We start from the raw sequence: 52,274 nt of genomic DNA, 5'->3' as shown, positions 1-52,274 counted from the left end.
TGAATATTCATTTCATGCCCAAGAATCGTACTTCCTTTTTCTCCTTTTTGGTATTCTTGTACAACTTTAAGTTTGAATTCCGTTGTATATATTTTACTCATATAACCTCCAAAACTGTCCAACTTTTGGGGTTCAGTTCACTTTGCGCACTTCGCTGGCGCTCATCCTCCTCAGTCGCCTCCGCTCCCTGCGGTGGACTAAAGGTGCTCCAATCCCTCACGGGGGGGGGCTTATTCAAAGACTAGTTCGGTACCTGATACCTTCCATTTCTTATAAGTAGTAGAATTAGTTATTATAGGCTGCCAATCGCTATTGTTTGCATTAGGGCCTCCGGCAATACCTCCTGCACCAGATGTTTTATCACTTGATGTGTATTTATCAGACGCTGTTATATCACCTGTATTGGCGCAATTTTCTTCCGTCCCGATGCAATTTCTTCGTTTAATTCAGCAATTTTTCTTGACTGAATTGGATATAATCAGCTGCTGCTTTTTTCTATATAAGTATCTCCTTGTGCCGTCGTTGAAAGCTCTACTTTTGTAGGGCAAACTCCACTGTAAGGATAATAATTGCCGAGATCTTCATTCGTTACCTCTGTTCCATTCTCCTTGTATTTGATCCAAGTAGAAATTTGATCCTCATATTGCAAGGTCAAGTCGTCAGGGGTATTATAAAATACTTGATATCCGAATTTCTTTACGGAGTTTGGAATATTGAGAATTCCTGTAAGACCTGTGCTATAAAATGCTGCCCTTCCTATTTCTGTAACTGTAGAAGGAATCGTCACCGTGGTAAGATTTTTACAATTGCAGAAAGAAAGATTATTTATTTTTGTAATTCCTTCAGGCAGGCTTATACATTCCAGTGCTAAACAACCGTCCGTGTTAAAACCATTTGAAAAAGCCTTCTCCGGCAGTTCCGTCAGTCCCGTAGTTTGAGAAAGGTCAAGCTTAACTCTTATAGTAGGCTTGTTTTCATATAAAGTATAGAGAGCAGTTTTTATAGCGGCTATCGTATCGGTGTTAATATAGCCAAAAACTCTTACGGTTCCTGATTCAGTCATAGTTGAAATATAAGCTGGCGCCGTATCTGCCAAATATCCTTTCTGGACCGTTCCTTTATTATCAATAGCGTAACCTTCTTGAGCTAATACAAATTTCATGTAATTGGAACTGACATATGAGCTGTTGTTATTGTCTCCAAGAACCTGGGTACCCTCAGTATAAGCTTCCGGAGTAATCGTAGCCACAACACCGTTTGCTTCTTCTGGCGGAGTAAGAGCCCCTGTTATAGTTATTGGATTTAAAGAAAGGTTATAACTTATACTTTTCATGTAAACATCATTCATTTTAACTCCGGTACTTTTGGTGCCATTTTTGTCTGTATAGCCGGCTGGGATGTAAGCCTTACAACTAAGATAGATGTTTCCATAATTATAAACAGCACCTGCATTATATTTAGATGTATTATTTTCTATTACTCCATAAGCAAAATAAAAGGATCCATCATTATATACACCTCCACCATAGCCTCCATAACAGTTGAATATTTTACAAGTCGAAGTTGCATCCTTCTCTGTTGCTGTTTTATAACCTAAATAAAAACTACCTTGATTATAAACACCACCACCACCATTTACTGCAAAATTAGAAAAGTCCGGCTTCCAGGTAGAATCAGAAGCCACATCATGCCCAATTAATGTGTCCCCGTACACAAATAAGTTTCCTGCGTTATAAATTCCACCACCCATTCCTCCTCTATTCTGAAATGCATCATTTTTCATTATTTGACCAGAAGAAATAAAAGCTCTTCCTGAAGTGTAAATTCCACCGCCATTAAGATAAGCCATGTTTGCACTTATATAACCACCACTCATTTTAACAACAGAATTATCAACTGCATAAACTCCGCCACCATGATTGCTGGCATAGTTATAGTAAACTCCACCATTAAAATCATTATCTATGTCTTCGTCAGCTGTATAGCCAATGTAAACGCTGCCGCCACTTGAGTAAATTCCACCACCATTACCGTTTGTAACAGAATTTGAATTATCATTAACTGTTGCTGTTGTAGTAGCAGTGGAATCTCCAATTACAGCGGAGCCGCAAAGATATAAGCTTCCAAGCGTATAAACTCCGCCTCCGTTTGAAGTGGCAGCATTTCTGCCTATGGTACCACCACTCATCTTAACAACAGAATGAGTATCTGCATAAACTCCGCCACCATTGCTGCTGGCAAAGTTATAGTAAACTCCACCTTCAAAATTTCCATCTTCATTTCCGTCAGCTGTATAGCCAATGTAAAGGCTGCCACCACTAACGTAAATACCAGCACCCAGGTTTGCAGAATTGGAACACACATCACTACTGGTTGCTGTTGAAGTTGCACTCGAATCTCCAATTACCGCTGTCCCTTTCATGTAAAAGCTTGCATTTGAACTTGTCCCAGCAACCACAGCTACTCCGCCTCCGTTTGAAGTGGCTGTATTTCCGCTTATTCTTCCGCCATTCATTGTAATATTGCCGTTATGGTAGATTCCACCGCCATTTGCAGCCTGGTTGCCGCTTATTATGCAGTTTGTCAATGTAATGGTGGCTTTACTGCTGTAAATTCCTCCGCCAGTTCCATCACTTGCAGAATTGTTATGCCCGCAAATCTTTATGTTTTCCAGATTTATTTTTGTATCAGTACTAGACTTCCCTGAAATATTAAGCAGGGCGCCCTCATAAGAGTCTTTGGTAGATGTAGCTGTATCTGAATACCCATTCAACACCGCCTGGCTGCTGGTAAGAGATTTTATGGTCAGATTTAGTGCCTTGGAAGTTTCAGTAATATTTATTTTTGACGAAGAAACAGAAGTATCCGTTCCATCCAGATAAATCATATACTCAGAAGTACCGTCATTTGCTGCAAGAATACGGTTTACAGCTTCCCCCACAGTGGCCAGAGGAGCACCTATACCGCCGGTGTTGGTATCACTGGCATTGGTGTAAGATGTGAGTGAATTACCATAAAAATAGGAATCTGAACCGCAGACAAAATAAGTCTTAAAAAGTGAATCAGAAGAAATGCTTAACTCATCTACAATTCCATTCCCTGTATACCAGGTATTAGTCTCACAGCCCGGCCAGACTTCCACAGTTTCTGTCCGGTAGTAAATAAGATTGCCGCCATTAGAATTATAACAACTCATAGTAAGAGTATAGGTGCCCGCTGAAAATTGTTTAGAATCTGTTCCGCCATCATCCTTTGGATTTATTGTAAGAATGCTGTCGCTAACTGTAGAGCTTCCGCTGGTAGAGGAACCTTCAGTCCCCATTTTAACTGTATAAGTAACATACTCTATATTTGTTCCACTTACATTAACCTTTAAGTTTATAGTTCCGTAACCTGCTGTTTCAGATTCTCCTGTGCATATTGCAAACTTTCCGCTTGTTGTATAAGCAAGGCTTGCTCCGTCAATGCTTATTGTACTTTTTAGATATAGAGAGGCTGTAACAGCAGTATGAGTATTTTGTGAAGATGGAAATCCATACACATACAAATCCATATTGCCTTTTGTATCTAATTCTGATTTATTCATTGGGTAGTAAAGACTGCCTGAAGTAGAATTGTATGTTACCTTTTGCAATTTGGTAGATTCATCTGGCACAGTTCCACTTGTAACTAGTACGCCATAGTAAGACCAACCTCCATCTATTACCGGGCTGGCGTTGCGGCTTGAACTTTCCCCACCGCCAATTTTATTTCCGTTGGGGTCAGTGGCCGTAAGGTAGATTCCTGGAGCAGAAACTTCTTTGCTGGAGCCGTTGTTTTTTTTGGAAGAATCCTCTTCTATGGAAAGATCTGAACATGCTGAAAAAAGGCTTAGAACTGCGACAAAAGCAAAAAATCTGTAAAATCCTTTCATATTATTCTCCTTAGAAAATCCTCTTTACTGAACTTGCACAAAATTATTCACTTGTAATTGTAATTGGAAGCTCTCCTGTATAAGTATTACTTCCAATAACAGCTTCTATCTTTACGCTATAAGAACCAGCTGGCATAGTGTCTGGCAGGGTAAGACTTGGTGTTGTTCCGTTTGTATTTGTAACAGCGCTAACTCCAGGATAAGCTATTCCATTTGAATACAAAGTAATTGTTGCAGAAGTCATTGAAGCAAGAGCTGTTGTAGAAGATGCAACCACTGTGTCGCTGCTGTCTTTAATTGACCAGCTTACACTTGCACTTCCGTCAGAAACTTGACTTTTTGTAAAGCTGCTGCTTGTATCCAGGGCCATTGTGTAAGAACCGTCGCTGGTAGTAACTGAAAGTCCAGGCTTACTCAAAAGGCCTTCATTTAGAGTAGAATTTGGTGCCAGTACCCAGGAGGTAGTTTCATCGTTAACAACCTGGTCTGTTATGGTGAATTTGTTACAGATTGTGCCGGTAATGTAAGTGCCGTCGTCCATAGCCTGAATAATTGTGCTGCCCTCTATGTATTCTCCAAGAGTAAGTGTAGCTGGACCTGTAAAGTTCTCTGAGACTCTTAAAGTAGTATCAAGTCCTGTACTACTTGTACTTGAACAAATATAAATATCATTACCATCTGCAAAAGACGTGCTTCCTTCAAGATAAATATTTGCCGACGACTCATAAATAGAGTTACCGCAAATTGTTGAACTTGTATTGCTTGTAGTAAATCCGCTGTTATCAAAGCTTGTGTCGGTTATACGTGCAACTTCAATATTGCTTAAATACAAATCCCCACCAAAAAGGTTTACACTGGAAGTTCCATTGTATTCAACAGAGTTACCGCTTATTGTGCAGGACTCTAATTTAAAGAACATAGCATTATCAATATACAATGCTCCGCCATTTACTCCATACTGGCTTGCAGAATTATTAATTTTATTACCGCTGATTGTTACGCCTGTAAAGATTACGCTTGTAATTGGAGAAGATGAAGTTCCGGACGCGGCAAACAATCCGCCTTTTAATTCACTTCCTGCTGTAACCAAAGGAATTATTGTGTTGTTGCTTATTGAACCGCCCTTCATGGTAAAGCTGCCGGATGTTGTAATAAGGCTTGCGTCATTAGTGTTGTTGGTAACTGTTAAATTTTCAAAAGTTGCTGTTTTGCTAAGATCAATAAGATTACCATCATTTTGTTCAAAAGAGACATTCGTAAAATTACAGCTATCTGAATTACTGCCAAATAAAACAAGAGTTATATCGGCAAAGTTTTCTGTAAATGTGGTATTATTTATAGTTATATCTGTGTAGCTGTCAGAATCAAAATATAAAGCATAACAAGTAAAGTTCTTGCTGAAATCACAATTAATTACTTCTATGCTGCCATTTCCACAACTTTGCAATAAGAACAAATTATTAAAATAATTGTCCTCACTGATTCCATTGTTCAGAAATTTTGTACCTGAAAGCTGGACATTCGGACTACTACCACCTGGAATCTCAAACTCAAAGATATCACTGGAAGAATCCTTAGGTGTATTATCTTTTATAGTTGAATCTGTTATTGTTATTGTAGAAGCTGTAAAGTAAACAACATCATCATCATCATCTGTAAGGGTAGTATCAGAAATTTCAGTATTATCCATTACAAAACTGTTGCCATCATCTTCATACCCATCATAGAAGGCATAAGACTGACAGCCGCTTATCGTGGAATCTTTTAATGTTACATCCTTTGACTGACAGTTAATTCCCATTATCTTTGAGCCGTTACCAGAAATTTCCACATCGTCAAAATTCAAAGTAGAAGCATCTACATCATATTGTATAACTGGAATGTTAATTATTGTTGAATCATTGCCGGTAATCTTACAGCTACTTGCAGTAAATTCTGTTGCATTATTTACTTCTATAAGATAATCACCATTACCAATTGTATTGTTTGTAAAATTACAGTTGGTCAAAGTCAGTGTTGTTGAACTTGTACAAAGAAGCTCTGTATCAGAAGTTGAACCAGATATATTACAATTCGTCATAGATAAAATAGTTTTTGAATCTATATTTAGCACTTCGCCTTCAGAAGTAGAATCTGTAATATTACAGTCTGTCATAGTCACTGTAGCATCTGAACCATCAGTGCTGGCACTAAGAACCAATCCGTTTGATGAAGTACATCCTGTAATATCAAAATTTTCAAATACTAGATTGCCTGTTACACCACTAAAATTAACGATGTTGTTTTCAATATTTGCATTCTTTATGGTAAGGTTCTTTACTGTTAGGTCATTGGCTCCACAACATCCAAAGATATAATCTGAATCTGGAACTGAAATGCCATTTGCATCAAGGGTCCTCATTACATCGTTGCGAGAAGTATCTGATCCCATAATTGTTACATTAACACCACTAAAATCAATGTTTTTTTCATTATTATACAAATCAGTAAGTACATAAACATAATTATCCGCAGTGGCCAAATCAAACATATCTACCGCTGCACTAATCGTTTCTACCGGATGAGCCAGGGTTCCGTCGTTTGCGTTGCTTCCCCCGGATTCTTCATTTGCAACATAAACCCTGGTTCTTACAACGTGGCACTTCCATGTTAGCACACTACTGTCTGCATACAAAGGTTTTCTTACAAAGGCCCTGACATAACAAGTACCTGAAGGCACAGTAATGCTTCCTTCAAGTCCCTTAATACTGCCGCTGGAATAAAGACTGGTAAAGCCTGAGTCAGTGTAAATTTCATAAACAATACTTGCATCAGATGAGTCATAGTCGCAGGCTTCTACAGTCTGTTCACTTCCACTGCTGTCTGTATAAGTAATAGCTGCAGTTTTTGCCTCTGCCGTAAAACGCAAAGTTCCGCTGCCATCATCATTCTGACATACAGAATTTTCTGTACTGCCTCCGGAAACAAAAGCTTCAGTACCTTCATTGTCATAAAGACTTGCTGCAGAAAGTTTATATCCCTGAGCTGACACTGCAAGAGAAGAAGAAAGCCCTGAATTATCAAAAACTTCTATAGTATAGATTCTTTCATTTTCATCAGCTTCATCACCTGTAAAAAAGTAAACCGGCTGACCACCTGAACTTTCAAAAGTAAGGCCGGTATTTGTATTTGCAGCCAGACTTATATCAGAAGGCTTTGTAGACTCTGAATATATTTCTGACTGGTCATCAGAAAAAGAAGCTGTACCATCAGTATTTACAATTTCATATTCTTTTCCATCAATTAAAATTTTAGACAAATCATTATGCAGTCCCGACATAGAAGAAACAGAAGGAAGGTCAAAACATACTACCCATTTTGAAGGGGTCTCCTGAGTCTGAACAACAACTGCGGCAGAAGGAACAGGTGGTTTTGAATTACAGTAGAGAGGCATTGTGTAATCCTTAAACTGTCGGCCGGACTTAACCTCTGTAAGTGAAATTACATGACTGATATCCTTTGAATACTGGTCAGCTTCCATTAAAAAAGAAGAAGGAAGCTTTACATAAATAAAATCTGTATCCTTCTGTTCAATCTCTACAGAAGAAAGTTTACTTGCAATACTTCCACTCTCCGTATCCAGGTTAGGAAATTCCCTGGAAACATTCAGGTCATACCCCTGAGGATTTCTTAAGTAAAAAGTTATTCCGCAGTCAGCATCAGATGCAATACAGAGATTTCCGGAAGCATCTTTGTAAGAATCAACATCAAGTTCAAAAGCCTCAATAGCAGCAGTATTGGTATACTCCTGAAAAAATTCTTCTGCTGAATTATTCCAGCCTGGTTTTGTAAGGGTATTAAAATCACAGGATAAAAATAAAAAAATTACTGCAGCAAAAAATAAAAAACTTCTTTTCAATTTTCCACCTCCTAAAACTGCCATCCCAGACCAAGAGAAGGCATAACCATTCCCAGTAAGTTTCCATCATTAACTGTAAGAACATAATCACCTGCAGCTTCTATATAAAGTCGCTTGTTAATATAAAACTGTACTGCAAGGCCAGCATCAAAAGACGGACTTATTGTATTTAATTGCTCCGAATCAATATTGTTTGCAAAATGAAAAACAATGTTATTAAAATAAGAAATACCTGCACCACCGTGAACTTCCCAGTAAAGCTTTCTTTTAAAAGTTGGAAACTGGTAAACAAAAAGAAGATGAGCTGTTGCAAAATTACCATCAATGCTGTAAGTATCAAAATCTGCATTAAGGCGGCTGTAAGTTCCTTTTAAACCAAGTCCAAAATATCCCATACTTCTCTTATAAGGAATAAATGTAATTCTTCCCTGGGCACTAAAAGGAAACATATTTGTATCCATGTACTTTCCAAAAATATTATCCTGCACCATAACCGGAAGAACATAACCGGCTTCTATATCAAGGTCCATCCACTTTTTAAACTTAACCGTAAACTTTGTATCGTTATTCTCTTCTGAATGAAGACCTGAAGCATCCTGAGCAACAAAATGATATTCACCAACATCAAGACTTCTCATGCTGAATTGAAACTTTACCTTACGGTTATCAGAGTCATGAAAAAGTATAGACTGAGGCTTTAAGATTCGCTTTTCACTCTTAAGAAAATAATCAGTAAATACAAGTTCCTCATGTTCAGGGTCTGTTTCAAAAAGATTACGTCCTTCTATTTCTATAATTCCGTCGTTATCAAAATCATCAAGATAAACTGTAGACCTCATATAGAGAGGATAAGAAACATTTTTTACTTCCGGCTTATATGCCTGACGGATTACAAAAACATCTTCCGTATTAAGACCTTCTTCAAGTCCACCAAGAATATTGTAAACATTAATCTTTGAACGATAACGTCCAGGTGGAAGTACTGGTTCTATATAAATAAGACAGCTTTCGTTTTCTTCTTCTGTTGTCTCATGAAAAAAGACCTGTTCACTTTTTCCGGTCTCATCATCTATTCTGTAAATAATGATTTCGTATTTTAAAACATCACCTGCATTTTCCCAGGCAAAAGGCTGACGGATTATATTGGCAGAAGCATTTTCATCTCTGGCAGAAATATTTTTTTCTACAGAAGAATCCGGCATATTATTTTCCTGAGCATATAATCCTAAAGGTTTATAATGCAATGAGAAAATTCCACACAAAATAAAGACAGGTAAGATTTTTTTATTCAGCATACAAATCCCCCTGCTTTTTACGTTTACCACCATTCTTGTTTAAAGAGTAATTAATTGTAAACTTACCTTTTCCAGGAATACCATCTATAAGAATTCTTTTCTTTTCTTCATCAAGAAGCACAGCCTTAACGCTCCAGGTAAAATCTCCCTTTGCAAAATCAGAAAGATTGTCAAGTTTGTATTCTGTTGTTTTATTACCTGTAAGGAACTGAGTAAATAAAAGCTTATTTTTCTTACCAAAAATTTCAAGAACATAACTGTCGGCATGTGCAACTTCCTTCCACTTAAATACAATGTAAGGAGTTTTTCTCAAGTAAGAAGAATCAAAATAATCTCCCCCTGCAGTCTTTACGTTTTCCGGAGCTGCAAATGGAGGAATCTCTTCTACAGTAAATGAATATCTTACATCAGAAGTAATATCCAGATCATCCAGTGTATAGGCATTAACATACCATTCATATTCACCGGCACTTAAAGCAGGAAGCTGCTGCTGGTAACCATCCTGAATATAAATCCTTTCTCCCACATCCAGTCCGGATTTTTTTACAAGAACAATATTTGCCTTAGAGTATCTTTCGTAAGAAGACCACTTTAACAAAGGAGGATTATCAATTGCATCCCAGCCTCCAAAAGACTGTCCGTTTGACGGAGACAAAAGTTTTGCCGGTCTGATTTTTCTAAGTACAAAGTTAGATTCAGAAAGCATGGAACTTCTACGGGAAGCTTTATCAGATTCATAAGCATAAGCCTGAAGTTCCCAGCGGTATGTACCTTCTTCAAATTTATCTACTTCTACTTCTATATGATTATCACTTATAAAGTTCTGGTCATACAAAACCTTATCACTGCCAGCCTTGTAAATTTTAATTCTGTAGTAATCAGCTTCTTTATTTTCTTCCCAGCTGAAGGTACAAGGTTCACTTGGACGTACAACAGCACGCCTTACAACAGTAGGAGCAATAATTTTTCCGGCAGAAAGTTCAGGAACAACAGTAAGTTTTTTTGCAGCTGTACCACGGATAAAATTCTGGTCCTTAGTTGTAATACGCCAGTAGTATTCCCCGTTTTCAAGATTTGCACCGGAATAAGAAGTTCCGCTTGTTTCTGAATCAAAAACAATATTTGTAAAATCCCTGTCACTTGCAATCTGAATATACTGCATAAGATTAAGATTTGTTTTCCATGTAAATCTTGTATCAGACACAAGAGGTTTCCACAAAACATAATTGTCCGGAGGAAAAACCGTTCTCTGTTCAATTTCGCCATTAAGGGCATAGAAGGATCTTATAGAAGAAAGCTCAGATTTATTTCCTTCGCTGTCTGTCTGACTTACACCCCAGTAATATTCACCATCTGAGAGTTTTTTAATTTCTGAAGAAGTTAAAGTTATGTAGTTATCCCTTGTCTCTCTTGAAATTACAGGAGAAGAAAGATTTTTCTGTCTTGAAACATTTATACTGTAAGTAACACTTTCATTTTCCATCTGCCATGAAAGTATTGTCTTATCCTTAGTCTTATCAACAAATTCCTTATCTCCAGGGCTTACAAGAACAGGAGCCTTAAGTTCATCCCTCTGCTCAATTGTAAAGCGTCCCATGTCAGAAGGATTCTGCAAGCCTGCATGATTAACTACGTAGTAAGGAGTAACCTGATAATAATAGGTACCTGCTCCAAGAGTAGAAATAATTATTGAAGGGCTTGAAGACCTCTGGGCAACAAGAGGAGAAGACATATCACTGTTTCTGGAAACAATAAAATTATATGCAGTAGCAGCTTCACTTGAATCCCAGATAAAACGAATAGAAGGATTCTGCTTTCTGTAAGTATAGTTGTAATCATTAACAGGAATTACCAGCTCAGGCTTTAAAGACTGAATTACCTGAAACTTTCCGGAACAGGTTTCTATTTCCTTGTGATGTTTTTCTTCACTCCCTGTACCAGAGAGCTGCCAGTAATAAGTTCCCTTAGAAAGTTCCACACTTGTTTTATTAATGTCAGCAGCCTTTACAGTCTTTACTATATTTTTAAATCTCTTATCAGTAGAAATTTTTAATTCAAGATCAGAAATTACTTCACTGCTTTGCCATTCAAAATCAACAGTGTACTGTTCCTCAGAAAAATACAAAAACTTCTGATTCTGTACAGGCGACACAACAGAAAAAAGCGGTGCAGATGCAACGCCATCGATTACAGTTACAGCCTTACCTTCCGTTAAAGTTTCTCCGGAATTTAAAACCGCATCACCCCTCTGCACGGAAAGATTTACAGTTGAATCCTCTACCCTCTCCGCAGAAAGTCTTGTACCAGCCTTTACAGAAACCTGCACATTTGAACTGGAAAAAGAAAAACCTTTTCCACCTTCCACCGATTCAATGTTTGCAGTACCGGAAGTAAGTTCTGCTCCATGCATTCCGTCATCATGAAGAAAAACCTGAGCCATTGTATTTTCTGCCAGGTCAAGAGTTGTACCGTCATCAAACCAGACAGTTGCTTCCGAAAATTCTGCAGTGTGAATTGTGTCACCGTTATAAACCGGAGAGTTCTGTCTGAGTCTGTCCCATATAACACGGTCAAGAAATTTTCTTTCTGCAGTTTTATATTTAAAAGTAATGGTAGCAATAGGATCTTCATCCAGCTTCATTAATGCCCTGAAAAAACTATTATGAAAAAGATAATAGCAGAGCATTGCACAGGTGAGACAAATAAAAACTGATATCCAGAAAGGAATGGCTAAATCATTTTTTAACCTGAATCTTATTTTCTTCTTCATTTAAGTTCACCGATTCAAATTCTGGAATTGGAATACCAAGGAGATTTCTCATTTCATTTAATGTCTTTGGTCCAAACTTACCAACTGCGCGGGCACAATCACTATCAAGCTTAAAGTCTTTATCTGCAGTCTTAAAAAATTCTTCTATATCAAACTGCGGCATATTTACTACACCGTAAAAATGCTGGGCACCCTTACCCTTAACTTCAAATTCAACAGGAATCATTTCTACAACGATTTCGTTTACCCTGTTTTCTTCTGCAAGAGTAAAATTATTTTCTTCACACTTTATGTAATCTTTTTTAAGAAGGTTGTATGTATCCTGAGTAATAAGAATGTCAGTACCACATGGCTTGTTGGAACTTTCTGTACGGCTGGCAAAGTTTACACTGTCTCCGATAGCAGTATATTCCATCTTGTCTTCGCTTCCCATAATACCGCAGGTTGCACGACCAGTATTTATACCGCATCCGATTCTGATATGAGGCTTGTATTTTGCCTTAGCTTCATGTTCGTGGGCCTTAGTAAATGCTTCTGCATCCTTGTTGTACTGCATAAGGGCATAGCGCATTGCAATAGTTCCCCTGATTGCACTGATTGCATCCTGCTGAATGTGTTTATGATGAAGGGCTTCCTTTTCTTTTTTAGACGGATCTGAATCAGGAAGATTTTCAAAGCTTAAGTCTTCATCCCTAAGGATTCCCCAGACAGCCATGATTGCGTCTCCTTCAAACTTATCGATTGTTCCACCAGAAATAGTTACACAGTTAACCATGCGGCTCATATAGTCATTTAAGAAGCCGATGATTTCTCTAGGACTTTCTTCTCCAAAGCGGTTTTTAAAACCATCAGAAATTGCAGTAAAACCACGGATATCACTAAAGAAAATACTTACATCCTTAAGGTGAGGTTCAAAATCAATTTCCTTACGGGCAATGGCTTTTGCAACACCACGGTTAGTAAACCTTGCAAATGTATTAAGGAATTCCTGTTCATCCTGAGTTGATTTATTAAGAAGACCAATTTCATCACGACGCTTTGTATTTAAAAGAGAAATCAGGGGAGTATTAAAATTACCCTTCTGAATTTCTTCCGCAGAAGCAGTAAGATGACGCAGTGGTCTTGAAATTGCATAGCGTGAAAAAGTAAGGATAAAAATTATGGAGATAAAAAGAACAACGCCCATAAGATAAAGATTATTTTTTCTTGTTGTCCTTACTCCCTCAAGAACAGTATCAAGAGGAACGGAAGTTAAAACAGAAATATCTGCAATACTTGTTTTCTGATAGGCACCGATGTAGCGGATATTTTTACCCTTAGAGTTGCTGCCATTATATTCAATCTGACGGCTTTCTTCGCTGTTCTGATTTTTTTCCCTCATAAGTTTAACAAGGGGATGATTCTTCATACTCTGTCCCGAAAGCACACGATCATTTTCCGGATGACAGAGAAGTTCGTCACTGTCATTAATAAGGAAGGTTTCGTTAATTGAACCGGTACCCAGTATAGAAGAAATCTCTTCCAGACTAAAAAGAATCATACAGCACTGCTCAAGACCATTTTCCCTGTAAGGAATCAAAAGCCCCAGCATGGCACTCTTATAAAAAGGCGAAACATTAAGGACTATAGTCTCACCCCTGCAGGCCCGGTGAAGATCTTTTTCAAGCTGAATAAAAAGACCTTCCGTTACATCAGAATCAATTTCGTTGGAAGTATAAAACCTGTTATTTTTTAAGTCTGTATGAAGAAGAAGGCTGCCCCCGTTGCCAAAATCAGTAAGGACTGCAATTTCTGCAATTCCCTGATTTCTTTCAAAGAAAAAAGCCTCAGCCTGTTTTGACAGGGCAGAAGTTTTTCCTCCGCTTGCAGCATTTATAAGGTCAAGAAGCTGAAGTACATTAGCCCTTAAATCTGTAAGTTCATTTTGTACGGTAGAAGCAGAACGGGTATTAATAGTAAGATTATTTTCTTCTGCAGTAATACGTACATCTTTAGAGACAAAATAACTGTTAAGGTAAGTTACAGTACCAAGAGATGCCAGTACTATAAAACCAATTATAATTGCAAGCTTTACCCCAAGAGGGAAATTTTTTTCTTTTTTATTGGACTTCATTTAAATATACTCCAGTAATACCAGGGCACCCTTCCCCAGAAAAAATTCTTCTATCCCAGCTACTAAGTATACATCAGCTAACTTAAGTCCGCACTATCCAAAAGGATAGTTTAAGCCAAATTTAATAAAAAAATTGTAAATTTGTTAAATTTTTTACCCCTTTTTCTAAATAATACCCGATATTCTGGCCTTCCAAACCGCCTGATGGGCAGAAGAAACACCCAGCTTTCCATAGATTTTCTTTATATGATACTTAACGGTATTTACGCTGATAAAAAAGTATTCACCAATATCTTCTTTAGTTTTACCCTGCTCCAGCAGTTTTAGCACATCTATTTCCATAGGAGAAAACACCTTATTATTTTCGTACTGAACTTTAAGGTACAAAGGATGCTTAATAGCCATCTCCCTTGTAATTTTAATAAGATCCATTAAAAAATGACTGCTTCCCTTAAGGTTAACGTATTCAATCAGCAGGTGAATTACAGCTTCTCCTTCATCAGCGATAAGGCGGTAATACTTACGGCGCTTTACAAGTTTAAGAGCCCTTCCCAAAGCTTCAAAAGCCAGATCTTTTTTGCCTGCATTATAAAAACTCACCGCAAGAAGAATATCGATTTCGCAAAGGTCCATATGCCTCTTTCCCAGAATCAACAGAGGCCTGAGTTTTTCTGTAAGGGCAACTACAGCTGCATATTTTTCGGTAATAATATAGCAGCGTATTTTTATCATGTAGCGGTACAAGTCCAGCATGTTAAAGTCAGAAAATTCATCAGGGGCATTATTTTTAAACCATTCATTCACCAAAGAATAATTACCCTCATAAAAGGCACATTTTACTTCTGCAGCATCAATATTGTAAGAAAACTCTGCTTTTCCTGCCTCTTTTACCAGTTTTCTTATATCCTGAATATAACTTTCCGCATTTACAGTCCTTCCCTGAGTCAAAAGAATTCTGGACTGAAGTGAAAGTGCTGCAAACAAAAGCCTTCTCTCACTTTTTGCATCAAATTCCTTAATTACGTGACTGACCAGCACTTCCGATTCAAGCAGATTGTTAATCTGATAATAATATTCTGCCAGGCAAAGTTTATAGATAAAAGGTGCACATTCTTTACCATATAGATGAGACACATACTCTATAATCAGATCCTTTCTTTTTTCCAGAAAAGGCCCAAGTCTTGTAAAGTCATTAAAACCGTTAAGCAAAGTCGGCCTGGCTGCCGTAAGAACAACTGAACTGATTGAAATCCCCAGCCTTCTAAAAAGATCAAGTGTTTCTATAAATTCCTTCCAGGTTACTTCCGGGTGAACCAGAACAAGGCCCTTTTTAAGAAAGAAATTTCTGCCGGGGGTAGATTCTTCCGGAATAAGATCAATAATATCCCAGGCTTCCTTTAACTTTCCTTCCATTATATAGTTCAAAAAGACCCCTGCCACACAAAGGGGATTTTCCTTTAACTGCTCAACAGACAGGGCAAAATAGGATTCCCTGTCATTTCTGGCATCAACGAGAAAATATGAATATGAAAAATTCAGCATCTTTTTGGAAAGTTCACCAGGACTTATAAGCATAGCTTTATTTTACAGCAGAAAAGATAAATAAACTAGAAAATCTTCTATATAAATAGGTTTAATTAAAAGTCTAAATGAAGGTAAAAGTAAAGGATAAAACCATGGTATAAAGCTGAATAAAAAAGCCTTAAGAAACTGCCGTCGTGCCGTCATATAAAAAAGCAGCCCGCCTAAAACAGACACCCCGGGCCTTAAATAAAAAAAAATTACGAAAAACCACAAAAGTCCCTTGACACAATAAATGTATATGGTTAATATATCAACACTTTTGGGGTGTTAGCGAAGTTGGTTATCGCGCTGGCCTGTCACGCCGGAGATCACGAGTTCGAGCCTCGTACATCCCGAATAACCTGTATCACTTAGATGCAGGTTTTTTTATTTTAAATCCCTGGTCCCTTTTTTACCCCGCAGTAAAACGCAGAGTATTCTTTAATTCGTCAACATAAGGGACAGTTTACCATTGACTAAAGCCCTGTTTTTCAATATCATTCCCATTCACACTGTATGGTGTGCTAACTATATCTTAGGTCTTGACCCCGTTCGTGAGAGACCTTCGGAGGATTAAAGTGGTAAAAATCAGACTCAAGAAGTTCGGTACAAAAAAGCGCCCGGACTATCGTATTGTAGTTCAGGATTCACGCAAACCACGTGATGGAGTTACAATCGAAGAAATCGGTCAGTATCACCCGATCGCTGTAGAAGCTAATCAGGTATGCTTTGATGAAGAACGTGCAAAGTACTGGCTCAGCGTAGGTGCACAGCCTACTGACATGGTGAAAAAGCTTTTCAACATTAAGGGCTTGTCCGCTGCTGGAAAATCTCTTGCCAAATAATTTACAGAGGAACTAAACAATGGAAAAAGACCTGATTGAATACATTGCAAAATCATTGGTCGATGATCCAAATGCAGTCTCTGTAACAGAAACCGAGGGTGACCGCGGAAGAGTTCTTCAGCTCAGCGTTGCTCAGGGTGACATTGGCAAAGTTATTGGAAAGTACGGTCGTATTGCAAAAGCTCTTCGTACAGTTTTAAGTGCAACATCCAGCAAAGATGGTACTCGTTACACTCTTGAAATCCTGGACTAATGGCAGCTTAGAATGGTAGAGCAGTTTGTTGTAGGTATTGTCCGGGGTTCACACGGAATTACGGGCGAGTTCAAAGTAGAAAGCACTTCCGGCGAGTATGAGCATTTTGCAAATATGGAAGAAGTGACTTTAGTGAACGGCGAAGAAAAAAAGACTTTCAAGGTTGAAGAAACTAAGGAAGGAGCAGCTGTTCTGTATATGAAGTTAGCGGGAATAAATTCACCTGAAGAAGCTGCAAAATACAACAGGTGGGAGATCGTAGTTCCACGCAAATACGCACATCCTCTGCAGAAGGGTGAGTGGTATATTGAAGACCTTAAGGGTTGTTCAATAGTTTATAAGGAAACGGCGGAAGACGCACCGGCAGCAGAACATGTTGTTGGCACAGTCACAAACGTATTGGAAGGCGGATCAGGCTATCTCGTTGAGATTTTGCTGTCCGAGAGTTGTTCATTACTGGCAGACAGCGTCAAACTGAACAAAAAAGGAAATCCAAAGACGGTATATGTTCCGTTTAAGGATGAGTTTATTGGCGAAGTTGATGTTGAAGCTCAGAAAATGCAGCTGATGCACCTCTGGATTCTGGAGTAACTCCTGTGAAATTTACAGTGCTGACCTTATTCCCTGAGATTCCTGAAGCTTTTTTCAAAACTTCAATCATGGCAAAAGCTGTGGAAAAGGGAATTATTGCTTACGATTTAGTGAATATCAGGGATTTTGCCCTGGATAAACACAAAACTTGTGACGACGGGACCTATGGCGGAGGAGCAGGACAACTTTTGATGCCCCAACCTCTTGGACGGGCTTTGGACAGTGTTCAGGCTTACAAAAAACAGCAGCACGTTATTTACGTGACGCCAAGTGGTAAGCAGTTCACTCAAAAAAAGGCAGTCGAACTTAGCCGTAAAGAAAATCTGGTTTTTATCTGCGGAAGATACGAAGGTATAGACCAGCGTATCATTGACACTTATGTTGATGAAGAGCTTTCCATTGGAGATTATGTAATGTCCAGCGGAGAACTTGCTGCAACAGTTATGGTAGATGCAATCTATCGTCTTGTTGACGGTGTAATCACAGAAGAATCACTGAACGAAGAAAGTTTTAACGGCAACCTTTTGGAATATCCCCAGTACACGAGACCGGAAGTGTACAAGGGCCTGGAAGTTCCTTCTGTTTTAAGAAGCGGCAACCATGAAGAAATCCGAAAGTGGCGTCTTAGAAAGAGCCTGGAAAAAACTTTAAGAAACAGACCTGATTTAATTCAGACTGCAAGGTTAACGGGTACTCTTACTGAAGAAGCAGAAAAAATGATTGAAGAACTTACGGGCTATGTAACCTATAAAAATGACCGTAAGAAAAACAGACTGCTGCGAAGATTACAGCGTGGCAATCAGGAGAAATAGCATGGACATTATTAAGACCATTGAAGCAAAACAGACAAAGCAGAATGCAGAAAGCTTCAAAGTTGGCGATACTGTAAAAGTACACTTTGAAATTATCGAAGGTAAGACAAAGCGTATTCAGATTTTTGAAGGTCTTGTACTCTGCATAAAAAACAAGGGTATTGGTAAGACTTTCACAGTACGTAAGGAAAGCTACGGTGTAGGTGTTGAACGTGTATTCCCACTTCACAGCCCACGTATCGTAAAAGTTGAACTTGTACGTCCTGGTAAAGTACGCCGCTCAAAGATCTACTACGTACGTGATAAGATCGGTAAGGCTGCTAAGATTAAGGAACTTCTTGGTGCAAAAGCTAATGCTGAATTTGCAGCTAACAAGGCTGCTTATGCTGCTGCTGAAGCTGAAGAAAAGGCTATCAAAGAAGCTGCTAAAGAAGCAAACGCAAAATAATTTTTGCGCCTGAGATAAAGTCTTGAATTACATTTCTATTCAGACACAGAACCTTGCCCTTGTGAACAATTCCAGAACGGAAGTTCATGAGGGCAGTTCTGTTTATGTACGGGTACTATCAGAAGATTCTCCCCAGAATTACACTGTTTACTTTGCCGGTAACAGGGTAAAGGTAAAAAGTCCCCTGCCCTTAAAAGCAGGACAGGCTTTTGCAGCAACAATAAAAACTTCCCCGGATGGAAAGATTCTTCTTGTTCCGTCTGCCCCTTCCCTTTCTTCAAAAGAAAACTCAAGAATACAAAACTTTCTCTTATCCCAGGGCATTCAGCCTGACGCCGTTACAGAAAGACTTCTTGCCATGATGCAGAACCTGGGAGTAAAAATAAATACCAGAATCATTTCCAGAGCCGCCCTTCTTGCCTCAAAATTCCCCGGAAAAGAAAAGAAAGCTGCAGATCTTGCCCTTCTTCTGGAAGAAAAAGGAATAGAAGCTACAGAAAGTCTTGTAGCACAGCTCCTTATGGAAATAGATTCTTCATATTCAGGGGATTCAGAAAAAAAAGAGGAAGAACCCCGGGACCAGAATAAAGACACAGCAGACCAGAGGATTACCGGGCTTTATCAGGACCCCCTGCCAGAAAAATCAGGCCTTCTTGCATTTTTTAACCATATGCAGGTAGACGGTCCCTTGCAGTGGCTTATCCTCCCTTACGAATACAGCCTTAAGGATAAAAAAGCCAGGGGCAGCATACGCATTCAGTACAACAGGGAACTTAAGACTACAGAAAAGGTCTGTATTGACCTGCGCTTTAATAATGACAAATTGAATAAAAAAGTTGTGACAAATTACTTTTTTGTGTTATACTATAGTATAAGCAAGGTTAGGGAAATGCGGTTCTGTACATTACCGCCACTTTTGACCTCACGTATTCCTTTTGAGGAAAAGCGGCTTGGAGAATTTCTTCGTTCCGGCATGAACGACGATTCTGTGGCAGCAATCTATTCCACCTCTGCTTTTACAGAAGGATTTTTTCTTAATGATGAAATCCCCCTTTCTTTTGATGATTCAGTCTAATGAAAAATAATAATTTCAGTGCAGTTGCCCTCAAATATCCACCAGAAAAGGAAGCCCCTGTTATTCAGGCTAAGGCTAAAGGCTTTCTGGCAGAAAGGATGATTGAAATTGCAAAAGAAAATGACATACCTGTAGTAGAAGACCAGCTTACGGAAAACATTCTTTCGCTGCAGGAAATCGGAGACTGCATACCGGAAGAAACATGGCGGGCTGTTGCTGCAGTTTTTGCCATGATAAAACAAATGGAAGATTAACTTACTTTACGGAATATATATGAATAAAATCGATTCTTCAGTAATACATATTGGAACCCGCTTTAGTGCAGACGTTTACTTTGACGACGGAATCAACATGTTCCTTGGTGCAAATAAGCCTGCAAAAAACTATCACATTGCCTGCATTAAGCGCTGGGCTGTACCCTACCTCCTTACAAACGGAAAAGAACTGCCTCCTGAACCAAAGGCTCAGTCAGATAACCAGGACTCTGAACAACTTGAAGAACTGGAAGAGCTTGAGGAACTTGAAGAACTGGAGGAAGCATAAGTCACTTGCTTTCTACAAGACAAAAAGGCAATGATGCAGAAGACAGGGCATCTTCCTGGCTTAAAGAAAAGGGCTATACCATTCTCCAGCGGAATTTCCGTACCAGAGGGGGCGAAATTGACATAATCGCCCTTAAAGGTCAGCACCTTACTTTTTTTGAAGTAAAATCCCTTCCCCACGGCACTATAGAAACCCTTGCCCATGAATTAAATTCAAGAAAACAAGAAAAGATAATTAAAACTGCTAAATGTTACCTGCAAAAACATCGAGAATATAGTAACAGGTATATTCACTTTGATGTACTTGCCCTCGATCTTCCGGTTCTGGATCCGGTTTATCACATTGAGAATGCTTTTACGGAGTAACAGATGTCGAAAAAAACAGTTACAGCTTCGCCTCTTTCTGAAAAAGTACTGGAACTTCAGTCTAAAATCCAGGACAAAAACTACATCAATAATGCCATTGACAGAATAGCTGTCATTATGAGCAGGCATATTGTTGGCAGTAAGGGCAATCCCCTTAATTCAAGCGATTTACTCTTCCGCTGATTTTCAATTCTGAATATTATTGTTATAATCACAGTATGAATAAAGACAGAAAGAACAACAGGCATTTTAATAATAGAAATAACCGTCGCGATGACAGACGTAATGAGGACCGTCGTAATGATGACAGGCGCAATGATGAACGCCGCTTTGACGACAACCGCCGCCGTGACAGAAATGACCGTCACCAGCGTCATGACAACCGTCGTTTTGACCCAGTAACTATTGAACAGATACGTGCATCCGAAGAAGCAATAAAAGTTTTTAAAAGCCAGAACCAGCCTGTATGCGAAAAATGCGGCCAGGTAATTACAGACCTTTCTACAGCAATAACAAATAAAGCTACAGGAAACCCGGTTCACTTTGACTGTGTCCTTAAGGAACTGCAGGCAACAGAAACTCTGGAAGATGGAGACCGCCTTACCTACATAGGCCAGGGCCGCTTTGGTGTAGTAAACTTTCCTAACATCCACGACATGAAGCACTTTACCATTAAAAAGATTATTGAATGGGAAGACAGGGAAAAGAAGGGTGAATGGAGAAACCAGATGGCAGAGCTCTATTCTCAGGTTAAATAGCAGAAAGAACATTGACAACCCTGCCCTTTTTTTAATATAATTCTTCAACTTGCCGAGCTGGTGGAATTGGTAGACACAAGGGACTTAAAATCCCTCGGCTTGTAAAAGCTGTGCCAGTTCAAGTCTGGTGCTCGGCAGCATTAGAGATGTTCTTTTGAACATCTCTTTTTTTTATAATACAGGAACTCTTCCTGTACATAAGCTTTAAAGCGAGTTTTGCGAAGCCAAAACTCGCTTTAAGGGGATTTGGTGGAGGTATACCATGAAAAGGTTTTTTCTAGTTATTACAGCATTATTTTCAACAGCTTTTACAGCATCACTACAGGCTCAGGAACTTCCAGAGTTTACAAAAGGAGAAGCCTTCGTATTTGATTTACAGGCAATTCCAGGAAAGGCAGATGACGGAATAAAAGTTAAAAATATTTCATCATCAAAATATTTCGGCATAACTGTCTACGGCTACCAGAACGGAATCTGGAAAAATACAGCAACAGGATTTTTAAAGGAACAGGGTGACACAGACACACTCATGTGCGATTACAGTGTAAAAAAATTCCGTTATTATGCAATTACAACAAATTCACAGTCAAAACTGGTTCCTGTCATTTCAAAATCTCACAATGACCTGAACATAATGTTCTCAGACTGGAGTCCTGAACCTGATGAAATCAGCAGTGCTGCAGTATATGACTTAAAGGAAATTTCAGGCAGGTTTAAAGACAATATGAAGATTTCTTCCTCTGCCACCTTTGATTCACCTTGTACTTTCTTTATATACGGTTCATACAGTCCTGACAGCGATTTTACGCTGCTCACAGCCCTTGCCTTGAAAAACGGCAGTGATACAGATTCTTCAGATACTTACTGTACGACTGAAAAAATAAAAAAATTCCGTTACATAAAAATCATACCATCTGCTGACAGTGAATTTTCTTTCAGTTTATATAAAAAACACAACGATCTTTACATCGAAGTAAAATAAAAAACATCAGGAGCATACATCATGAAAAAAATAACAGGAATTCTTTTTGCAGCAGCATTTTCCATTTTATCCGTCAGCTGCATCAGTTTTAAAAACACAGCATACGTTGAAGGAAGCGATGACTTTACAGTAATTCCCGTAACTTCAAACAGTTTGGGAAAAATCCTTCAGTGGAACGGGTATGAACTTTCCATGTCTTCCGTAAAAAGAGATATAAGCCAGAAAACAGTTTTCGGTGTAGGAAAAAAAAGCGGAACAATTTCTCAAAAGGGAACTTTCAGCAGAGACGGTAATGAAGTATTTTCTACTTCCATCTACAGAAGAATTGACGGCTGGGTGGATGAGGATGAATTTTCAAGCACCAATTTCTTTGATGAAAACTTTACTATAGAGACCGGTAAAAACGATACAATATTCTATTTATCTGCACAGGATGACGGCATTATGATTCAGGACAGTCAGATAATTCCTGTTGTAATCACGAAAGTTAACACTTATAAGAATTCAAAGGGAAAAACATACAGCCTTATGCTGGGGGCAACCTGCGGTGCAAAAGTAAGTGTTATGGATGAACTTTATGCAGTAATTGATACTTTTGATGAATCAATCCGCCTAAATCCTTCGTTCTCCCGGGAACTTACTGATGAGCAGAAGGATATTCTCGCTTCCCTCATGCTGGAATACTACAACTATGATACGTTATTCAAACAGACTGATATTTCTTCCACAACATCATTCGGAATAAACTAAAAAGAAAGCCTGCAGCTAAATCCTGCAGGCTTTGGGGTTCATTGGATGCTGTAACTCTTCCTGTATATAAACTTGTCACTAAAAAAAATAAAGTGTATATTTATATTGATAGATAATTCAAATCAAGGAGGAAAAAGATGAAGCAGTCACCAAGACCAACCACAATGGCATTCGTATTAAAAGAATCAAAAGCTCAGGCTTTTTTCTCCGCAAACCATCCTAAAGCAAAAGATGCCATCGCACGTTTTGAAGCCCATAAGACTAAGGGTGTAAAGACGTCTAAGGACATAAAATAATAATGTCCTATAAATATGGTGAAGAAGTTTTATATAAAATCAGACTTCTAAAATTCTCTGACAAAAAAAACATTCAAGATTTTTCCTGTGGTAATGAATGTATTGATAATTACGTAAAAAATGAAATCTTTTCAGATTCTGAATTAAACACAGAAGATGGCCTTCATTTCATTGTTTATATAAAGAAAACAAAAAAAATAATCGGTTTTTTTTCTCTTGCTGCTTCAGGAATAATTCATAAAGTTGATAATTACGTTAAAATATTACCTGCTATAAAAATTGATATCTTTGCAATTGATGTAAACTTCCAGAAAATGCACTTTGATAAAGATTCAAAAGCTGAAAGTAACCCTGATAACCATTTTTATTTCAGTGATAAAATTATGGGAGAAGTAATAAAACGATGCCAGTCAATATCAGAAAAACATCTTAAAGCCAGATTTATTGTATTATATGCAGATAAAAAAGCACTAAGATTTTATAAAAGAAACAAATTTGCGAATCTGGAAAAGTTCATGGAACCAGAAAAAAATCAGGAAGTCAAAAATCTCACGCCAATGTATATGGAATTGTAAATTATTTAACCTTTATCCCTCCATAAATCCTTTTCTTGACTGATATTTTCTTACATGCAATTATAAAAGTAATTAAATTTAAGGAGATACCAATGAAAAAAATTCTTCTGACAATTTTTGTACTTATATCCTCATGTATGGCTTTTACTCAGGGTCTTCCTCAAATAGACAGGCCTGGAGCATATGTTTTTGACCTGAACACCGTTCCAGGAAAAGCAAAAGACTATATAAAAGTTAAAAACGAATCTTCTGCCTCAAATTTTTCAATAACAGTTTACGGTTATAAAGATGAAGAATGGGTTACAGCAGGAACAGGCTTCTTAAAAACAACGATCTGATTATTTCTGCCAACTAAAAAAAATACCCACTGTTAAAAGCAGTTTAGAAAGATATTCACTTCTACTTTTACAGCGGGTATTTTATTTTAAGGCACTCCTGATGCCCCGGACTTTTATCCTCTTTATATGGACTTAATTTTATACCCTGAACAAGTCAATCTGAGAACCAATCTTATCAATGGCTCCCTGTACCTGCTGATTAATTCCTGTCAGGGCTGTTCCTGTTTCATTAATCTTACGGGCACCAGCTGACATTTCATCCATACTATTCTTCATTGTAAAGGTAGATTCCTGCAAAAGTTTAATTTCATCAAGAATAACCTTACTTCCGTTAGACATTTCTTCTGATGCACCACGAACTTCCTGAGTGCTGTCATTCATAGTCTTAAGGGCTTCTGTAATCTGAATAGAACCCTGGTTCTGTTCTTCCATAGCAGCCCTGATCTGCATTACCAGCTGGTCAGTTTCGCGAATCTTTTCTGATACTACAGCAAAAGAACGGCTTGATTCATTGGAAGCTGATACAACTTCTCCAATAGAATCCTTGATGTGGGAAAGCTGGGTACCGATTGTCTTTGACTGGGCAGAAGATGTTTCTGAAAGCTTACGGATTTCGTCTGCAACTACGGCAAAGCCCTTACCTGCTTCTCCGGCATGAGCGGCTTCAATTGCGGCATTCATGGCAAGAAGGTTTGTCTGTTCTGCAATGCTTGAAATTGCAAGGTTAGCTTCCATAAGCATCTGGCTCTGCTGTTCAATCTGAAGAATACGTTCGTTTACATCACCCTGCTTCTTAAATCCTGTATCTGCATTTTCTTCAAGTTCATCAAAAGAAGATGCCATTTTTTCTACAGAATGATTTACAGAATTAATGTTTCCTATCATTTCTTCTACAGCTGCACTGGCCTGAGTTACACCGGAAGACTGATTTTCTATCATGCGGTTAAGGGATTCAATATTGGAAGAAATCTCTTCTACTGCCCCTGCTGTCTGCTGAACTGAATGATCCTGAGTCTTAATCTGGTCAGCAATACTGTCAATGTTACTTGTAATCTGAACAATTGAACTTGCAGTATCATGGGTACTGGCAGTCATGCTTTCTCCGGAAAGGCTGAGTTCATCCTTAGACTTCTTTGTTTCTCCAATAATCTGATGAAGCTTGTCACAAAACTTATTAAAGTTAATAACCAGGTCACCAATTTCATCCCTTTTGCGGAGGGTAACCCTCTTGGTAAGGTCAGCTTCTCCAGTAGCCATTTCTTCCAGCTGTTTTGTAACGTTAGAAATACGCCACATAAGCCTTTTAACAAAAAGGAAGCCTATAATCATAAGTACAAAGGCAAGACAAATTCCCACAGGAACTACTACATTAAGGGTTTCATATTTAATGGCTTCAATATCAGCAAGAGACTTGGCGATAAACAGCATTCCGGCAATCTGACCGTCATCATTTTTAAGTGGTGAATAAATGGAATAATAATCAATATTCTTAATTGTATTTTCACCACGGTAAGTTTCACCATGCTTATATACCTGATCAACAATGGCAAGGTTTGTAAGCTTTGTACCAACTACATTCTCCAGGGAAGAAGCAACCCTGACATCTTCGCAAAAGATTGTACATTCAACATCGTAGCTGGTCTGCATAAAGTGAATGAAATCATCTGAAGTAAGGTCGTAAACAAAGAGAGTTGCACCTAATACCTCATCTCCGTCCTTTACCGGGTAAGCATAGGAAGCTCCAAAAGCAGTAAGACCGGCCATATCCTTGTCAAAACCACTGGCTGCTGCACCGGAAAGGGCTTTACGGACAGTCCTTACTCCGGACAAATCCTGTCCCACAGAAAATCCGTCTGCTCCACCGGCTATAACCTTTCCGTTTTTATCAACAAAGGCCATAAAATCATAATCCAGGGAATCTGTATAACCTGCAATTTCTGTTTCAAGGGCACTGGCATCTGAATTTTTCATAGCCCTGACTACGTCTGCATTAAGGGCAGAAATAGAAGCATAACCATTAAGGGTAACAAGCCAGTCTTCCATAATAAGGGCTGCACCGTCTGCAGAATGAACAAGCTGTTTTTCTGTAGAAAGTATCTGTCTTTTATCAAAAACAGTAAGACTTACAGCTGCAACTATAAAGCAGGCAAGTATAATCATTGAACCTATCTGGGCAGTAAGCTTAACCTTAATGCTCATGTTGCGTTTACTTGTATCGGCCATATCACTTTCCTCCTGATGATCCGCGACACATAATAAAATGTGCAATTAAGCAATTGTTTGAAGTGAGAAGATACATAAAAAAAGCAGGATCCACGTCAAGCCAACAAACTATTATACATCTTTAATGATACAACGTTTTTAGCTTATTTCAAGCAAAAGCCTCAATATACCGCCAAAAGGTGGCAGCACTTCCAAACATAGGCATTTTTTGGTAAAATTGGGCTTCAGGATACTAAAAAATGCTTTATTATTTGGGAATTTTTTTTGGAACTGACGCTTTTAAAAACACACCCCTGAGACTTTTCAGGATGTACTCAGTTCTTATTTTAGTCGCATTATATGCCGGATTTTTAACAGTCAGATACCTTCTGCCTCTTTTTTATAAGTTTCTTCCTAATGACAGAGGCAGGGAATTTACCCTTTCCAAGGAAGTATCAAAGGGTAAGCCTACAGGAGCAGGTGTCTTTTTTGTTTCTGTTTTTGTAATCCTTACCTTCCTTCTTATTCCCCTTAATTACCTTACGGGGGGAATCCTTTTTCTTACATGGTGCATGATGCTTACAGGCTATCTTGATGACCGCAGTGAAAAAGGCTGGGGAGAATACATCAAGGCTTTTCTTGACTTTGTTATCGTAACTGCAATGGCCCTTATAATGGCCTATGCCCTTAAGCAGGCTTCTCCGGATAATCAGATCCGCTTCTGGTTCCCTTTCTTTAAGAACCCTGTAGCTGTTCCGGACTGGCTTTATATTATCATTACTATTGTAATTCTCTGGGTTTCGGTAAATACAACAAACTGCACTGATGGTGTAGACGGCTTAAGCTCTACCCTGGTACTTGTAGGTCTTATAATAATGGGAATTCTCTTCTATATAGTACTGGGACATGCAAATATTGCTTCAAGACTTAATGTTCCTCAGGTTATCTTTAACGGAGACCATCTGGGACCATATTTTGAAGGCAAGGAAAAGCTGGGACTTCATCTGGGAGCCCATCTTTCGGTAATGTGTTTTTCTTTTGCAGGTGTTGTAATGGGTTATCTCTGGCATAATTCCTTCCCTAGTTCAGTTCTTATGGGAGATGCAGGTTCAAGGGCCCTGGGCTTTTTTATAGGTGTATGCGTACTCCTTTCCGGAAACCCTCTTATGATTCTTGCTACATCTACAATTATCTGTATTAACGGAGGACTTGGACTTCTTAAGGTTGCCCTTAAAAGATTCCTCCATATCAGTATACTTACAAACATAAGGTTCCCACTTCATGACCACATGAGAAAAAATCACGGCTGGTCACCAACACAAGTCCTTATTAAATTTACACTGATTCAAATTATGATATCACTTGCGGTACTTGGAATATTCTTCAAGATCCGCTGATTCTTATTTTTACATTTTCTACTATTATATACTATCGAGGTTTTACATTATGGAAAGAAGAAGAGTTGTTATTACAGGAATGGGAGTTGTTTCACCTGTAGGTAATTCTGTTGACGAAGCATGGGATTCAGTTAAAAACGGAAAAAGCGGTATCGGAAGGGTTACTCTTTTTGATCCTTCCCGTCTTGAAGTTCAGATTGCAGGAGAAGTTAAAAATCTGGACATGGAAAAATACGGTATTTCAAGCCGTGCTACAAGAAAAATGGCCCGCTTTACAAAATTTGCCCTTGCAGCTTCAGCTCAGGCTATTTCTGATTCAGGCTATACAAAAGAAGAACTTCAAAAAGAAAGAACAGGTGTTCTTTTAGGCTGCTGTATTGGTGGAATCGATGCTACATCAGATGGCTTTAAAAAACTTGATGATCCTGCTGCAGGACCTTCCCGCCTTCCACCTCTTACAACACCTCTTATGATCAGTAACGAAGCTGCTGCCAACATAAGCATTTACTACGGCATTCAGGGATTCAGCTGGACTTTGGGAACAGCCTGTGCTTCCGGTACAGATGCCCTGGGTCTTGCAACAGATGTTATCAGAAGCGGAAGATGTGACGTATGTATTACAGGTGGAACAGAAGCTTCCATTACAGAGTTCTCAATTGCAAGCTTTGAAGTTCTCCAGGCCCTTTCCCGTGGACACAATGATGAACCTCAGAAAGCCAGCCGTCCTTTTGATAAAGACCGCAATGGTTTTGTACTTTCAGAAGGTTCTGCTATCTTTATTCTTGAGGAACTTGAACATGCAAAAGCCCGTGGTGCAAAAATCTACGGAGAAGTAGCAGGTTTTGGTTCAAGTAACGATGCCTTCCATATTACAGCTCCACTTAAAGACGGAAGCGGTGCTGCCCTTGCAGTAAAGGAAGCCCTTCGTGATGCAGGAATGAAGCCGGAAGACATTCAGTATTACAATGCTCACGGAACATCTACCCATGCAAATGACTGTGGAGAAACTGCCATGCTTAAGATTGCCTTTGGTGATTATGCAAAAAAACTCCACATCTCTTCTACAAAAAGCGAAACCGGTCACCTTGTAGGTGCTGCAGGTGCTATAGAAGCAATGTTCTGCGTAAAAGCTATTCAGGACAGTTTTGTTCCTCCAACTATAAATCTTGACAATCAGGATATTGAAGGCGGCTGTGACCTTAACTACACTCCGAATGTGGGAGTAAAGGCAGAAATAAATGCTGCTGCAAGTGCTTCCCTGGGATTTGGCGGTCACAACGGCTGTATCATCATAAAAAAATATCAGGACTAATACATGAAAAAGGCATTATTACTTTTACTTTCAGCAGTAACTCTTTCCATTTCCCTTTCATTCACCTCATGTTCTTCGGACATAATCGGTTACAGTACCGTTCTGTGGAACATTCAGGGAGAAAACAAGGGTAAAAAAATCTCTATCGCCGACGGTACTCTTGTTAAGGTATACCTTAAATCCCACATCAACAATGTTTACGTAATTGGTGTTCCGGATTCAAAAGTAAAGCTGGAGATTCCTTTATGGAAGATTTCTGAACCTGAATCTAAAAGTGATGCCAGAAAAAGTGCTAAAAAGTACAAAAAATATAATCATCAGTATGCAAGATGTGTTTTTGACGGACTTCCTATAAGGGATGCTGCCCTTAATACATCAAAGCAGGTTTATCGTCTTAGAAAGGATGAAATTGTCCGCGTTCTTTATGAAGGTTCCGGTGTTGCTCCTACAACAGGTAAGCAGAAGCTTGAAGGTAAATGGCTGGCTGTCCTTACTTCTGAGGGAACCAGAGGATGGTGCTTCAGCTACAACCTCAGGCTCTTTACAATGAATGCAGACGGTTCATTCGGTTCCGGGGCAGAAGATGCACAGGTTCAGGAAACTGACGAAACATTAAACACAATGCTTCAGACAAGATGGTACCCTGAATATTATTCTTCTATGATTAAGAGCAAGGACATTAACCTTGACGGCATGCAGCCTAACTATGGCTTTGACACCGGTCTTGATACAGGAACTGTCAGTATGAATCTTCCTGGCCTTACAGTTTCTGCTGAATACAAGGGTGTAACAAAGAAGTCTTCTAACGTATATAAATTTAACGAAGCTCCTTTCCAGGTAACAGTAAGAAACGCTAAGACAATTATCGTTCAGTATACAAACGAAAAGGGAACTCCAAGAAGCTATAACTTTACAACTCTTGAAGAAGGTGTAAGGATTACAGCCCTTATTGCAGACGAAAGAACCCGCCGCACAAATCTCTTTAAGACAATCAGAAGTGCAGGTCCTGACTTCCGCAGTTCAAATTATGGTACCCTTACCTTTGAAGCAAATAATGAATTTACATGGACTGATTACGATCTTCTTGTTCCTTCTTATATTCCATCTTCTGCAGAAGGAAGGGGAACTGTTTCCTTTAAATACTTTGTACCTCAGTCCCTTAAAAAATCTTATGACTGCGTAATGACACTTACATTTACAGGAGCAGAAAAAGAACTTTCATTCCTTGTAAAGAAAGAGGCTAACGGTATAAGGCTTACACTGGCAAATGTAACAAAGATTGAGAGTGCTCTTTATGATGCTGCTTCAATAAGTGTTCCATCAAATCCACTCGTATTATTCTTCCAGAACTAATTATGGCATTCATTCAATTTTCCAAAGTATCACTTTCATTTGGTAACAGGGACATTCTTAAGGATGTCTCTGTAAATCTTGCAACAGGAACAAAGGCTGCCCTTACCGGAGCCAATGGTGCAGGAAAATCTACCCTTATTAAAATTATGGCCGGTCTTGTTGAACCGGATTCAGGTCAGCGCATTGCACAGAAAGATGCCCGCCTTGCTTACTTACCTCAGAGCGGACTTGTTCACTCTGGTTCTACATTAAAGGAAGAAGCAGACAAGGCTTTTTTATGGGGATATGACTTACAGAAAAAAATCGACAGTCTTGGTGAACAGATGGCCCAGTCTCCTGACAACAGCCGTCTTGCAGAAGAACACTCTGCCCTTCTTCAGAAGCTGGAAGAAAGCGGCTGGTACAGAAGGGAAGCTTTAGCAGAACAGGTTCTTTTAGGTCTTGGATTTTCCAGGGAAGACTTTGGCAGACAGACTCAGGAATTTTCCGGCGGATGGCAGATGAGAATTGCCCTTGCCAAGTGCCTTATGAGTGGTCCTGATATTCTTCTTTTAGACGAACCTACCAACTATCTTGATATAGAAGCCCGCAACTGGCTTGAAAAATTCCTTTCGGAATTTAAGGGCGGCTTTCTTCTTGTAAGTCACGACAGATATTTTCTTGATCACACTATTAATGAAGTTTATGAACTTTTTGGTGGAGACCTTAAGCGTTATCCTGGTAACTTCAGTCACTACGAAGAAGTAAGGGAAGTTGAATTAAACACCCTCATTGCGGAATACGAAAAGCAGCAGGCAGAGATTCAGCACCTGCAGGAATTTATAAACAGGTTTGGTGCAAAGGCTACAAAAGCTGCTCAGGCTCAGGAAAGACAAAAGATGCTGGACAAGCTTCTTGAAAAAGAAATTGTCATTCCAGAAAACCTTAAGAAAATTCATTTTTCATTTCCACAGGCTCCTCACTCAGGACAGCTTGTTCTTACATTAAAAGGTATCTGCAAAAATTACGGCGCCGGTGACATTCTCCACGACCTTGATCTTGTAGTAGAAAAAAATGAACGCCTTGTTGTATGCGGAAGAAACGGTGAAGGTAAATCTACACTTTTAAGAATTCTCTGTGGAGAAGACAAGGATTTTACCGGAGAAATAAAAACCGGCTCAGGTGTTGCAATAGGATACTTCAGCCAGGACAGTGCAGAAAAAATTTCCGGCAGTCAGACAATTCTTGATTATATGGAAAGCCGCTGTCCTCTGGAACTTATTCCAAAAATCCGAGACATGCTTGGTGCCTTTCTCTTTAGGGGTGACGATGTTTACAAAAGCATCAACGTTCTTTCCGGTGGAGAAAAAAGCCGCATTGCCCTTCTGGAACTTTTACTCAGGCCTGTTAACCTTCTTATTCTTGATGAACCTACAAACCATCTGGATATGCATTCAAAGGATGTTCTTCTTGATGCCCTTAAGTGTTTTGGCGGAACAGTTGTATTTGTAAGCCATGACCGAGGATTTATCGAAGACCTGTCTACAAAAGTTCTGGAACTTAAAGCTGGTAAATACCGTCTCTTCCCTGGTGACTACAAGTACTACATGGAACGAATAGAAGCAGAAGAAAACGGAATTGAAGTAAATCCTCAAAGCCCTGCCCCAGCAGGTAAAACTTCTGCCCCAGAAATTTCTCAGACTCCTGTAAGCGAAACAAAAAGAAGCTGGGAAGAACAGAAAAAACTGGAAGCTCAAAAAAGGAAAGCTGAAAAAGAACTTGAAAAAATTGAAAACCAGATTATGGAACTTGAAGAAAAAAAATCTCAGTTAGAAAATCAGCTTGCAAGTCCTGAAGTTTATTCCAACGGAGAAAAAGCAAAGGCTGTTCAAAAAGAAATTACTCAGTTATCAGAAGAAATAGATCAGCTTACTCAAAAATGGGAAAGCCTGGCTTAAATTTCCAATACACTTTGTAAAATTCCGGCAAAATTATTTTCAATATCCTCTTTTTTTCTTTTCTATTCAATAAAAGAATGGCATAATGGAAGATACGCCTCTAAGCAATTTTATGCTGAAAGGCTAAAAATTATAGGGAGAGAGCATGAAAAAACGTCATTCATCTTTGCAAAGCTGCCTGCTGTTTTTCCTGCCTTTAGTTATGACCACCCTTACACCATCCTGTTCACTTCTGGATGGCAACAGTAAAACAGGGCGATACTCCATAAAAGGATGCATAACTCTTAAAGGATCAGACAGCACACTTCCTCTTGAGGGAGTAAAAATCACTGTAGAAGGACTTTCTTCTGTAAGTGCAACTACTTCATCAGACGGAAGCTACACTTTAAACGGACTTGGAAAAGGTTCTGTTTCCTTAAAGGCAAAAAAATCCGGCTATACCATAATTCCGGATTACGAAAATGCTTCTGAAATTTCTTCAGGAAGTACCATCAACGTAGCTAAGGCTGCAACATCAGGAACAGTCCTGAATGCAAACTTTGTAGCAGTAGAAGGAGATTCCCTTACTATTTCTGACATTCAGGGATCTTCACTTGAAAGCCCGATGAAAGGCCAGACTGTCTACGGAATTACTGGTGTTGTTACAATGATCTGCCGCAGGGCACCTCACTTTAAATACGACACAACTGACTACGACGGAGAAACAATTCCTCAGTGGCTCAGCTACGATGGTTTCTTCCTTGAAGCACTTCCTGAAGACAAGGATCTTACAGGAACAAAATCAAATGGTATTTTTGTAAACACTCATGATGATGCCTACGACGATACAGAAGAGACTCACTGGAAGTCAGGAATTCCTACAGACCTTGAGGCAGGAGATGTTGTTGTTGTAAGCGGTGTTGTAGAAGAAACCCGTACCCTTGACCGCTACGGTTCTTCTGAAGGAACACTTACCCGTACAGAAATCAATGCAGAAACTGTTGCCCACAAGACTTCGTCTTCTGTAAATGTAACAGCTCCTTATCCAGACGGAGTTCTTCTTACTTACTCTTCTGCAAATGCAGAAAGCTGGACTTCAGGGCATACAGATGACGGCTACAGGGAAGCCAGGGTTCTTACTGCAGACAGTAATGCTGAAGCACCAATGAAGGATGCCATCAGTGTTCTTGAAACAGTAGAAAGCATGGTTATCAGAATTGATGATCCTCTTGTAATCGGAGCAACCTATTACAACCTTACATCTGTTCTTGCAGACGGAGGACTTACTCCTGACAATACAAATGCCATTAACGGATATCCACGCACCTTTAATGAAAACTGGCAGGGTAACGTTATCTGGGAAAATGCAGATACAGGAGTTCAGGACTTTAACGAAGAAGTTCTTTTTGTAGACTATCAGGCTGTTGACTGGACAACCTTCTATGCAATTCCTCAAATTGGTGACTACCTTGTTGATTCAACTTCTGCAAGAGTATTCCGTGGTGTAATGGACTACACTGTAGACGGCCTTTACATGGCACACCCGCTCAATAATACTGCAGCTTGTTATGTACAAAGTTCTTCAAATGCACAAACATCTGTAACTCCTTATTACACAAGAAGCGACAATGAAACAATTGAAAGTGTAACTGGAGAAACAATTCCTAACCAGAAGTGGAATTTTGACATAACTGATTCCTGGTACTACAAGGCAAATGCTTCAATTGCAGCAGAAATTTCTGGAAGCGGAGTTTCAACATCAAAATCTGTTTCAACTACTAATTCGGTTCCATGGAGGACAGGATCAAAAGCAGCTTCCTTTGATGCTAATGAACTGTTTACTCCAAAATGGACCAGTGAGTCTTCCACTACAAAAGGAAACACAAACCTTAACAGCCTTACTGTAGCTGCATTTAATATAGAAAATTATGAAGCACAGGGTTCATCAAACAGCAAGCAGGAAAATGTTGCTCTCGTCATAAAAAACAATCTTCTTTATCCGGATGTACTTGTTATTGTTGAAATGGGTGATGATACTTCAACTACAATTCATTATGACAATCAGGATAATTCCTGGGCAGAAAAAGACGGTGTCGTTACTGCAGTAAGAAACTTCTCCGGAATCATTGACGTAATAAAGAAAACCTACGGTGGACCGCAATACGACTTTATGTGCGTTGATCCCCACGAACAGGACTCAGGCGGAAAACCTGGCGTTAATATCCGCGTAGGAATCATGTACAATACTGAACGCGTAACAGCAAAGCACAGCGGACTTCCATCAAACGATTACTTTAATACTCACGGAGGCAGCCTGGACACCAACGGAAACCGCGACTATTCTACCTGCACAACAATACTTGATGAAAGTGAATGGCCGGTACAGACGTCAAATCACCACGCTCAGGGCTGGGCCCTTGCAGAAGCAGAAGCAGGAGTATACAAAGGAACAGACGGAAATCCTCACCTTACACAAAGCCCGTGCTACATTCATTCAAGCTACTTTAACAACAGCCGCCGTCCTATAATCGGAGAGTTTGTAATAAACAACGCAGACGGTACTCCATCTGACCAGAACTTCTTTGTTGTAGGATGCCACCTCGGTTCAAAACGCGGAGACTTCCCTCTGTACGGAAACATCCAGCCGCCGCTCCTTCTCAGTGAAGTTAAACGTGACGGACAGGCAAGAACCGTTTATGACTTTGTAAACTCAATTCTCGGAATTGATGAAAATACAAAAGTTATTGTCGGCGGAGACATGAATGACTTTGCCTATTCAACACCTCAGCGCATTCTTAAAGGCGAAATCGGTAATCAGATAATGTGGAGCATTGTAGAAGAAACAATGCCTTACGTTGAACAATTCTCATATACATTCCAGGGCAACCTGCAGGAAATTGACCACATCTTTGTAACAAAAGCTCTGTGGGACAAAGTAGGTTTCTCCCTTGCTGACAAAACAGACAAGAGCGATGAAACATGGAAAGATTACTGTTTTATTCCCCATATCAATTCAATGTTTACGCGCAATAACCACGTAAATCTTTCTGACCATGATCCTGACTTAATCAGAATCCCGGATGTATTTACTATAGAATAAAGAGGTGAAGCAATGAAAAAAATAAACAGATTATTTGCTGCACTTCTTTTATGTGCAGTACCGGCTGTAATGATTTCATGTTCTGACGAAGATGAATACACTCAGGCCCGCATCACGGAATTTTCATTTCTTAAATCTGCTAATTCTGATGTACTGACCAGCACACTTACAGGCTCTATAAATGATGAAACTAAAACAATTACTGTTACCGTTCCGTCTGATTTATACGAGAGTTCTGCAAACCGTAAAACTCTGACACCGAAGATTTCTGTATCAGGAGGAGCACAGTGCATTACAAATACTAAAGATTTCTCATCAAATCCGACACTGCTCACAGTTTCTTCAAAAGATGAAAACGTTACGTATTCTGTAATATTAAGAAAAAAAGGTTCTCAGATAACAAAAAAATCCGGGGCACTTCTTTTTACTGAGTATTACAATGCATCAACTTTCAGCTACAAGTCTTCAAACAATCAGTTCCTGGAGATTTCAAATATGTCTGATTATGAACTTGATTTATCAGACGTTTATTTAAATCGTCACGTATGGCTTGACGGTGTACGCCGCTCAGACTTAGATCAGAGTGTTTCACTTGAAGGCATAACACTTAATGCCGGACAGGCACTGGTTATCTACAGTCAGAGATGTTCCTGGTTAACTTCTTCAACTGCATCGGGACTTTTTATAAGCGATGCAGCCCTTAACGGAATAATTTCTTTCAGCGGACAGGACGGCTTTACCCTCACCTGCAACGGAAACGTTATCGATGCCCTCGGTCCTGAAAATGGAGAAGGAAACGGACTAAGCTGGGGAGTTGCAAAACAGATGCAGAGAAAATCAACTGTAGCTGTATACACTTCTTACAAAGACAGCGAATGGCTTACAACTTCTTCAACAGAATCAAAAAATGATGTACTCAATACGGCAGGTTATAAAGAACTGAGAACAAATACGACAACGTATAAAACAGCAGGTTCTACAACCCTTACCTATTTTAACTTTGAAGATTCAGATGATTTCTTTAAAACAACAATAGGAACGGGATCTATAACCGTCAACTTTTACTCTAATGATTCAAGTCTCGTACAGACTCCGGTCATAAGTTCAGACGGAGGAAACATCCGTCTTTTAACAAGTGGAAAATCAACTGAAAAGAAAGTTACATCAGGCGAAACTGCAATTGATCTTTCTGCTTCCTTAAATGATGACACAGGAAAGCTTACCCTTCGTGTATACGACAGTGGAGCTACTACCTATGCAGACTATAAAATCAAAACCATAATTACTCCGTATAACATGAACTCTATTGTAGCAGGAAACTATATCGAGACAGATTCAATATCTGATAATGATGTAGTACTTATTGTTCAGAAAGCTAATAAAGTAATTATGGGTTCAACCAATAATTCAGGTGTATTGAGCTGTGTATCACTTGTTGATGAACCTATTCCGTACGAAAGCGGAATGGCAGCAGTATGTGTAACAATAGATAATGAAGGTTACTATACATTCACCTTCAACAACAAGTTCCTTACAAGTAAATCAACAGGCTCCGGACTTACGTTTGAAAGCTCTCCTAGTGACTACTCTCTCTGGTCACTGGAAAAACAGTCTAACGGAACTTACGTAATCAACAATAAAGCTGCCGTAAACGGTTCCAGAGTTCAGGCCCTTGAATACTACCCGGAAAAATTCACAACCTACGGAACCGGTACCGGTGATGCATTTGAATTTACATTCTATAAAAAATAAAAGGAAGGCAGGATAAAATATGAAAAAAACAAGATTAGCAATTTTTGCCGCAGGTGCACTGCTTGCACTTCCGGCTGCAGCACAGGAAAGCAGTACAGCGCTTCATCCTGAATTTTCAGCAGACGTTACATTCTCATCAGGACTGTTCAACATTGACAAAAACGAAACAGTTTCAGAAATTCCTGGTCTTTCCAGTGAATACAATGCAGACCTTGATGTAACAATCAAAGGCGGATTCAGCAAAGCCAGCGAATGGTCTGTAGAAAAAGAAGACGGTATTGAAGACCGTTCCGGAATCGGATATGAAGTAGGTCTTGGCATTGACCTTAACCTTCTTAACGATGCAATCAACGGAACTTCAAGTTATTCAGAAACCAGTAATACAAACCATTACTCCCTCATCCAGCCGATGATTGACTGGTACGAAGCAAACTGGAAAAAATACGGACTTCCTTCACCGGCAGCCCTTGGATTTACAGACGGAACCCCATGGCCTGCAACAGCATACGGCTCATCAACAGGCCGCTATCAGTTCATCAAGGGATCAACTGTCGAAAATGCTAAAGATGTTATCTGGGATTCAACAAAATGGGCAGATGCAGAAGCTCTTTATCAGGATCTTAAATACACAATCTCATCTGCAATTGACCAGGTTGAGTATTCTTCTTTAGGAACCTCTGATGTAAATCAAATTGACTATCAGACATACAGCGACAGCCTCAAAAAAGCTGCTCAGCTTAAAATGAAAGCAAAGAAAGAATTTTCAAAAGTTGCAAAAGGTTCAGGCTCTTCAGCAGAAGCTCTTGATGCAGTTTCTTCAGCTTACATTAAAGTAACAAACATTGGCGGCGTAGCAGATACTAGAATTGATTTCCTTGGCAAACGCCTTACTGTAGGACAGAACATTACTTCATATCTTGCAGGACAGACAGAAGGGGGAGCTGCCGTAGATGTATCCCTTAAGCAGGGACTTATTAAAGGACTTCAGGCAAACTTTGCAGCAGGTCTTGCAGGCGGAGAAAAACAGACTGCAGAAAACTATGACACAATGGCCCTTGATTATTATGAAGGTCTTGAAGGAGAACTTGCATTTAAGGCTGGCGTTCGCTACAACCTGTTCCTGGAAGCATTAAGTGCAAATGTTTTTGCAGGAATCGACGGAATCTACAGCGATGCCCTGGTTTCTAACAAAAACTTTGCAGTAGACGCATTTGCATCATTCGAAAGAGCAGGATTTGTTTCTTTTGATGCATCTGTTGAAGGAATGTTCCTTAACTATAAAGACCGCGATGTAGAAGATGATGACTACCAGAGCGCATGGTCCTTTGCAGCAAAAGCCGCAGCCCGTGCCTTCGGATTAAAACTCTCTGCAGAAGGACAGCTTAAGAGCGCCTACTTCAGCCACGAAACCTACAATACAACAGAAGACCGTTTTTACGGATACACAGTTGACTCTGACTATTACATTGCAAACCTTAAGTCAGCAGCAATTGCAAAAGCAAAGCTTGAATTCAACCCGCAGTACTTTATCGCTTACGACATTGTAAACCTTACAGCCGGTGCAGAAGCATTCATGTATGATTCAAAAGTAAACGGCATTGGATTTGAAGCAGGAGTTAGTGTTCCTCTTGAAGACGTAACAAGCATTCCTGTTACTCTCTTTGGAAAAGCTCATTACTACAAGAATTCAGAACTTACCGAATGGGATGACTATGCAAATCTTCCTGAACAAGAATTCATGGATTTTACACAGCTTCGTGCCGGAGTAACCTTTACACCTGTTAAACAGCTTGAAATCTCTGCCGAATATGTAACATCCCCTTCATATTCACGTTACAACGATGAACGCATCTCAAGCTTCACCCTCAACGGAAGAATCAAACTGGACTAAAACACGGACTAAGGAGAAACTAAATGAAAAAGATAATTACATTTTTTACAGCTGCACTCCTGAGCATGGGTGTGTTCGCTCAGAAAATTCCTTCATACGGAACAACAAACTCTGCATCGCAGTTTCTTGAAAACGGAAAATCAAAGTATGTCAGCATCTTTGCAGTAAACGATATTCACGGAACGATTGAAGAAGACCTTGCCGGAAAAAATCCTGGCGGAGCAAAACTCAGCGAAGTAATAAAAGAACTTCAGCTCGCAAACCCGGAAAGCATTTTTGTCACAGCCGGAGATAACTATCAGGGAAGTGCCCTTTCTAACCTCAGTCAGGGAAAAATCATGAGCGATTTTTTCAAGAAGGTCGGAGTAGTTACAAGTACAATCGGCAACCATGAATTTGACTGGGGAGACCAGATGTTCCAGCAGTGGGAAAAAGACGGCGGCTTTAATTTTATCGCCTGCAATCTCATTGATAAAAGAACCGGTAAAATTCCTGAATGGTGCAAAGAATACGAACTCTGCTATGTAGGCGGACATCTTATCTGCATCATCGGTGCAGCAACAAAAGATACTGTCTTTACAGCCAGCAAAAAAAGAATTGAAAACTATGAATTCCTCGATCCTGCTGAATGCATCCGCAAAGTTCTCCGCAAGGTAGAAGCCAGCTATGATCCTGAAGCTGTCATTGTTCTCAGTCACATCGGAAGTCACGAAAACCGTCTTACAAAAACTCCAGTTTCTGCAAGCAATGATGTTTCTGACAAATTTGAACTCGAAGATGTTGCAAAACTCAAAGGAGTGGATGCAATCATAACCGGTCACAGCCACGAATATGTAAACGGCACACTCAACGGAAAACCTGTTGTTCAGGCTTATAACTACGGTCGTGCAATCAGCCAGATTAAACTTACCTTTACAAAAAATGGTCTTAAGAGTGCAAAAGGAAACGTAATCGAAGTTTTCAAATATAAGGATTCAATTACGGAAGATCCTGAAATACTTTCTCTCATTGCAGATTACAAAGCAAAATATGGAGCAGCGCTGGGAGAAAAAATCTGTCTTGTAGAAAATGAACTGAGCCATGAAGAAACTGTTCCGAATGTAACGCCTCTTGGTTATACAATTGCTTCTGCAATGAAGGCTGCCTACAAAACAGACTTTGCCGTTACAAACGGCGGCGGACTCCGCAAGACTGTAAAAGCCGGAACACTTACAGTAAATGACATGTGGGAACTCATTCCTTTTGATAATACAGGTGTTGTTCTTACTCTTAAAGGAAAAGACCTTAAGAAAATTGTTGACCACGGAATTAACAGCGTAGGATTCCGTGCAGGACAGTTTGCAGGCGGAAAAGTTTACTACACTTCAAGAATGCCGGAAGGTTCCCGTGTAACAAGAATTGTTCTTGATGACGGACGCACTGTACAGGATAACGAAACATATACTTGTGTTGTAAATGACTTTATGGCAGAAGGCGGTGATAAATACACCGTTATCTCTGAAGGTATTAAAGCAGGCTCAATTTCTGCAAACAACACATACATTCCTTTCCGTGACGCTGTAATTGACCAGCTCAAAAACTGGGGAACAGTACGCAAAAGCTGGAGCGAAATTCCTCAGGTACTCATTGCTGAATAATTTTATTCCTTAATTCACTTTGAATTACATGCAGCAGGAAAATATTATTTTAATATTTTCCTGCTTTTTTTCTTACTTTTACAATTACTTTTCTTTTTTTTAATCTTAAATTAACTTTTAAATTTTATTATTCAATCATAATCCTTGTAAGAATTTTATTGCAATTCTCACAACAAGGTATATAATTGATACTCCGCCCCTATTTGCGGGCAAATAAATATAAAAAAAGGGGGATGTGTAATGAAAATTAACACAAAAGGACTTTTCAAAGCATTAGCGCTTGCAGCAGCCTCAGTTTTTACATTGAGTGCATGTAGCGGAGGAAGTTCTGGCTCATCAGTTCATATTGAACCTGTTGTATTCAGCGTTGAATCTGGTGATATACCAGAAAATGATTATGTAACTCTTTCCTGTGATACAGAAGATGTTACAATCGGATGGTCTTACGATGAATTTACAGAAGATGACTGGCAGCTGGTAAACTTAAATGAATCAACCCGCATCCAGATAACAGCAAGCTGCAGTATTTATGCAATTGCATATGATGATAACAATAATCATTCCAGCATAACTTCTGCAACCTACACTGCCATTCCTGTACCTGTAAAACCTGTATTTACTACTAGTGCAGCAGCAGATACAAACGGTAAATATGCAAAGGGAACGACAGTTACAATTACTTCAACATCATCTGTTGTTGACGATGAAATTACAATCTACTACACGACAAACGGTGTTGAACTTACAAAAGCAAATGCCGAATCAAGCGGAACTGTTTACGAAGCAGGCACTGTCATTACACTTGACAACATTACGACAATCAGCGCAATCGCTAAGAATGCAAACGGCTGGTCTCCTGTTAATACTCAGACTTTTGACATTCCTGTTGCATATGCAGAAGGTGCCTTTGACTTTGACGGTCACATTCAAGAAGCTGTAGATGCAATTTTAAGTGAAACAACATTTAATCTTACATTAAGCGGATACGTTACAAGCGCTGCTAATAAAGTATCCAAAGGAAAACCTTATATCTACATTCAGGATAAAGATGCCGGAATCCAGGTATATGGAATTCCAGATAGCTCTTCATTTGCAGTCGGAGATTACGTAACAGTAGAAAGCGTTACTGCAGGAGAAATCTACAACACAAGCGGAAGCGTTGAAGTAACAGCATTCGGAACAATTACAGCTGATGCTTCTAGAGTTACCCGTGTAATCTACTTTAAAAAGATCCCGAGCTACACCTGTGACTTTACGGAATACTATGGTCACGGAATGCTTCTCCATGGTTTCAGAGGAACAACAAGTGAACATACAACATCTCCAGATTACATTTATACATATTCAAGTGCAAAAACAGATGAAGAAAAAATAAATATTGGTCCGGTCGTAAAGGCAGGCGGAGAAATTCAGTTTACGCTCTGGAGCCAGCTTGACACAGATGATACTATTCTTACAGTTGATACACCTGAGGTTGAAAATGTACAGTATGCAATCGAAGGAGATACTGTAAGCGGATACTACCCTTCTACATCTAAATTCTATCCGGCAGAAAGTACAGTTACACTTTCATGTGCCACAGATAATGTAGATATTTATTATTCTACAGAAAAATTTACTGTTAGCGAATTTGATAAAACTAACACAGAAAAGTTTACACAGGGAACAACCATTACTCTTACAGAAGGTGAAGATTTAACTGTTTATGCAATCGCTGTTAACTCAGAAGGAAAAACTTCTCCTGCCGTAAAGATGGCTCAGTACCTGACACCATTTGACACAACTTTCGTTGAACTTTCTGAAAGCAGTAACTACGGCTTTGACGGAAACCTTGCCAGCTGTGTATCAGGTTCAATTGATGCTGACACCACATACTCAGGTGTAATCGTTGCATTCAATGGAACTAAAGACAATCAGTTCCTTATTCAGGACAAAAATGCAGGTGTTTACATGTACAACACATCTTTACCAGCAAATGCCCGCGTAGGTTCAAAAATAAGCTTCAAGCCTTCTTCATCAACAACCTATAACGGTCTTTTTGAAGTTACAGCAACAGATGTAACTATAGACGATGCAAGATACTCTGATGAAATTTACTACATAAACCTTACAGGCTCTTCAGACTTTAAGACAGATTCCGGAGATAAGATGCAGTTATGTGCTGTAGTCGGCTATGTAAGCGACTATACAAGTTCTACTGCTTCAATTTATCCGTCTTATTCTGATAAAGAAATGACCTGCTTTGGCTATGCATATGAATATACAAAGAGCAATACCTATCAGCTTGTGCGCCTCGTTACTTTTGACGAAGCTAAAATTGCTTACCCGACAGATTACGTTGCAAATCCTAGATTCAGCACCAGCGGTGTAGTTGCATCAAATACAGCAATTTCCTTCTCATGCATTTACCCGACAAGCGGAGTTGAATACTGGTATCAGTTCATTGCAGAAACAGATACAGAAACTGCTGCCATGACAAAAGCAACTTACGAGACTGCCGGAACACAGTATGTTGAAGGTACTTCAGTTCCTTCAATTACAGAAGCCGGAACCCTTTATGCAATTGCAGTAAATGGAGAATACACTTCTGAGGTTGTAAGTGCATCTTACACTATTGATAACAGGCCAACGGAGACAATAGACTTTACAGCGGTTTCTGATTTACCAACTGCGACAACCTATTCGACATTAACATGGAATAAAACTGCAACACAAGGCGTAGGTACTAACACAGGCTCAAATGCACCTGCATATAACTCAAATAGTCAAGAGGCTAGACTGTATAGATATAACTCATTAATAATTGCATCCTCAACAAAGACTATTGCAAGCGTAACATTAACATTTACATCAAGTTCTAATGCAGGAAGCGATTTCACTTCATATCCTGGCACCTACGAATTATCAGAAAATATAGGAACTTGGACAGGTTCTGCAAATTCAATCGAATTTGTAAACACAGGAACAAGTAATGTTAAAGCTTTTATAAAATCCATCACAATCACCTACACTGAATAATTCATAAAACAATAAAAGGGTACACTTCAAAAATGCACCCTTTTATTAAGTGAATTAACCTGAAGGTATTTTTAAGACTGATTCCTTAATTGCTAAGGAGTCAGTCTTTTTTTTATTGCAGTTGTTTTTTCTTGCAAATCCATGATATGGGTATATAATTTTAAACCCGATTATTTTAAATTTACATTACAGGAGTTTTATCATGAAAAAGATATTCAGTATTTTATCATCAATACTCATTTTGATTTCATTCTCCACATTAACTTCATGCAGCGACAAAGAATCTGATAAAGTAGAAATCGGAGCCATCACCTTTACTCCGGAAGCAGGAGTTGTTATGGCTGATGATACAATCACTTTCTCCTGTGAAACAGAAGGTGTTACTTTTTATTATGTATTCGATAACGTAAGGATCAGTGCAGAAAACTTTCCAAAATATGAAGGAAGAACAAACGGAACAACCAAAGCTGATTCCTGTATCATAGACAAAAACCATACCGTATATGTCGTTGCACAGGATGCTGCCGGTAACCTTTCTAAAAGATATTCAGCAAGCTATTCAATTTCTGGAACAGAAAACACTGCCCTTTATTTTGGCAACCCGAGCAATGCAACTACAGATTCCAATGCCACAGACTATCTTACCAACTACCTTCTTGAAGAAGCCACTTACACCGTTTCCTTCAATAACGAGACTCACAATCCAAACTGGGTTGGATGGCACCTGTGTTCTACCGATTTAGGAAGCGGACGCTATGACGGAGATTTCATGCAGAACCCGAAACTTCCTGACGAGTTTTACAAAGTAAGACACAGCGATTACACAAACGGTAACTTTGACAGAGGTCACATGTGTCCTAATGCTGACAGAAACAGTAACGATGAAGATTCAAAGGGCACATTCTATACAACAAACATAGTTCCACAGACAGCCAACAATAATCAGAAAGTCTGGGCAACATTAGAAAACTACGAAAGAACCCTTGTTTCCAGTGGTGCAAATGAAGCTTATATTTTCTCAGGCCCATATTATGACGACGAATTAAAAGCAACCGATAAAAACGGAGAAGAAGTTACATACCTTTCCGGCAAAACAACTCCTACAGACGGGACATACATAAAAGTTCCAACTTCAACATGGAAAATCATCATAGCCTTTGAAAGCGGAGAAGAAGACCGCACCCGCATTACGACAGAAGACACCACTGTAATTGCAGTACAAATTCCAAACAGACATAACGTAGGTTCTGACTGGAAGTCATACACCTGTACCATCGATGAAATTGAAACTCTTACCGGCTACGACTTCTTTGCAGCTCTTCCTGATGACGTAGAAGATGCTCTCGAAGCAACACTCTATTCAGAATAATAAGGAATCATACCATGAAAAAATCAGTGAATCAGAAGGTATTTTTATTTTTTTCTCTTTCACTGATTTTTATAACCGGCTTTTATTCCTGCTCACAGAATTCTCCTGATTCAAAAAAACAGAATACGGAAACCGGTCAAGAAGAAAATACAGCCCTTTACATGGGCAATCCGTCTTCTGCGGAACAGAATCCTGCACAGGAAGACAACTATCTTGTTATAAAAAATACCTTCGCATTAAGTTATAACAATTCCACCCGCAATCCTAACTGGGTAAGCTGGCACCTGTGCTCCTCAGACATGGGAAGTTCCGGAAGAAGCGATGCAGATTCTTTTCACGAAGAAGAAAACATTCCTGACACATTCAATAAAAACACGGCCTCTTCCTACAAAGGCTCAGGCTATGACCGGGGACATATGTGCCCTTCAGCAGACAGAACTTCTGATTCAGATACAAACTACGAAACCTTTACCATGGCAAACATGCTTCCCCAGACAAATCAGAATAACGGAGGAACATGGGCAAGCCTTGAAAGCTACTGCCGCAATCTTGCTTCTGACGGAAAAGAACTTTATATAATTGCAGGACCCCTGGGCTGTGGTGCACAAAACCGCTACGGAACATACAGGGAAACCTGGAATCAAATTACAATACCAGCTTATACATGGAAGGTAATTCTGATTCTTGATGAAGGACAAAATGATCTTTCAAGGGTTACTGCCACTACAAGAAGTATTGCCGTAAAGATTCCCAACTCCCCTTCCTGCCTTGATGATACCTGGGACAATTACAGGGTAAGCATAGATTCTCTTGAAGAAGAATGCGGACTGGATTTTTTTTCTGCAATACCTGACGATATAGAAAATATAATTGAAGCCGCCATTGACGATAAAGACATCGATAGCAATGACCTTTACAGCGTCTACTATCCTATGCCTGTTAAATTTTACATAAATGGAAGTGAAGTTACCGATTGTGCAGAAATTACAGGAGAGACAGAAATCACCCTTGTTACATATCCTCAAAATAACTGGGTGCGCATTTATTATTCCCTTGAAGAATTTGCTCTGTCTTCAGATTCCTATTCTTATATTCCGGATCTTATTGAAGAACAAATTGAAGCAGGGCTGGATATAAAAACAGCTTCAAATGGTGATACCATAACAATAGATTCTGCTGCAAGCCTATGGGCTTTATCCGGCTATGATAAATCTTCCTCTTATACTCAAATTACAAGCCTGGCTCTGACCCTGGCTGAATAAAAAAAATAAAAAAAATTCAAATTTTTCCTCAAATTTTTGGTGATTTTTGTTAATCAGTGAAAATATATATATGTAAACAAATTAAAAAAATAAGAGGATTAATTATGAACGAACTTTTTAAAAACATTCTTACCGGAGATGCAGCAAAACCTCAGGTAAGGGAACTTGCCCTTGCCAACGGTCTGTCTTTTCCTTCCGATGAAGAACTCCTTATGCTCATTCTTGGTAAGGGTATTAAAAACTGTCCTGTAGACAAACTGGCTTCCAGGGTACTTGCTGTAATTAACGGATCCAATGACGAAGACCTTTTTCAGAATCTTGTTGCAATTACAGGCATAGGTCAGACCAGGGCCCTTATGATTTCTGCCGTAATGGAATTTGGTAAAAGAAGATACCGCCACCTTAAGCATGTAATCAATAAGTCTGCAGATCTGGTTCAATACCTGCACCACTACTCCCTGGAGCCTGTAGAGCACTTTATTACTGTTACCTTAAACGGCAGCAAGGAAATCATGAGTATAAGAAACATTACCACCGGCACCATAGACAGAACCATAGTTCATTCAAGGGAGGTATTTGCCAGCGCTGTTGCTGAACATGCATCTGCCATTATCTGCTGCCACAACCACCCTGCAGGAATATGCCGGCCAAGTAAGGCAGATTATCAGTCTACAAGAATTCTTATGGAAGCTTCCCTGGTGCTGGGAATAAAATTTCTGGACCACATAATAATTTCAAGAGACGGATACTTCAGCTTTATGGAAAACAACCTGCTGGAAGATATCAAACTGGATATAGAATAAGCAAAGCAGATGATTTAATTTAAGAATTAAGGTAATATTAAAGTATGCGTGTAAAAAGAATATTATTATCAATGTTAGTTTTTTCGGCTGCTTTCATGTCTTTTACCCAGACTGCAAGCAAAGTTAAGCCTCTGGTTCTTGAAAACCAGACATCCCCTGACTGTTACGTAAAAGTTGATACAAACGTTTACGGAGCCTCAGTTTATATTGACGGTAAATATGAAGGCACCACACCTTTGTATTCAAAAAAAGTTTCCAAGGGTCACCACACCCTCAGGATTACAAAAACTCACTATGCCACAAAGGAACTTTCTTTTTATGTAAGGGAAGGAGAAACAAAAAGCTTCGTTCTTGATCTGGAAAACATTTCTGCCTGGCTTACAATAAATACAAACCCTTCCGATGCAAAGGTTTATGTAGACAATGACCTGGTTACTTCTTCAAGAGTAGAAATTGATGAAGGAAATCACACTGTCAAAGTAAGCAAATTCGGTTATGACAGCAGCATCAGCTCTTTCTATATTTCAAGAAAGCAGACTAAAAATCTGGATATTACATTAAAGAAAGCAATATTCAACATTATCTCCATATCTTCTTCAAGAAAGGCCTTTAATCCAGACAACAAGGGAGACATGGGTTCTACCCTTATTGAATTTGAAGTAAACGCTCCGGAAAATGGAACCCTTCAGATTGCAGACAGCGAAGGTAATGTTTATGTAAGCGAAGATTATTCATTTACCCAGAGCAATTACAGCTACAGATGGGACGGCAGTGACGGAGAAGGTTATATTGCCTATGACGGAACTTATACAGCCACCCTTACTGCCGGAGGTAAATCAGCTTCCTGCAAATTCAAGATTGATTCTTCTATTTCTTACCACGCCCTTACAATGACAAGCCAGGGAACAGGTATGGGCTCTTCTGCCCTTCCACTTCCACTGCCTGATACAACATTAATTGCAGGAATTTCTTCAGGTGCATATTTCCACGGTCCTGTTACAGAATCAGATGATACTTTCTATTCTGTTCCACTGAATGGTTTTCTGGCCTTTGCTACTCCAAACGTAGAGGTAGGCTTTAACTTTAACGCCTGGTTTAAGAAAAATGCAGCTATGGGATGCGGTCTTACAGTTAAACTTCAGAACCAGACAGAAGTTGCAGAAGGCACAAGCTTTAATTACGGATTGAATTTCAGATGGGCAGCTTCCAACTATCCTGTACTTGAACCATTCGGTGCAGATTCAGGCAACGGACTTGGAGCAGGAATTATGGCAGGTTTTGATATTGACGGCCTTTATATCGGTGCAAATTCTACCTATATCTTCTACCCTGTTTCCCTTGGTGGTCCTAAAGGAACTGACTGGGACAATGCAGATGAAGGTATCTGGAAAAACGGAATTACCCTTACAAAGAACATGCGTGATTACGAAGCAGCCATTTACGCAAATCTTATCAGCAGCTTTGGTACCTACAGCACTGAATACGAAGATTCCAACGGTAACCTCTACAGAATTTCAGAAAAAATTGAAGACTGGCAGAGAGCCTGGGACGCAGGTTTTGCTTTTAACGCTTATCTTGGAAGCAGCAACCACACCCTTAACTTTAATGCCGGTGTCATTCTCTATCCTGAAGAAGAAGAATCTTACGTATATGCAAAGCTTGGCTTAACTTTCTTATTTCTCTAAAATAGACGAATAAGGAGTATTAAAAAATGAAACTGTATTCAGGGAAACAGGTATTACTTACAGGACTTTTATGTGCAGCAGCAGGTGCAGGACTGGTATTTTATTTATTCAGACAGTCTGCAGCTGACGATAAAAATACGGGAATAAATGCAAAGGCAGAAGATTACCTTTCTTCTGATGCAGCTTTTCCTATAACTGATGCAGTTTCACAGTTTACATCTAATGACAGCAGCGGATATACAAAAGATGAACTTCAGAACATTCAGGTTTACGAAAAATGTAATGAAGCTGTTGTCAACATTACTACCCAGACTATGGGTTACAACTGGTTCTACGAACCTGTAATCACTTCCAGCGGTTCAGGTTCAGGCTCCATTATTGATGTAAGGGGCTATGTGGTAACCAACTATCATGTAATTAAAAATGCTTCTACAATAACAATTTCCCTTGCTGACGGAACATCCTACGATGGAAGAATCATCGGTCAGGATAAAGAAAGCGACATTGCCGTTTTAAAATTTGATCCTCCGGAAAACATGGAATTAAGGACAATCAACTTTGGAGAAAACTCAGGCCTTAAAGTAGGACAGAAGGTTATTGCCATCGGAAATCCTTTTGCCTTAGAAAGAACCATGACTACCGGAATAATTTCTGGTCTTGGCCGCCCTATTCAGGAAGACGATGTTATTATCAGAAACATGATTCAAACTGATGCTGCAATCAATCCTGGTAATTCAGGAGGACCTCTTTTAGACAGTTCCGGCAATATGATCGGCATCAACACCATGATTTATTCCTCCAGCGGCAGTTCCAGCGGTGTAGGTTTTGCAGTTCCTGTAAGCACAGCAAAAAGAGTTGTTAACGACCTTATAAAATACGGCAAGGTTAACCGTGGTACAATCAAAGTAAGCCTTGTTCAGAATACCAGCAGAATCGCTTCCTATTCAAAGTCAAAGATTTCTACAGGAATGATTGTAAGCCAGGTTTCCAAAAACAGTCAGGCAGAAAAATGCGGACTTAAAGGCGGTGACCAGGCAATTAAATACGGTAATGCCTTTAACTACCAGACGATTTATCTTGGCGGAGACATAATTACTGCCATTAACAATATTACTGTTTCTACACTTGCCGACTACTACAGCGCCTTAGAAGACAAAAGTCCGGGAGACCAGGTTAAAGTTACAGTCTGGCGTGACGGTAAATACCAGGTTCTTGATATATTACTGGAAGAATAAAAAAATACAAAAAATCTTAAAATAATCTCCCCTTTTTGATAGAAAATGTCATTCATGCTATAATAGAAGTCTGAATTTTCTAAGGGGGAAAAATTGAAAGACACAATTTTGTACAAAATTTTTACGGCAGCCCTTATCTTAGTTAACCTTTCTTTTTTTACAGGCTGTGACAAAAAAAACAATAAGCTTAAACATCAGATTACCCTTGTAATGGCAGAAGTAAATTCGGAAGATTCCATTTGCGGTCAGATGGATTACGTCTTTAAGCAGAAGGTAGAAGAATTATCCCAAAACGAAATAATCATTAACATTAAATACGACGGAGTTTTAGGCAACGAGCAGAAGGTCATTAACTTTTTAATGACAAAGGACAGCTTTATTCACCTGGCAAGGGTTGGGGCAAACCTGTCTGACTATGGAGCAGACAAATCCGGTCTTTTATCCATTCCATACACCTTTAGCAGCAGGGAAGGCTTCTGGAATTTTGCAGACTCCCCTGTTGCCCAGCTTTTACTAAACGAATCCTATGATAAAGGACTGGGAATAAAAGGACTCTTTTACGCAGAAGAAGGATTCAGAAACTTTATTTCTACAGTTCCCCTTTATTCACCTCAATCCCTTAAAGGAAAAAACATGAGGGTTTCTGGAAAATCCCTTACAAATCTATCTGCAGCCTTTGAAACAAAAGCCGTACAGGTAAGTTTCAGCAGAATGGCTAAAGCCTTTTCTTCCGGAGAAATCCAGATTGCAGAACAGCCCCTTACAAACTATTACTCCAATGATTTATATATTTCCGCCCCCTACGTAATTCTGGACAAGCATTTAATAGGAGCAGTTCAGACAATTATTTCTGCTTCCTGCTGGGATTCCCTGTCACAAAAAGAGCAGGACATTCTTATGGAAGCTGGAAAATACGCCCAGGAATACTGCCGTCACCTTGATAAGGATATGGAAAGCATGACTCTGGAAAAACTTAAGGAAAAGGGTGTAGTTGTTACTCAGGTAAAAAATCCAGACCAGTGGAAAGATAAATGCAGCAATCTGATTAAGGAAGCTTCCTCAGGTCACCCTGAGCTTTACAAGCTTATCCTTGAGTATCAGAAATAAAACCTTTATAATCATTGGCCTATAGGAGAATACAATTATGCAGGGTTACATTCACCAGCTGGAAAGTTTTGGCTGTGCAGACGGACCAGGATCACGTTTTATCATTTTCTTTGCAGGCTGCCCTTTAAGATGCAAGTTCTGTCATAACCCGGATACCTGGGACATAAAAAAAGGAAAGCTTTATGACACAGACCAGCTTATTAAAGAAGCCCTTTCATGCAAATCATACTGGGGCAAAAAAGGCGGTATTACAGTAAGTGGTGGAGAACCTCTTTTTCAGATTGATTTTCTTCTTGAACTTTTTACAAAAGCAAAAGAAAAGGGAATCAATACCTGTATAGATACCAGTGGCGGCTGCTTTACACAAGAAGGAGAATGGTTTGAAAAATTCCAGAAGCTTATGGAAGTAACAGATATTCTTCTTATGGACATTAAGCATGTAGACGAAGAAGAGCATATTAAGCTTACAGGACACACCGGCAAAAACATCCGTCAGATGTTCCTCTACCTTGATAAAATCAATAAGCCTATATGGATTCGTCAGGTATTAACCCCTGGTATTACAGATTCAGAAGAATACCTTACAAAAACCCGTGACTTTATCCGCACCCTTCACAATGTTAAGCGTGTAGAAGTTCTTCCATATCACGGCCTTGGAATTATGAAGTATAAGGAGCTGGGAATTGAATATCCCCTTAAAGACACCCCTTCTCCAACAGAAGAAAGCGTTGCTCAGGCAAAGAAAATCCTTGAGTGCGATTCCTACACTGAATGGAAAAACTAAGTTTTAGGGCTTAACTCTTAAAGCTTAAATGCCAATACAAAAACAAAGCCCTCAAAAGCAAAAGTAATCAGCTTCTGCCTTTGAGGGCTTTTTTATAAAACAAATTTCTGTCTTAAAAACTATTTTCTGGCCTTAGAAGACCACTTCTGAAGTCCCTTAATCTGAAGGGCTGTACTCTTAGGTGCAGGTCCTCCAGTAACAGTTCTGTTATTCATACATTCCCTTGGAGAAATCTTGTCGTAGATATCTTCTTCTATAAGTGGGGAAC

39 protein-coding genes and 2 tRNA genes are annotated in these 52,274 nt (G+C 39.3%); 34 read left to right on the top strand and 7 right to left on the bottom strand.

What is annotated here, in order from left to right; translation table 11 throughout:
- Positions 1–478: 478 nt before the first annotated feature.
- The 6 genes from K6D58_RS05725 to K6D58_RS05700 form a co-directional block, all read right to left on the bottom strand.
- Complete coding sequence (locus K6D58_RS05725; RefSeq protein ID WP_296828526.1) at positions 479–3,913, bottom strand: leucine-rich repeat protein; 3,435 nt, start codon at positions 3,911–3,913, stop codon at positions 479–481.
- Between the two features lie 43 nt (positions 3,914–3,956).
- Positions 3,957–7,811 carry a right-handed parallel beta-helix repeat-containing protein gene (locus K6D58_RS05720; RefSeq protein ID WP_296828524.1) on the bottom strand — a complete coding sequence of 1,285 codons (3,855 nt, stop codon included), beginning with the start codon at positions 7,809–7,811 and terminating at the stop codon, positions 3,957–3,959.
- Between the two features lie 11 nt (positions 7,812–7,822).
- The gene (locus K6D58_RS05715; protein ID WP_296828523.1) at positions 7,823–9,013 is read right to left on the bottom strand and encodes a hypothetical protein; all 1,191 of its coding nucleotides are present in this window, start codon (positions 9,011–9,013) and stop codon (positions 7,823–7,825) included.
- 82 nt (positions 9,014–9,095) lie between these two features.
- Positions 9,096–11,876, bottom strand: coding sequence for a FecR domain-containing protein (locus tag K6D58_RS05710; RefSeq protein WP_296828521.1), 2,781 nt, complete (start codon positions 11,874–11,876; stop codon positions 9,096–9,098).
- Positions 11,842–13,989 (bottom strand): adenylate/guanylate cyclase domain-containing protein, encoded by a 2,148-nt coding sequence (locus tag K6D58_RS05705; protein WP_296828519.1) that lies wholly within the window; start codon positions 13,987–13,989, stop codon positions 11,842–11,844. Before K6D58_RS05705 ends, K6D58_RS05710 begins: the two co-directional genes overlap by 35 nt.
- A gap of 165 nt (positions 13,990–14,154) precedes the next feature.
- Positions 14,155–15,564, bottom strand: a complete 1,410-nt coding sequence (locus K6D58_RS05700) for a LuxR C-terminal-related transcriptional regulator (protein WP_296828517.1) — start codon at positions 15,562–15,564, stop codon at positions 14,155–14,157.
- A 270-nt stretch (positions 15,565–15,834) separates the two neighbouring features.
- On the opposite strand from K6D58_RS05700, the gene K6D58_RS05695 reads away from it, so the two are divergent.
- The 18 genes from K6D58_RS05695 to K6D58_RS05610 all read left to right on the top strand — a co-directional run bounded on the left by K6D58_RS05695 (position 15,835) and on the right by K6D58_RS05610 (position 24,183).
- A tRNA-Asp gene (locus K6D58_RS05695) sits at positions 15,835–15,908 on the top strand.
- 222 nt (positions 15,909–16,130) lie between these two features.
- Complete coding sequence (gene rpsP / locus K6D58_RS05690) at positions 16,131–16,397, top strand: 30S ribosomal protein S16 (RefSeq protein ID WP_296828515.1); 267 nt, start codon at positions 16,131–16,133, stop codon at positions 16,395–16,397.
- A gap of 19 nt (positions 16,398–16,416) precedes the next feature.
- Positions 16,417–16,650, top strand: a complete 234-nt coding sequence (locus tag K6D58_RS05685; RefSeq protein WP_296828514.1) for a KH domain-containing protein — start codon at positions 16,417–16,419, stop codon at positions 16,648–16,650.
- Between the two features lie 12 nt (positions 16,651–16,662).
- Positions 16,663–17,241 (top strand): ribosome maturation factor RimM, encoded by a 579-nt coding sequence (gene rimM, locus K6D58_RS05680; protein WP_296828512.1) that lies wholly within the window; start codon positions 16,663–16,665, stop codon positions 17,239–17,241.
- Between the two features lie 5 nt (positions 17,242–17,246).
- On the top strand, positions 17,247–18,053 hold the full coding sequence (gene trmD, locus K6D58_RS05675; RefSeq protein ID WP_296828510.1) for a tRNA (guanosine(37)-N1)-methyltransferase TrmD: 807 nt from the start codon (positions 17,247–17,249) through the stop codon (positions 18,051–18,053).
- A gap of 1 nt (position 18,054) precedes the next feature.
- Positions 18,055–18,501 carry a 50S ribosomal protein L19 gene (rplS, locus tag K6D58_RS05670; protein WP_296828508.1) on the top strand — a complete coding sequence of 149 codons (447 nt, stop codon included), beginning with the start codon at positions 18,055–18,057 and terminating at the stop codon, positions 18,499–18,501.
- 22 nt (positions 18,502–18,523) lie between these two features.
- Positions 18,524–19,576 (top strand): hypothetical protein, encoded by a 1,053-nt coding sequence (locus tag K6D58_RS05665; RefSeq protein WP_296828506.1) that lies wholly within the window; start codon positions 18,524–18,526, stop codon positions 19,574–19,576.
- Complete coding sequence (locus tag K6D58_RS05660) at positions 19,576–19,830, top strand: EscU/YscU/HrcU family type III secretion system export apparatus switch protein (RefSeq protein ID WP_296828504.1); 255 nt, start codon at positions 19,576–19,578, stop codon at positions 19,828–19,830. The genes K6D58_RS05665 and K6D58_RS05660 overlap by 1 nt, the downstream gene beginning before the upstream one ends.
- A gap of 19 nt (positions 19,831–19,849) precedes the next feature.
- The gene (locus K6D58_RS05655) at positions 19,850–20,119 is read left to right on the top strand and encodes a phosphohydrolase (RefSeq protein WP_296828502.1); all 270 of its coding nucleotides are present in this window, start codon (positions 19,850–19,852) and stop codon (positions 20,117–20,119) included.
- A 5-nt stretch (positions 20,120–20,124) separates the two neighbouring features.
- Positions 20,125–20,484, top strand: coding sequence for a YraN family protein (locus K6D58_RS05650; protein WP_296828500.1), 360 nt, complete (start codon positions 20,125–20,127; stop codon positions 20,482–20,484).
- Positions 20,485–20,487: 3 nt separating this feature from the next.
- Positions 20,488–20,667 (top strand): hypothetical protein, encoded by a 180-nt coding sequence (locus K6D58_RS05645; RefSeq protein ID WP_296828498.1) that lies wholly within the window; start codon positions 20,488–20,490, stop codon positions 20,665–20,667.
- 35 nt (positions 20,668–20,702) lie between these two features.
- Complete coding sequence (locus K6D58_RS05640) at positions 20,703–21,242, top strand: hypothetical protein (protein ID WP_296828497.1); 540 nt, start codon at positions 20,703–20,705, stop codon at positions 21,240–21,242.
- 51 nt (positions 21,243–21,293) lie between these two features.
- Positions 21,294–21,379, top strand: a tRNA-Leu gene (locus tag K6D58_RS05635).
- 125 nt (positions 21,380–21,504) lie between these two features.
- On the top strand, positions 21,505–22,224 hold the full coding sequence (locus tag K6D58_RS05630) for a hypothetical protein (RefSeq protein ID WP_296828494.1): 720 nt from the start codon (positions 21,505–21,507) through the stop codon (positions 22,222–22,224).
- A gap of 21 nt (positions 22,225–22,245) precedes the next feature.
- Positions 22,246–22,974, top strand: coding sequence for a hypothetical protein (locus K6D58_RS05625; protein ID WP_296828492.1), 729 nt, complete (start codon positions 22,246–22,248; stop codon positions 22,972–22,974).
- A gap of 137 nt (positions 22,975–23,111) precedes the next feature.
- Positions 23,112–23,270 carry a hypothetical protein gene (locus K6D58_RS05620; protein WP_296828490.1) on the top strand — a complete coding sequence of 53 codons (159 nt, stop codon included), beginning with the start codon at positions 23,112–23,114 and terminating at the stop codon, positions 23,268–23,270.
- 2 nt (positions 23,271–23,272) lie between these two features.
- Positions 23,273–23,845: a hypothetical protein gene (locus K6D58_RS05615; RefSeq protein ID WP_296828488.1), complete on the top strand. Its 573-nt coding sequence runs from the start codon at positions 23,273–23,275 to the stop codon at positions 23,843–23,845.
- Between the two features lie 92 nt (positions 23,846–23,937).
- Positions 23,938–24,183, top strand: coding sequence for a hypothetical protein (locus tag K6D58_RS05610; protein ID WP_296828486.1), 246 nt, complete (start codon positions 23,938–23,940; stop codon positions 24,181–24,183).
- A 138-nt stretch (positions 24,184–24,321) separates the two neighbouring features.
- Here K6D58_RS05610 and K6D58_RS05605 read toward each other — a convergent pair whose 3' ends face one another.
- Complete coding sequence (locus tag K6D58_RS05605; RefSeq protein ID WP_296828485.1) at positions 24,322–26,406, bottom strand: methyl-accepting chemotaxis protein; 2,085 nt, start codon at positions 26,404–26,406, stop codon at positions 24,322–24,324.
- Between the two features lie 239 nt (positions 26,407–26,645).
- Between K6D58_RS05605 and K6D58_RS05600 the strand changes: the two genes are divergently transcribed.
- The 16 genes from K6D58_RS05600 (at position 26,646) to pflA (ending at position 52,006) form a co-directional block, all read left to right on the top strand.
- Entirely contained in the window at positions 26,646–27,782 is a 1,137-nt protein-coding gene (locus K6D58_RS05600; RefSeq protein ID WP_296828483.1) for an MraY family glycosyltransferase, read from the top strand.
- A gap of 49 nt (positions 27,783–27,831) precedes the next feature.
- Positions 27,832–29,094 carry a beta-ketoacyl-ACP synthase II gene (gene fabF / locus K6D58_RS05595; protein ID WP_296828481.1) on the top strand — a complete coding sequence of 421 codons (1,263 nt, stop codon included), beginning with the start codon at positions 27,832–27,834 and terminating at the stop codon, positions 29,092–29,094.
- A gap of 3 nt (positions 29,095–29,097) precedes the next feature.
- The gene (locus K6D58_RS05590) at positions 29,098–30,447 is read left to right on the top strand and encodes an SH3 domain-containing protein (protein WP_296828479.1); all 1,350 of its coding nucleotides are present in this window, start codon (positions 29,098–29,100) and stop codon (positions 30,445–30,447) included.
- Between the two features lie 2 nt (positions 30,448–30,449).
- The gene (locus K6D58_RS05585; protein WP_296828477.1) at positions 30,450–32,384 is read left to right on the top strand and encodes an ABC-F family ATP-binding cassette domain-containing protein; all 1,935 of its coding nucleotides are present in this window, start codon (positions 30,450–30,452) and stop codon (positions 32,382–32,384) included.
- Between the two features lie 145 nt (positions 32,385–32,529).
- Positions 32,530–35,463: a hypothetical protein gene (locus K6D58_RS05580; RefSeq protein WP_296828475.1), complete on the top strand. Its 2,934-nt coding sequence runs from the start codon at positions 32,530–32,532 to the stop codon at positions 35,461–35,463.
- 12 nt (positions 35,464–35,475) lie between these two features.
- Positions 35,476–37,215, top strand: coding sequence for a lamin tail domain-containing protein (locus K6D58_RS05575; RefSeq protein WP_296828474.1), 1,740 nt, complete (start codon positions 35,476–35,478; stop codon positions 37,213–37,215).
- A 19-nt stretch (positions 37,216–37,234) separates the two neighbouring features.
- Positions 37,235–39,106, top strand: coding sequence for a hypothetical protein (locus K6D58_RS05570; RefSeq protein ID WP_296828472.1), 1,872 nt, complete (start codon positions 37,235–37,237; stop codon positions 39,104–39,106).
- A 23-nt stretch (positions 39,107–39,129) separates the two neighbouring features.
- Positions 39,130–40,743, top strand: a complete 1,614-nt coding sequence (locus tag K6D58_RS05565; protein ID WP_296828470.1) for a bifunctional metallophosphatase/5'-nucleotidase — start codon at positions 39,130–39,132, stop codon at positions 40,741–40,743.
- A 240-nt stretch (positions 40,744–40,983) separates the two neighbouring features.
- Positions 40,984–43,761: a chitobiase/beta-hexosaminidase C-terminal domain-containing protein gene (locus K6D58_RS05560; protein WP_296828468.1), complete on the top strand. Its 2,778-nt coding sequence runs from the start codon at positions 40,984–40,986 to the stop codon at positions 43,759–43,761.
- A gap of 202 nt (positions 43,762–43,963) precedes the next feature.
- Entirely contained in the window at positions 43,964–45,130 is a 1,167-nt protein-coding gene (locus K6D58_RS05555) for a DNA/RNA non-specific endonuclease (RefSeq protein WP_296828466.1), read from the top strand.
- 14 nt (positions 45,131–45,144) lie between these two features.
- Positions 45,145–46,392, top strand: a complete 1,248-nt coding sequence (locus K6D58_RS05550; protein WP_296828464.1) for a DNA/RNA non-specific endonuclease — start codon at positions 45,145–45,147, stop codon at positions 46,390–46,392.
- Between the two features lie 104 nt (positions 46,393–46,496).
- Entirely contained in the window at positions 46,497–47,195 is a 699-nt protein-coding gene (locus K6D58_RS05545) for a JAB domain-containing protein (RefSeq protein ID WP_296828462.1), read from the top strand.
- Between the two features lie 71 nt (positions 47,196–47,266).
- Positions 47,267–48,880 carry a PEGA domain-containing protein gene (locus K6D58_RS05540; protein WP_296828460.1) on the top strand — a complete coding sequence of 538 codons (1,614 nt, stop codon included), beginning with the start codon at positions 47,267–47,269 and terminating at the stop codon, positions 48,878–48,880.
- Between the two features lie 26 nt (positions 48,881–48,906).
- Positions 48,907–50,115, top strand: coding sequence for a S1C family serine protease (locus tag K6D58_RS05535; RefSeq protein WP_296828458.1), 1,209 nt, complete (start codon positions 48,907–48,909; stop codon positions 50,113–50,115).
- Positions 50,116–50,208: 93 nt separating this feature from the next.
- Positions 50,209–51,222 carry a TRAP transporter substrate-binding protein gene (locus K6D58_RS05530; protein WP_296828456.1) on the top strand — a complete coding sequence of 338 codons (1,014 nt, stop codon included), beginning with the start codon at positions 50,209–50,211 and terminating at the stop codon, positions 51,220–51,222.
- Between the two features lie 37 nt (positions 51,223–51,259).
- Entirely contained in the window at positions 51,260–52,006 is a 747-nt protein-coding gene (pflA, locus tag K6D58_RS05525; RefSeq protein ID WP_296828454.1) for a pyruvate formate-lyase-activating protein, read from the top strand.
- The last annotated feature ends 268 nt before the right edge of the window (positions 52,007–52,274 follow it).

It is taken from the genome of Treponema sp. (genome assembly GCF_024696245.1).
Taxonomy (GTDB): domain Bacteria; phylum Spirochaetota; class Spirochaetia; order Treponematales; family Treponemataceae; genus Treponema_D.
This window is presented reverse-complemented; position numbering and strand designations above follow the sequence as displayed.

What these genes read in the sequence shown, in the direction of transcription:
- K6D58_RS05605 (WP_296828485.1), bottom strand. Translation starts at nt 26,406, where the DNA reads ATGGCCGATACAAGTAAACGCAACATGAGCATTAAGGTTAAGCTTACT.
- K6D58_RS05640 (WP_296828497.1), top strand. Translation starts at nt 20,703, where the DNA reads ATGAATAAAGACAGAAAGAACAACAGGCATTTTAATAATAGAAATAAC.
- K6D58_RS05585 (WP_296828477.1), top strand. Translation starts at nt 30,450, where the DNA reads ATGGCATTCATTCAATTTTCCAAAGTATCACTTTCATTTGGTAACAGG.
- rplS (WP_296828508.1), top strand. Translation starts at nt 18,055, where the DNA reads ATGGACATTATTAAGACCATTGAAGCAAAACAGACAAAGCAGAATGCA.
- pflA (WP_296828454.1), top strand. Translation starts at nt 51,260, where the DNA reads ATGCAGGGTTACATTCACCAGCTGGAAAGTTTTGGCTGTGCAGACGGA.
- K6D58_RS05555 (WP_296828466.1), top strand. Translation starts at nt 43,964, where the DNA reads ATGAAAAAGATATTCAGTATTTTATCATCAATACTCATTTTGATTTCA.
- K6D58_RS05535 (WP_296828458.1), top strand. Translation starts at nt 48,907, where the DNA reads ATGAAACTGTATTCAGGGAAACAGGTATTACTTACAGGACTTTTATGT.
- K6D58_RS05610 (WP_296828486.1), top strand. Translation starts at nt 23,938, where the DNA reads ATGAAAAAAATTCTTCTGACAATTTTTGTACTTATATCCTCATGTATG.
- K6D58_RS05715 (WP_296828523.1), bottom strand. Translation starts at nt 9,013, where the DNA reads ATGCCGGATTCTTCTGTAGAAAAAAATATTTCTGCCAGAGATGAAAAT.
- K6D58_RS05685 (WP_296828514.1), top strand. Translation starts at nt 16,417, where the DNA reads ATGGAAAAAGACCTGATTGAATACATTGCAAAATCATTGGTCGATGAT.
- K6D58_RS05600 (WP_296828483.1), top strand. Translation starts at nt 26,646, where the DNA reads ATGCTTTATTATTTGGGAATTTTTTTTGGAACTGACGCTTTTAAAAAC.
- K6D58_RS05725 (WP_296828526.1), bottom strand. Translation starts at nt 3,913, where the DNA reads ATGAAAGGATTTTACAGATTTTTTGCTTTTGTCGCAGTTCTAAGCCTT.
- K6D58_RS05615 (WP_296828488.1), top strand. Translation starts at nt 23,273, where the DNA reads ATGTCCTATAAATATGGTGAAGAAGTTTTATATAAAATCAGACTTCTA.
- K6D58_RS05550 (WP_296828464.1), top strand. Translation starts at nt 45,145, where the DNA reads ATGAAAAAATCAGTGAATCAGAAGGTATTTTTATTTTTTTCTCTTTCA.
- K6D58_RS05630 (WP_296828494.1), top strand. Translation starts at nt 21,505, where the DNA reads ATGAAAAGGTTTTTTCTAGTTATTACAGCATTATTTTCAACAGCTTTT.
- K6D58_RS05565 (WP_296828470.1), top strand. Translation starts at nt 39,130, where the DNA reads ATGAAAAAGATAATTACATTTTTTACAGCTGCACTCCTGAGCATGGGT.
- K6D58_RS05575 (WP_296828474.1), top strand. Translation starts at nt 35,476, where the DNA reads ATGAAAAAAATAAACAGATTATTTGCTGCACTTCTTTTATGTGCAGTA.
- rimM (WP_296828512.1), top strand. Translation starts at nt 16,663, where the DNA reads ATGGTAGAGCAGTTTGTTGTAGGTATTGTCCGGGGTTCACACGGAATT.
- K6D58_RS05580 (WP_296828475.1), top strand. Translation starts at nt 32,530, where the DNA reads ATGAAAAAACGTCATTCATCTTTGCAAAGCTGCCTGCTGTTTTTCCTG.
- K6D58_RS05655 (WP_296828502.1), top strand. Translation starts at nt 19,850, where the DNA reads ATGAATAAAATCGATTCTTCAGTAATACATATTGGAACCCGCTTTAGT.
- K6D58_RS05705 (WP_296828519.1), bottom strand. Translation starts at nt 13,989, where the DNA reads ATGAAGTCCAATAAAAAAGAAAAAAATTTCCCTCTTGGGGTAAAGCTT.
- K6D58_RS05570 (WP_296828472.1), top strand. Translation starts at nt 37,235, where the DNA reads ATGAAAAAAACAAGATTAGCAATTTTTGCCGCAGGTGCACTGCTTGCA.
- K6D58_RS05700 (WP_296828517.1), bottom strand. Translation starts at nt 15,564, where the DNA reads ATGCTTATAAGTCCTGGTGAACTTTCCAAAAAGATGCTGAATTTTTCA.
- K6D58_RS05540 (WP_296828460.1), top strand. Translation starts at nt 47,267, where the DNA reads ATGTTAGTTTTTTCGGCTGCTTTCATGTCTTTTACCCAGACTGCAAGC.
- K6D58_RS05660 (WP_296828504.1), top strand. Translation starts at nt 19,576, where the DNA reads ATGAAAAATAATAATTTCAGTGCAGTTGCCCTCAAATATCCACCAGAA.
- K6D58_RS05560 (WP_296828468.1), top strand. Translation starts at nt 40,984, where the DNA reads ATGAAAATTAACACAAAAGGACTTTTCAAAGCATTAGCGCTTGCAGCA.
- K6D58_RS05620 (WP_296828490.1), top strand. Translation starts at nt 23,112, where the DNA reads ATGAAGCAGTCACCAAGACCAACCACAATGGCATTCGTATTAAAAGAA.
- K6D58_RS05625 (WP_296828492.1), top strand. Translation starts at nt 22,246, where the DNA reads ATGAAAAAAATAACAGGAATTCTTTTTGCAGCAGCATTTTCCATTTTA.
- K6D58_RS05710 (WP_296828521.1), bottom strand. Translation starts at nt 11,876, where the DNA reads ATGAAGAAGAAAATAAGATTCAGGTTAAAAAATGATTTAGCCATTCCT.
- K6D58_RS05590 (WP_296828479.1), top strand. Translation starts at nt 29,098, where the DNA reads ATGAAAAAGGCATTATTACTTTTACTTTCAGCAGTAACTCTTTCCATT.
- K6D58_RS05645 (WP_296828498.1), top strand. Translation starts at nt 20,488, where the DNA reads ATGTCGAAAAAAACAGTTACAGCTTCGCCTCTTTCTGAAAAAGTACTG.
- K6D58_RS05545 (WP_296828462.1), top strand. Translation starts at nt 46,497, where the DNA reads ATGAACGAACTTTTTAAAAACATTCTTACCGGAGATGCAGCAAAACCT.
- fabF (WP_296828481.1), top strand. Translation starts at nt 27,832, where the DNA reads ATGGAAAGAAGAAGAGTTGTTATTACAGGAATGGGAGTTGTTTCACCT.